We start from the raw sequence: 55426 nt of genomic DNA, 5'->3' as shown, positions 1-55426 counted from the left end.
TTTATGACAGACGCGATGCTTACTGTTTTGAGTCACAGTATTTCCCGGACGCAGTCAATAAACCGCAGTTTGCTTCCCCGATCTTAAAGGGTGGAGATATCTATAAAACCACCACTATTTATAAATTTAAAACTGAAGCCTAATATCTGACAGTTTACGCAGAAGATGCCAGGGTAAGATCCATTCTTAAGCACATACTAGGGATGTAACAAAACACAGACCGGCCATGACGCAGGAGAAAACGCCTGCTTCACGGCAGGCGCTTAAGGAAGGAGGCCAATTATGGCAAGCAGATCTTCTAATCGAGCAGAAGTACCCGAGGCAAAGGAAGCACTGGACCGATTCAAAATGGAGGTTGCAGGAGAGCTTGGTGTCCCGTTATCCGATGGCTATAACGGAAACTTAACCTCTGCTCAGAATGGTTCTGTCGGCGGCTATATGGTCAAGAAAATGATCGAGGCTCAGGAAAGACAGATGGCCGGCAAGTAATTGCGGCATAAGAAACAGAACAAAAAAGAGGGTCCGCGGTGAATCTGCCGCGGGCTTTCTTTTTTGGTGAAAAATTCTTCGGAAATCTTACCTTTTTTCTTACATATGTATCAAAAAAGATACGAAACTCCATGATAAACTGCTTGTATATCTGAAAAAATCACGCTATAATTGCGATGATTATAATTGTCTGGGAGGATACTATGCGAGTAATAGCAGGAAGCGCAAGAAGAACACAGCTGAAAACCCTGGAGGGAATGAATACCCGTCCTACGCAGGACCGCATTAAGGAAACCTTGTTCAACATGCTTCAGTATGATCTGGCAGACTGCACCTTTCTGGATCTGTTTGCGGGAAGCGGAGGTATCGGCATCGAGGCGTTAAGCCGCGGAGCAGGTCAGGTTGTGTTTGTAGAACAGAACGAATCCGCAATACAGATCGTGAGGGATAATTTAAAAGCTACAAAGCTGGAAAACAATGCAGTAGTGATGCATTGTGACGCCCTGACAGCCCTGAAACGTCTGGAGGGAAAGTACCGGTTTGACTTTATCTTCATGGATCCCCCATATGACCATGAACTGGAAAAGCAGATGCTGGATTTTCTGAAAACTTCCTCCATGATCGACAAGCAGAGCACCATTATAATAGAAGCATCCCTGCAGACAGATTTTTCGTACCTGTCTTCTATGGGCTACATTACAGAGAAAATAAAAGAGTACAAGACAAATAAGCATGTATTTGTCTATCGAGGAGAATAATATGGCAATCGCAGTTTATCCTGGCAGCTTTGACCCGGTAACCCTGGGACATTTAGATATCATAGAGCGGTCCGCCCACATGATGGACCATCTGATTGTCGGAGTTTTGCAGAATAATTCAAAAACTCCGTTGTTTTCTGTTGAAGAACGTGTTAAGATGTTAGAAGATGTCACTTCATATCTGCCCAATGTAGAGGTCCGTGCCTTTGGAGGACTTCTGGTTGATTTTGTACATCAGTGTCAGGCAGATGTGATCGTGCGAGGTCTTCGGGCAATCACAGATTTTGAATATGAGCTTCAGATGGCTCAGACAAACCGGGTCATTGCCCCGGATATTGACACCATCTTTCTGACGACGAACCTGAAATATTCGTATTTAAGCTCCAGTATCGTAAAAGAGATTGCAGGTTATCAGGGAGACATCAGCGAGTTCCTGCATCCTGCTGTTGCAGAAAAAGTGCGGGAAAAGCTTGCAAATAAATAACCAAATGCGTTAACGTTAAGGAGAAGAAACCATGAGCAGAATCGAACAGTTAATTGGTGAGATTGAAGAATACATTGACAGCTGTAAGTTCCAGCCGCTTTCCAATACCAAAATCCTGGTAAATAAGGAAGAGCTTGAGGAATTGCTGGTAGAGCTTCGGCTCCGTATTCCGGATGAGATCAAAAAATATCAGAAGATTATCAGTAATCAGGATGCGATCCTGAATGAGGCACGGGCCCAGGCAGATGCCATGGTGGCTGAGGCTACTGCCCAGACCAATGAACTGGTCAATGAACATGAGATCATGCAGAAAGCCTACGCAGAAGCAAACCGTGTGGTAGAAGATGCACAGACCCAGGCCCAGGCGATCATCGATCAGGCTGTGAATGAGGCTAATGGCATCCGCCAGGCATCCATCAACTATACAGATGACATGTTAAACAGCCTGCAGACCATTATCACCCATTCTATGGAAGGTGCCCAGAGCCGCTTCGATGCGTTCATTTCTTCCATGCAGTCCAGCTATGACATTGTCTCCTCCAACCGTGGAGAGCTGGCAGGCAGTGTTACAACCGTAGAGGAGACCCCAGAGGAAGCAACAGCTGAAGAACAGTAAGAATCAATGCGGAAAGTCCTGCATGCAGGAGCTTCCAACCTACATAATGCCGGATGTCAAATCCGGCATTTTTTCTGCCCTGCGAGAACAGGGAATCGTATGCGATGACACTGTGGGTCTGAAATATCCCGGAAATTCCCCCGAATGCAGCACAGGCCGCACAGGCCGGCAGGCAAAGTGCAGGAGGAAATGTCAGGCAGATCTGACGGATGCCGGTCGTCATTTCAAAAACTGCGCAAAGGAGTGCCGTGACGGGCTGCGGAATCCATGCGGCGCTGCTTAAGAACCGCGCGAGAACAGAAAAAAGCATCAGATAACTGCCGATCAATACCATAACGTCGCATACCTCATAGAGAATTCCATTCAGACTGTCCTCAGACGCAGATCTGGCATGCTCTTGTATTTGGAAAGCTTGTATGGTCTGTACTGCTTTCGGCTGCCCGGACTCCCGGGAAATGTCTGGATGGCTATTATGCCTTGCAAGCCGGGACAGTATCAGCACCGGAGCATAGACTGAAAGAAAAAGAAGCGGGAGTGGAAACCTGCCGGGAAATTGTCCGGGAATGTAACCGGCCAGGAACATGGGGCTCGGAAAGCTGCAGAAAGCAAGCAGGTACGCCGCCTCCCGGGTGCTTATCCGTCCATCCCTCATTGCCTGGGAACACAGGGCCGCTCCCAGCGGATATCCACATAGCATTCCGGACAGAAGGATAAAGGAACCGGTTTCACTCAAGGAAAAGAGCTTTTGAAAGAGTGGACGGACCGGCTTCATCAGAAGGTGATCTCCACCGCTAAGCAGGATCAGGCGGGTACAGATCATGGCAGGAGCGAGGGTCGGCAATACGGTGTGAAACCAGAGCAAAAGCCCATCGGAGGCTCCCTGGATCGCCTGGCCGGGGAATGCCAGCAGCAAAAAAAATAAGAGGATAAAGGCCGGAGCACCGGGAGAAATCGCAGACAAAGCAGCCTCCTTAGAAACCGGTTTTCACTTGCACTAAATTATGCTATACTGAACTTAATTATGCCAGAATACAGAGGAAGGATATTTATGCAGTTACCAGAGACATTCCTGGAGCAGATGAAGCTGCTGTTAGGAACAGATTACGATGCATGGCTGGAAAGCTATGATAAAAAGCCGCTTGCCGGACTTCGCTTTAATACATTGAAAACACATACTGACGAATGGGAAGGTATGCTGTCGCCATTTACTCTGCGACGGGTGGCGTGGACCAAAAACGGTTATTATATCGGAGAGGATGCAAAGGCATCCCGCCATCCTTATTATTATGCAGGTCTTTATTATCTTCAGGAACCAAGTGCCATGGCACCTGCGGCTGTTTTACCGGTCTGTCCGGATGATAAAGTACTGGATCTTTGCGCTGCACCTGGAGGCAAAAGCACAGAGCTTGGAGCAAGGCTTCAGGGAGAGGGACTGCTGGTTTCCAATGATATCAGCAACTCCCGGGCCAAGGCGCTGCTGAAAAATCTGGAGCTGTTTGGAATTCCGAATATCTGCGTTACCAGTGAGACACCGGAAAAGCTGGCCTCCGTATTTGGCCCGTATTTCGATAAAATCCTGGTGGATGCCCCCTGTTCCGGGGAAGGCATGTTCCGGAAAGACCCGGATCTCATCAAGAGCTGGCTGGAGCGCGGGCCGGAATATTACGCACCGATTCAGCGCCAGATCTTAAAATCTGCTGCAGCGATGTTAAAGCCAGGCGGCATGCTGCTTTATTCTACCTGCACCTTTGCGAAGCTGGAAGATGAAGACACCATTCAGTGGATCCTGGAAGAAGAGCCGGATCTGGAACTGGTTCCGATCGAGCCCTGGGAAGGTGCCTGCGGCGGTTTTGACGGCATGCAGGTTATCCGCCTGTTTCCGCATAAGATCGAGGGAGAGGGTCATTTTCTTGCGCTTCTTCGGAAAAAAGACGCACAGGCCCCGGACGGAGGCAAATTGTCAGGCAATATCGGCTCTGACAACGGATCGGGGGCTGCATCCGGAAAGGATTCTGCACAGGTGCATCGTCTGGAACAGGAGAGTGATTTCGGCCAGTGGGAAGCTATGCTGACACAGGCTCTCGATCACAGCCGCATCATGGTACGGGATGGCATGGTCTATTACCTGCCAAAGTGTTTTGACCGAAGCTGGAATCTGCGCTATCTGCGAACCGGCCTGCTCCTTGGTGAGTGGAAGAAGAACCGGTTTGAACCGTCTCAGGCGGCTGCCATGGCACTTCCGATGAAGGAGTTTTCCCAGACCGTATCCTTGCCTGCAGAGGATGACCGGACGATCCGCTATCTGAAAGGCGAAACTGTGTTTCCAACGCCGGAGGAGGCATCCGGTCTTAAAAAAGGCTGGGTGCTGATCGGGGTGGATGGTTATCCACTTGGCTGGGCCAAATATACCGGAAGCAATTTTAAAAATAAATATTATCCAGGATGGCGGTGGCAGTAATGGCAAAATTAATAAGACTCGACAAGTATCTGGTCGAGATGAACAAAGGCAGCCGAACCCAGATCAAGGACGCGGCGAAAAAAGGCCGTATTCAGGTAAATGGTGTGCCGGAGAAGAAAACAGAGCGAAAGATTGACCCGGAAACCGACGAGGTGACCTTTGACAGTCAGCCGGTCAGCTACCGGGCTATGGAATATATCATGCTTTACAAACCCCAGGGAGTCATTTCCGCTACAGAGGATAAACGCCATAAGACAGTTATTGATCTTTTAAGCGGCGAAAACCGCAGCGATCTGTTTCCGGTCGGACGTCTGGATATTGATACCGAAGGACTGTTACTCCTGACGAATGACGGAGATCTGACCCACCGGCTTCTGGCGCCGGGCAAACATGTCGATAAAGTTTATTTTGCCCGGATCGAAGGCGCATTGCCGGAAACGGCAGTGGAGCAGATGGCAGCCGGACTGACATTAACGGATGGTACCCCGGTTATGCCTGGAAAACTGGAGATTTTAAAGCAATGGAATGATGAAACGTGCACAAAGGCATCAGAAACTTTCCAGGATGCCACAGCAGCAGACAGACCTGAAGGTGCAGAAATCCTGCTGACTATTCAGGAAGGAAAGTTTCACCAGGTAAAACGCATGTTTGAGGCACTTGGCTGCCAAGTGGTATTTTTAAAGCGACTGTCCATGGGAAGTCTGAAGCTGGATCCGAAGCTAAGGCCAGGTGAGTACCGTATGCTGACGCAGGAGGAGCTGGATCTGCTTGGAAAATAGCATTTGCTGCTTTGCCGCAATGAATGATAGAAAACAAAGGAACCCGTTTATGAATCAGAATATAACACAGAACAAAAACTACAGCTCAGGAAAGGCTGCCAGAGCGGCTTTGCAGGCTTCTGATGCCGTATTATTTGATTTAGATGGAACACTGGTAGACTCCATGTGGATGTGGAAGGAAATCGATATCGAATATCTGGGCCGTTTTGGCCTCAGCTGTCCGCCGGATCTTCAGAAGATCATTGAGGGTATGAGCTTTTCGGAAACGGCAGAGTATTTCAAGCACCGTTTTCAGATCCCGGATTCCATCAATGCGATCAAAGCAGACTGGATCCGGATGAGCATTGAAAAATATCGGAATGAAGTTCCCTTAAAGCCTGGGGCCTTGCGCCTTTTGCAGTATCTGGAGCAAACCGGCAAAAAAGCAGGCATTGCCACCAGCAACGGCCGTGATATGGTAGACGTTGTGCTTGAATCCTTGCAGATCCGTCCCTTTTTTCAGGTCATCGCAACCGCGTGTGAGGTGGCAGCCGGAAAACCGGCGCCGGATATTTATCTGGAAGTCGCAAGGCGTCTCCAGGCAGAACCGTCCCGCTGCATGGTATTCGAGGATGTCCCCGCCGGGATCCTGGCAGGCAAGCGGGCCGGTATGAGAGTCTGTGGCGTGGAGGACGCATTTTCCACCGGAATGCGTGAAGAAAAGATGGAACTTGCCGATTTTTACATTGATGATTACAACGAACTGTTTGATACAGAATAAGGAGAATCGAAGATTATGATACATGATTATTTGCCGGTCTGCCGGGAAGATATGGATCGGCGCGGCTGGGATGCGTGTGATTTTGTCTACGTGTCGGGTGATGCCTATGTCGATCATCCATCCTTTGGCCCGGCCATCATCAGCCGTCTTCTGGAAGCCCGCGGCTACAAAGTGGGCATCATTGCCCAGCCGGACTGGAAAGATCCGGAAAGCATCCAAATCTTAGGAAAACCGCGTCTAGGATTTCTGGTATCGGCCGGAAACATGGATTCCATGGTAAACCATTATTCTGTTTCCAAGAAGCGCAGACAGCAGGATTCCTATACACCTGGCGGCGTGATGGGCAAACGTCCGGATTACGCAACGGTTGTCTACTGCAATCTGATCCGTTCTGTGTACAAGGATGCCGCCATCATCATCGGAGGCATTGAAGCCAGCCTGCGCCGTCTGGCACATTATGATTACTGGTCCAACAAGCTGAAACGTTCCATCCTTCTGGATTCCCAGGCAGACCTGATTTCCTATGGAATGGGAGAGCATTCCATCGTTGAGATTGCCGATGCCTTAAACAGCGGAATTGATATCAAAGATATCACATTTATTGACGGAACTGTGTTTAAAACCAGAAATCTGGATATTGTATATGATTATGAGATGCTGCCGGACTACCAGGAGCTGAAAGACGATAAAAGAGTTTATGCAAAGAGCTTCTTTGTCCAGTACAGCAATACCGATCCGGTGCTTGGGAAGCGACTGGTTGAGCCGTATTACGGAAAAGAATTCGTGGTTCAGAATCCGCCGGCCAAGCCGCTGACCCAGGAAGAGATGGATGAGGTCTATGCGCTTCCTTACATGAGAAATTACCATCCGTGTTACGAAGCAGATGGCGGTATTCCGGCCATCCGGGAAATCAAATTCAGCCTGATCAGCAACCGTGGCTGCTTTGGAGCCTGCAGCTTCTGTGCGCTGACCTTCCATCAGGGCCGCATTATTCAGGCAAGAAGCCATGAGTCTCTGGTGGAAGAAGCGAAGCTTTTGACGGAGGAGCCCGATTTTAAGGGTTATATCCACGATGTAGGCGGCCCGACTGCCAATTTCCGTTTTCCGGCCTGCGAAAAGCAGCTGACCAAGGGCGCCTGCCCGAACCGTCAGTGCCTGTTCCCGGAGCCATGTAAGAATATCCGTGCTGATCACAGTGATTACATTTCCCTGCTGCGCAAGCTGCGGTCTATTCCTAAGGTAAAGAAGGTATTTATCCGTTCCGGTATCCGTTTCGACTATGTGCTGGCTGATAAAAACCGTGCATTCTTAAGGGAGCTCTGTGAGTACCATGTCAGCGGGCAGCTGAAGGTTGCACCGGAGCATGTGGCCGATGCGGTATTAAAGCGTATGGGAAAACCACAGAATTCGGTCTATATGCAGTTTGTCAGAGAATATAAGGAGATGAACAAAAAGATCGGAAAAGAGCAGTACCTTGTTCCGTATCTGATGTCCTCCCATCCGGGCTCTACCTTAAAGGAAGCCGTAGAACTGGCGGAATACCTGCGTGATCTTGGTTATATGCCGGAGCAGGTACAGGATTTCTATCCGACTCCGTCCACGCTGTCTACCTGTATGTATTACACCGGACTGGACCCTCGTACCATGGAAGAGGTTTATACGCCGCATAATCCCCATGAAAAGGCGATGCAGCGCGCCTTGATCCAGTACCGGAATCCGAAAAACTATGATCTGGTCAAAGAAGCCCTGATCAAGGCCGGACGCACGGATCTGATCGGGTTCGATAAAAAATGCCTGATCCGTCCGAGGGAGATGTCCTGGGCACCAAACGGATCCCGCCAGGGACAGAAGTCAGGCGCTGCTTCTCCTGTAGGAAAAAAAGTGGCCGGAAACGGTGCAGCAGCATTCCGCAATGCAGGAAAGCCAGTCGGAACAGGCAAATCAGAAGCTTCAAGACCAGCAAAGAAAAAACCGATCCGGAATGTTCATAAGAAAAAATAAACGTAAAACAGACTTGAATCTCGGGAGAGTGCATGATGAGAACAGGGAAGAAAAAAATTGCCATAGTGACAGGCGCATCATCCGGTATGGGACGGGAATGCGTGATCCAGCTTGCCGATCGTTTTGCCGGGCTTGAGGAAATCTGGGTGATTGCAAGAAGGGGCCGACGGCTGGATAAGCTGGCAGGGAAAGTACCGGTTCCGTTAAGAGTACTGGAACTGGATCTTCAGGAGGAGCTGGCTTTCGCAGAACTGGAGGAAAAGCTGGAATGGGAAGATCCGGAGGTAAAGATCCTGGTAAATGGAGCCGGATTCGGAAAAATCGGCTGTACGGAGGATCTGCAGCTGGATGAAGAAACGGGCATGATCGATGTAAACTGCCGGGCGCTGACTGCAGTCACGCGTTTGGTGCTTCCTTATATGTCAAAAAACAGCCGCATTCTGCAGTTTGCCTCCGCAGCTGCCTTTCTGCCGCAGCCGCGGTTTGCCGTATATGCAGCCACAAAGGCTTTTGTGCTGAGCTACAGCCGTGCTCTGGCTATGGAGCTGAAACCACGACAGATCTGTGTAACGGCAGTCTGCCCGGGTCCTGTCAAAACGGAATTTTTTGACATTGCCGAGACTACAGGTGAGATTCCGCTTTACAAGCGTCTGGTCATGGCAGATCCCAAAAAGGTAGTGAAAAAGGCACTGCGCGACAGCATGATGGGAAAAACCGTGTCTGTATATGGGTTTTTCATGAAAGCCTTCTTCGTGCTGGCAAAGATATTACCGCATGATGTAATTCTTTCCCTGCTGTTTTCGGAATAGATCAGGAATTTTACAGCAATAAAGAGGAGATAAACAAGTATGAAAATCAGAAAAGGACAGTACGGATACCGGGATCAGCATAAAAAATCCCGGGCACTTCTGACCGGCCTGTTTGCGGTTGCCATTATTGCGCAGCTGATCGCGAGACAGCTGGCATCCGAACAGGCTGCAAAAAATATCCTGACCGTTATGGCTATTTTAACTGTGCTACCCATGGCGAACCTGGCATCCCCGCTTCTTGCATCCTTAAAGTACCGCACATCTGAGCGTGCCTTCTACGAGAAAGCGCGTGCCTACGAGGGAAAATGCACCATGCTGTATGATCTCATTGTCACCACAAAGGAACAGATCCTTCCGTTAGACGCTGTGGCTGTGCACCCGAACGGGGTCTTTGCTTTCTGCAGCAATGAAAAAACGGATCTTTCCAAAGCAGAGAAAGCGGTTAACGCGCTGTTTCAAGCAAACAAGCTGGATCCCAATGTGAAACTGATCCGGGATCCCCATGCATTCTTCCGCAGACTCGACAGCTTAAAACCAGCTTCCGAATACGAGGATGACGGTGTGGTGGCTTATGCAGCAGCGCTGATGAAAAATCTGTCCATGTAAGTAAATACAAAGGAGGGCCTTTTCCATGAGATCCATAATGGTAAATAAAAATGAAGCCGGACAGCGCCTGGATAAGCTGCTGGCGAAATATCTGAATCTGGCCGGGAAGGGATTTCTTTACAAGATGATGCGCAAAAAAAACATTGTGCTGAACGGTAAGAAATGTGATGGTTCCGAAAAGCTTGCCGAGGGCGATGAAATCAAGTTGTTTCTGGCAGATGAAACCATAGAGAAATTCTCGGAAGTAAAGGTTCAGAAGGTAAAAAAGACAAAGCTTCATATTATTTATGAGGATGAGCATGTAGTCCTGATCAATAAGCCGTCCGGCATGCTGTCCCAGAAGGCAAAAGAACAGGATGAGTCTCTGGTGGAATACCTGATCGACCATCTGCTGGATTCCGGAAAGCTGACAAAGGAAGATCTGCGAAGCTTCCGTCCCTCCGTATGTAACCGCCTGGACCGCAACACCAGCGGCCTGGTGGCAGCGGGATGCTCCCTGGCGGGCCTGCAGAAGCTCTCCGCCATGTTCAAAGACCGCTCCCTGCATAAGTATTATCTCTGTGTGGTTTCCGGTTCTGTGCGGGAGAAGAAGCGAATCGAGGGATTCTTAAAGAAGGATGAAAAGACAAACCAGGTAACCATCAGCCAGAGAGAACTTCCGGACAGTGCGCCCATCTGCACGGAATATGAGCCACTGATGGAGACGGGTTCCTATACGCTTCTCAAAGTAACGCTGATCACCGGGCGTACCCATCAGATCCGCGCCCATCTGGCATCCATCGGTCATCCGATCGTGGGAGATATGAAGTACGGCAATCCGAAGGTCAATGAGGAGGCAAAACGCCAGTACCATATTCATTCCCAGATGCTCCATTCCTGGAAGCTGGTATTCCCGCAGATGGAAGAGCCGCTGGCGCATTTGAGCGGAAAAAGCTTTACAGCTCCGCTGCCGGGGGAGTTTACCAGAGTTCTCGGCAGTCTGCCGGAGGGAGTGCGCTGATATGGGTACCTGGAAAAGCCGGGGACTGCGCGGTTCCACGCTGGAGGACATGATCAACCACACCAATGAGATTTACCGGGAGAAAAAGCTGGCCCTGATTCAGAAAATCCCGACCCCCATCACTCCCATCACCATCGAAAAGTCCACCCGCCATATCACCCTGGCCTACTTTGATCAGAAAAGTACAGTGGACTATATCGGTGCCGTACAGGGTATCCCGGTCTGCTTTGACGCAAAGGAATGTGCAGTAAAGACATTTCCGCTTCAGAACGTCCACGAACACCAGATCCGGTTTATGAAGGAATTCGAGGAGCAGGGCGGCATTGCCTTTATCATCCTGCATTTCACCGCGCTGGATGAGATGTACTACATCCCCTTCCGAGATCTGGAAAAGTTCTGGAAACGCATGGAAGCAGGCGGACGCAAAAGCTTCACCTACGACGAAATCGACAAAACCTATCAGATCCGCGCCAGCCGGGATATCCTGGTGCATTATCTGGAGACGATACAGAAAGATCTCACGGAGAGGGATACCGCACAATAAAAATTTGAGTTACAAAGCTGAATAAAGGTCCGGAAGTGAAAGAGACCGCCTTCCTCTATTTTCACATATCGTTGTTTGCTTGCTCTCGCTAACACGCGTTCACCTGTGTCGGATTAACATCCGCCACATTCGGACGTGCGTGCTCAAGATGCAAACACCTGATATGCTGAAAATCCCGGAAGGTGGTCTCATTCACTTCCTGCTGTATTGGCTTCGCTATGAAAAATAGCGGCTACAGCCCATATTAACTCTGCCACAAAAAGAAAACGCAGCCAGAACGCTACTATTAGATAAAAGCCAGATTTACAGGCTTTCGTCAGTAACGTTCTGGTTGCATTTATTAATATCGTAGAATAACCAGTACAGTAGAAGGTTCGGTCAGACCATACAGAATAAGCAGATGCGTTGGAATTTTCTTGCATTGCATATCAAGAACGCGCCAGTGACGCGTTCGCAGATTCATGAGCGAGCATAGCGCCAGACCGAATGAAGTACAAAATTTCACAGCATCTGCTTATTCTGTATGGTCTGACCGAACCTTCGGACTCTATTGATTATTCATTATATTGTTATTTGTGATAGTGATAGCTGTCCAGTAATTCGTTTTTCATATCCCACAGCGGCTTAGACAGATCTACGTGTACCCGGTGCGGATATTCCAGTCGCAGGGATTCTTCCCAAAGTGTTGCAAGCTCGCTCTTGCAGTATTTCTGGATATCCATCACCTTCGGGGATTCATATACACATTTTCCTTTTAAGAATACCGGAATCATCATTTCGCGCATGGTGTAGGTGCCGGGAGCAAGAAGGGTCTTTTTCCAGGTTTCCTTCGGATCGAAGAGCAGGAGCGGCTGATCGGTGTCGTACTCTTCATCGACCAGGCAGATCAGGTCTGCGATGATCTTTCCATTTTCCTTGTCATAGATACGGCGAATAGTCTTGTTGCCCGGGTTGGTGATCTTCTCAGCATTCTCGGACAGCTTGATCTTAGGAATGAATGTTCCGGTTGCCTTATCCTGAATCGCAGCCAGCTTGTACACACCGCCGAAGGACGGGCAGTCTTTGGATGTGATCAGGTTGGTGCCGACACCCCAGGAGTTGATGGCTGCGCCCTGCAGTTTCAGGGAGGAGATCAGGGTCTCATCCAGATCATTGGAAGCGGAGATGACCGCATCCGGGAATCCGGCTGCGTCTAACATTTTCTTGGCTTTCTTTGACAGGTAAGCTAGATCGCCGCTGTCTAAGCGGATTCCGTAGAAGGTGAGCGGAATGCCGGCCTCGCGCATTTCCTTAAATACCTTGATGGCGTTTGGAATGCCGGAATTTAAAGTATCGTAAGTGTCGACCAGAAGAATGCAGGCGCTCGGATACAGCTTTGCGTAAGTACGGAATGCGGTCAGTTCATCCGGGAAGCTCATGATCCAGCTGTGAGCGTGGGTGCCTTTGACCGGAACATCAAACATCTTGCCGCAGAGAACATTGGAGGTGCCGATGCATCCGGCAATCATGGCAGCGCGGGCACCATAGATGCCGGCATCCGGCCCCTGTGCGCGGCGCAGGCCAAATTCCATGACACCATCACCCTGGGCTGCGTAGACCACGCGTGCTGCCTTGGTAGCAATCAGGGACTGGTGGTTGATGATGTTTAAGAGAGCGGTTTCAATAAGCTGAGCCTCCATGATCGGAGCAATGATCTTTACAAGCGGTTCCCTTGGGAATACGACGCTTCCTTCCGGAATGGCATAAATATCGCCGCTAAAATGGAAATGGCGGAGATAGTCGAGGAAATCTTCCTCAAACATACCGGTGGTACGTAAATAGTCAACGTCATCTTCATCAAAGTGCAGGTTCTTTACGTAGTCGATCACCTGGTCTAAGCCAGCACAGATCGAATAGCCGGAGCCTACAGGGTTATTTCTGTAAAATGCGTCGAAAATAACAGTTTCATTTGCATCTTTTTCTTTAAAATAGCCCTGCATCATAGTCAGCTCGTAAAAGTCTGTGAGCAGGGTAAGGTTACGTTCACTCATGCCGGTTCTCCTTCTGGTTCTGGAATTTTCGTTAAATTTGTGTAAAACAATAGTAGTATACCATCGGTTTTCACAAAAAACAATGTATTTGACATGAATTTAACAAATGGAGTGATGGCAGAAACCTTGACAATTCTCAGTCATATTAATATAATGAAAAAGAATGTAATATCAAAAAGGCTATGACGGAGACAGTAGCGCTGCAAAGAACGTAAGAGCAGAACGTGCAAATAGGCGGAATGCAGGAGCGAGCCGGGGGTGGTGGAAGCCCGGTGCAAGTAAGGCAGCAGTCGAAAATCACTCCTGAGCCGCAGGCCGAACCGATTTTTATAATCGCAGTAAGTCCAGCCGGTATTCCGCCGTTAACCGGAACTCATATGTTTGTATGCAGTAATAGGTGGTCAAAAGTGGCAAGAAGTGTCGTTTCCTGTTTGCAGGGAGCGGCTTTTTTTATTTATAGGAAGTTTTCCTATGAAATGTTACACAGGATTCCCGCTGCATGCGTCAAAGATTGGAGGCAAAGAAAAGCATGTATGAGAAAGTACCTACAAATATGAATTTTGTAGAGCGAGAGAAAAAAATTGAAAAGTTCTGGGATGATGAGCACATCTTCCAGAAAAGTATGGATTCCCGCAAAGAGGGTCCGACCTACACCTTCTACGATGGCCCGCCTACCGCAAACGGCAAGCCTCATATCGGCCACGTACTGACCCGTGTTATCAAAGATATGATCCCGCGTTACCGCACCATGAAAGGCTGCATGGTTCCGCGTAAGGCAGGCTGGGATACCCACGGACTCCCGGTTGAGCTGGAAGTAGAGAAGATGCTTGGCCTGGATGGCAAGGAGCAGATCGAGCAGTATGGCCTTGAGCCGTTCATCGAGCACTGTAAAGAGAGTGTCTGGAAATACAAAGGCATGTGGGAGAAATTTTCCGGCACCGTTGGCTTCTGGGCAGATATGGACAATCCGTATGTTACCTATCACAATGACTTCATTGAGTCTGAGTGGTGGGCATTAAAACAGATCTGGGAGAAGGGACTTCTGTACAAAGGATTCAAGATCGTTCCTTACTGCCCGCGCTGCGGCACCCCGCTTTCCTCCCATGAGGTAGCTCAGGGCTATAAAGATGTCAAAGAGCGTTCCGCGATCGCACGCTTTAAAGTTAAGGGTGAGGATGCTTACATCCTGGCATGGACCACTACTCCGTGGACCCTGCCGTCCAATGTGGCACTCTGCGTAAACCCGAACGAGACCTACGTTAAGGTAAAGAACGGTGATTACACCTATTACCTGGCAGAAGCACTTTGTGATACTGTCCTGGAAGGTGAGTATACTGTACTGGAGAGATACAAAGGCAAAGATCTGGAGTACAAAGAGTACGAGCCGCTGTTTGACTGTGCAACAGCAATCTGTGAGAAGCAGAAAAAGAAAGCATTCTACGTTGTCTGCGATACCTACGTAACGCTGACCGATGGTACCGGTGTGGTACACATTGCCCCGGCATTCGGTGAGGACGACTCCAAGGTCGGAAGAAAGTATGACCTTCCGTTTGTGCAGTTAGTAGACGCAAAGGGTGAAATGACCAAAGAGACTCCATGGGAAGGCGTATTTGTGAAGAAGGCGGATCCGCTGGTATTAAAGGCACTGGATGAGAAGGGCCTGTTATTCTCAGCACCGAATTTTGAGCACAGCTATCCGCACTGCTGGAGATGTGATACCCCGCTCATTTACTACGCAAGAGAGTCCTGGTTTATCAAGATGACTGCTGTGAAGGATGACCTGATCCGCAACAACAATACCATCAACTGGATTCCAGAGAGCATCGGCAAGGGACGCTTCGGTGACTGGCTGGAGAACGTTCAGGACTGGGGCGTAAGCCGTAACCGTTACTGGGGCACCCCGCTTAATATCTGGGAGTGTGAGTGTGGCTGTCAGCATTCCATCGGAAGCCAGGCAGAGTTGAAGTCCATGAGCCCGAACTATGCGGATGTTGTAAAGAAATATGCAAAAGAGATGGATGAAGAGGCTAATGGCGATGTAGAGCTGCATCGTCCGTTCATCGATGATGTCACCATCACCTGTCCGCAGTGTGGTAAGCAGATGCATCGTGTACCGGAGGTAATCGACTGCTGGTTCGATTCCGGTTCCATGCCGTTCGCACAGCATCATTATCCGTTTGAGAATAAGGAACTCTTTGAGAAGCAGTTTCCGGCAGATTTCATCTCCGAGGCAGTAGACCAGACACGTGGATGGTTCTATTCCCTGCTGGCAATCTCTACCCTGATCTTCAACAAAGCTCCGTACAAGAACGTTATCGTTCTGGGCCATGTACAGGATGAGAACGGCCAGAAAATGAGTAAATCCAAGGGCAACGCAGTCGATCCGTTCGACGCTCTGGAAACCTACGGTGCAGACGCTATTCGCTGGTACTTCTACATCAACAGCGCACCGTGGCTGCCAAACCGTTTCCATGGCAAAGCCGTACAGGAAGGCCAGAGAAAGTTCATGGGTACTCTGTGGAACACCTATGCGTTCTTCGTGCTGTACGCCAATATTGATAATTTCGATCCAACCAAGTATACTCTGGAGTACGACAAACTTCCGGTTATGGATAAATGGCTTCTGTCCAAGTTAAACTCCATGGTGAAAGACGTGGATGACAACCTGGCAAACTACCGCATCCCGGAGGCTGCAAGAGCACTTCAGGATTTCGTAGATGACATGAGTAACTGGTATGTAAGAAGAAGCCGTGAGCGTTTCTGGGCAAAGGGCATGGAGCAGGATAAGATCAATGCCTATATGGCACTGTACACTGCACTGGTAACGGTAGCCAAGGCAGCGGCTCCGATGATCCCGTTCATGACTGAGGATATCTACCAGAATCTGGTCAGAAGCATCGACAAGACCGCTCCGGAGAGCATCCATCTGTGTGATTTCCCGGCAGTGGATGAAACAATGATCGACAAGCAGCTGGAGTCCGATATGGATGAGGTCTTAAAGATTGTTGTATTCGGCCGAGCAGCAAGAAATACCGCAAACATTAAGAACCGTCAGCCGATTGGCAAGATGTATGTCAAGGCAGAGAACAAGCTGTCCGACTTCTATGTAGAGATCATTGAGGATGAGTTAAATGTCAAGAGCGTAGAATTCGTAGACGATGTCAGAAACTTCACATCCTACAGCTTCAAGCCGCAGCTTAAGACCGTCGGACCGAAGTACGGCAAGCAGCTTGGCAACATCCGCAAGGCTCTGTCTGAGATCGACGGCAATGCCGCTATGGACACCCTGAAGGCAGATGGGGCACTGAAGTTTGATTTCGGCGGCGAACTGGTAGTGCTGACCGAAGATGATCTGTTGATCGAGATGGCTCAGACCGAGGGCTATGTATCAGAGGGGGATAATTACGTAACGGTAGCCCTGGACACTCACCTGACTCCGGAACTTCTGGAAGAAGGTTTTGTCCGTGAGCTGGTAAGTAAGATCCAGACCATGCGAAAAGAAGCAGGATTTGAGGTTACCGATCATATTAATGTATATCAGGATAACAATGACAAGATTGCTGATATCTTTAAGAAATATGCAGACACCATGAAAGGTGAAGTACTTGCCGATCACATTTTCCTTGGACAGATGGGTGGATACGCAAAAGAGTGGAATATTAACGGTGAGACCGGAATGTTGGGTGTTGAAAAAGCAACAGATGACAGCTGCCAGAAATAGCACATGCATAGCATGTGCCCGGGCCCCGCAGAGGGGCCTTTCCGGCAGACTGTAACTGAGGAGAGGAGATCCAGTATGGCAGTTATGGCAAACAAAGGGTTTGACAAAGAAATATTTAAGAAGAGCGTGGTTGATAATGTTAAAAATCTGTATCGCCGCACCATTGATGAGGCTACCCCGAATCAGGTGTTCCAGGCAGTAGCCTATGCGGTTAAAGATGTCATTATTGACGAGTGGATCGCAACCCACAAGGAATACGAAAAGAAGGATGTAAAGACCGTTTACTATCTTTCCATGGAGTTCTTAATGGGGCGCGCGCTGGGCAACAATATCATCAATATCCGTGCAAGACAGGAAGTCCGTGAGGCTCTCGATGAGCTTGGCTTCGACTTAAACGTGATTGAGGACCAGGAGCCGGATGCGGCTCTGGGAAACGGTGGTCTGGGACGTCTTGCAGCATGCTTCCTGGATTCCCTTGCAACTCTCGGATACCCGGCATACGGCTGCGGCATCCGTTACCACTATGGTATGTTCAAACAGAAAATTGAAAACGGTTATCAGGTCGAGGTGCCGGATAACTGGTTAAAGGACGGCAACCCCTTTGAGGTACGCCGCTCCGAGTACGCAACCGAGGTCAAATTCGGCGGTTATGTGCGCACTGTCTGGGAGAACGGAAGAGAACATTTCGTTCAGGAGGGCTATCAGTCTGTTATGGCTGTTCCGTATGACCTGCCGATCGTAGGCTATGGCAACAATGTTGTCAATACGCTGCGGATCTGGGATGCACAGCCGATCAACACCTTCAACCTGGATTCCTTCGATAAAGGTGATTATCAGAAGGCTGTGGAGCAGGAAAACCTGGCCAAGACCATCTGTGATGTGCTTTATCCAAATGATAATCACTATGCCGGCAAGGAGCTGCGCTTAAAACAGCAGTACTTCTTCATTTCCGCAAGTGTACAGCGTGCTGTAAGCAAATACATGGAGAAGCATGAAGATATCCGCAAGTTCTATGAGAAGAACGTATTCCAGTTAAATGATACCCATCCGACCGTAGCTGTTGCAGAACTCATGAGAATCCTTCTGGATGACTATAACTTAACCTGGGAAGAGGCATGGGATGTCACAACAAAGACCTGCGCTTACACCAACCATACCATCATGGCCGAGGCCCTTGAAAAATGGCCGATCGAGCTGTTCTCCAGACTGCTTCCGCGTATCTACCAGATTGTAGAGGAGATCAACCGCCGCTTCCTCCTTGAAATCCAGAAGAAATACCCGGGAAACCAGGAAAAGATTGCGAAGATGGCTATCATCTATGATGGTCAGGTCAAGATGGCACACATGGCGATCGCGGGTAGTTTCTCTGTGAACGGTGTAGCAAGACTGCATACCGAGATCCTGGAGAAGCAGGAGTTAAAAGACTTTTATGAGATGATGCCGCAGAAGTTCAATAATAAGACCAACGGCATTACCCAGAGACGTTTCCTGCTTCACGCAAACCCGCTTCTGGCAGACTGGATCACGGACAAGATCGGTGACGAGTGGATTACAGACCTTTCCGCTATCAGCAAGTTAAAGTTGTATGTGGATGATGAGAAGTGCCAGCACGAATTCATGAATATCAAATATCAGAATAAGGTGCGTCTGGCAAAATACATCAAGGAGCACAACGGCATTGATGTGGATCCACGTTCCATTTTCGATGTTCAGGTTAAGAGACTGCACGAGTACAAACGTCAGCTTATGAACATTCTGCATGTGATGTATCTGTACAACCAGCTGAAAGACAATCCGAACCTGGATATGGTTCCTAGAACCTTCATCTTCGGTGCTAAGGCAGCAGCAGGATATAAGCGCGCAAAACTGACGATCAAGCTGATTAATTCCGTTGCAGATGTGATCAACAACGATAAGTCTATTAACGGAAAATTGAAGGTTGTTTTCATTGAAGACTACCGTGTATCCAATGCAGAGATCATCTTCGCTGCAGCCGATGTCAGCGAGCAGATCTCTACCGCAAGTAAAGAGGCATCCGGTACCGGAAATATGAAGTTCATGTTAAACGGCGCCCTTACTGTGGGAACCATGGACGGTGCAAACGTGGAGATCGTAGAAGAGGTTGGCGCAGAAAATGCGTTCATCTTCGGTACGTCCTCTGATGATATCATCCGCATGGAGCATGACCACAGCTATGATCCAATGCAGATCTTCAACAATGACCAGGATATCCGCCGTGTGCTGATGCAGCTTATTAACGGCTACTATGCACCATATGATCCGGAACTGTTCCGCGATATCTATAACTCCCTGCTGAACACTTTAAGCAGTGACCGCGCTGACACCTACTTTATCCTGAAGGATTTCCGGATGTATGCAGATGCGCAGAAGCGTGTAGATGAAGCATACCGTGACGAGCAGTGGTGGGCAAAGGCAGCTATGCTCAACACCGCATGCAGCGGTAAGTTCAGCTCTGACCGTACCATCGAGGAGTACGTGAAAGATATCTGGCATCTGGATAAGGTGAAGGTTGAACTGTAATAGCCTGACGGAATAAAACGCATGCAGGCCCAGAAAAAGCCCGTGGTTCATGCGTAGAAAATTTCAGGAATAAAATTAGAAATCCCTCCGTAGATTAAACTGACGGAGGGATTTTTTATGCGCAAAATCGGGATCGTGGCTGCAGTGGTGTTTGTGGCCTCCTGGATGTTTTCACTTCTCTGTATGCATGCGGCGGGACAGGCCGGGTGGAAGATGGAAGAGGAAAATCAGAACGTGATTTCTGAAAGTGTGGTTTACGAAAATAATCAGAAAGGTTCAGAAGAAACAGCGGGATGGAATGGGAATTCTCACAGTGTGGATCAGGGGGATGGAGAGGCATATTCCCGTCGCATCATTCTGGAACGCTACGGTGTCCGCACCTATCTTTCGGTGGAAGATTATCTTCCGGGCGTTATGGTCTGCCAGATCGGTCCGGAAATGGGGATGGAAGCGCTGAAGTGCCAGGCAGTCATTGCCCGCACCTACATATACCGTCAGATGGGCGATCGGGAGGAAATACAGGAAGAGGAGCTGGATCTCGATTATCTGGGAGATGATACTGCTCGGGCAGGGAATACACTGACCGTGCATCAGAAGGAGGAACTGGCAAAACGCCTGGAGCAATGCAGGCAGGCGGCAGAAGCCACGGCAGGAGTGGTTATGAAATATGAGGAACGTTATATTCTGCCATTATTTCATGAGCGGAGCGCCGGACGGACACGGACCGGGGAGGCAGATTATCCGTATCTGCAGTCGGTGGAGAGTAAATGGGATGTCGTGGGAAGCGAGTCGGAAGTATCCTTCCGTTCATCGGAATTTGCGCAGCGCATCAAAAATTTCAGTGACGCCCCATCTCTCGATCCAGAGCGCCTTTCTTCCGATATCCAGATTGTAAAGCGGGACGATGCCGGATATGTGCTGCAGATCAAGATCGGTCCGCGCACCTACACCGGGGATGATGTCCAGTACGCGCTGGATCTGCCATCCACCTGTTTTACCATCGACACCAGAACATCAGGGAAGATCAAGGTTACAGTGAAAGGCTGCGGCCACGGTTACGGCCTCAGTCAGAATGGTGCCCAGGCCATGGCAGAGGAAGGATGGAGCTATTCCGACATTTTGAACTATTATTACAAAAATATTTCACTGGTGACTGAATAAGAAAAAGTACTTTGGCAAAACTACTACCGAGGTGATAAACGGTGAAAGAAAAAATGAATCAGATGTTCCGGGATAAATTATTCCTGGTCATGTTGGTGCTGGGCCTGCTGACTATGGTTGCCGCAGCAGGCATCGTTACGATTCGAAGAGGAAACGGACAGGAACAGAAACCATATGTGGACATGCAGGGGCAGGATGAATATTTTGCAGAGGAAGCAAAAGATCAGGCGCCGGTTGCAGGAAATTCCAATGCGGAGAATTCCGAATCCGAAATTACACAGGAGGAGCAGATTCTGGCTGAAGCAGCGTCTAATCAGGACAATGCAGCCGACGAGCAGGGACACATTGCAGAGGAAGCAGGACCGGAGACCGGAAACGGGCAGAATACCGGACTTACAGCAAATGGTACAAAGGATGACGGGGCAGATCCGGCCGTGAGAGAGGCCGGTGCAGGCGGAAGTGCTGCCACCGCGCTGGTATTAAACTTTGCTGATACCAGCAAGATGATGTGGCCTGCAAGAGGCAATGTCCTGCTGGATTACAGCATGGATTCCACCATCTATTTTCCGACCCTGGAACAGTACAAATGCAATCCGGGCCTGGTCATCCAGAGTGAGGTCAGCACCCCGGTGTATGCTCCGGCTGCCGCAAGGGTACTGGAAGCAGGAAACAATGAGGAGATTGGTGATTATCTGGTCCTGGACCTTGGCAATGATTACACAGTCACCTGCGGCCAGTTAAAAGAAATCACCGCCGTGCAGGGAGAATATCTGGAAGCCGGACAGCTTCTGGGCTATGTGGCAGAACCAACCAAATATTATACTATCGAGGGAAGCAACATCTTCCTGGAAATGCGCCACGGGGATAAAACGGTAGATCCGTTAGATTACCTGGAGTAAGAATGTATGTAACGGTTCAGCAGGGCCGCGCATTTACGAAAGTTTTTATAATTTGTTCATAGAATGGTCGAAATTGTATGATATGCTTCTGGCATAAGATGAAAGGCAGCTGCGCCTGCTCCATTCGCCGGGCTGCAGTGCTGCGAAAAATACAATTTGAGGTGAACTATGAATATCCTGTTTTTTCTGACTCCAAAGAGCGAGGTAGCTCACATTTACGAAGATGATACGGTGCGCCAGGCACTGGACAAGATGGAAGGCTTCCGTTATTCCACCATCCCGCTGCTCTCAAAAGACGGCACCTACGTCGGAACCATTACGGAAGGAGACCTGCTCTGGGGAATCCGGAAAGAATACCAGATGAACTTCAAAGAAGCAGAAAACGCGCCCATCGCGTCAATTCCGCGGCGTGTGGACTACAAACCGGTTTCCGTAGAATGTAAAATGGAAGACCTGATCGACCGGGCTCTGAACCAGAACTTTGTTCCGGTGGTAGATGACCGGGGGTTCTTCATCGGGATGGTTACAAGAAAAGATATTATTAAATACTGTTATAGTAAGCTGGAAAAGGAAAACTAAAAGGAAGAGAGACCGGGCAGATCAGAAATGACTGCCCGGTCTTTTGGGTTGATTATTTGTAAAATTTACGATATGCTTTACATAGAGGAGGTGTTTCTATGCCATTATTGAAAGATCATTATACATCAGAAGATTACTGGAATCTGCCTGAAAATGAGCGGGCAGAACTGATTGATGGTAAATTATATAGCATGGCTCCGCCCAGCTTGACGCATCAGACTTTATCCATTGAAATTGCGTCAACATTTCGGAATTACATTAAGTCCAAAGGTGGTTCCTGCCGCACGCTGACAGCACCATTCGCAGTAAATCTCGATGCAGACGATAAAAACTGGGTGGAACCAGATGTTATGATTGTGTGCGATAAAAAGAAACTCACAGAACGCAGCTGCATTGGAGCCCCGGATCTGGTGGTTGAGATTGTTTCACCGGCAAGCCGTAAAACGGATTACATTAAGAAAAACGCACTTTATCTGGAAGCAGGAGTAAAAGAGTACTGGATTGTGGATCCAATGCGGAAAAGTACCCTGGTGTACCGCTACGAAGGAGATGCAGCTCCTGTTTTTTATCCATTTGATCAGTCAATCCCGGTTGGAATTTATCCAGATCTGGATATTACGGTAGATGAGTTATTAAATAATTGAAGGCAGAATAATAGGGGGCATGAAGCCCCCTATATTAAATTCAGCTGCATCCACAGCCTCCATCCGGCCGTCCAGGACCACCAGGTCCGCCTGGCCTGCGGTCATCATCCCGTCCTTCCCGGAATCCATCACGGAAACCGGCATCATAACCATCACGGAAACCATTTCGGAATGCTTCTCTTGTATTCCGGTTCCATCCGCTAGAGCCGCCACAGCCCCAGTTATTCCAACCCCAGCCTCCGCAATTATTACCGCATCCGCCCCAGCCGTTACCTCCGCGTCTACAGCCATTTCCACCGCAGCCATCGCCGCAACTTCCATTGTTTCCACAACCGCCACAATTATTCCAGCTACACATGTCGAAATCTCCTTTTTTGCTGTTTGTACTGTATTTTATGAGCAAATGCAGACAAGGGTGACAACCCTGCTTTCTATCATATGGTGGATTCCAATGCACCGCTATTTCTGCTTTCACATAAGATGGTACTAGAAACTCTGGAAAGGATTTATGATCATGGATTATTCCAATAACCGATGCGGCTGCATGCAGAGACCTCATCTGCAGGAACCGCTGCATACTAATACAGGGAACTCCTGTGGTCCTGTGAATCAGCGTATGACAGGCAATTCAGACAGATGCGCAGACAATCGTTCGACAGGTAGTTTCTGCGGATGTGTGGACCAGCGTCCCATGCAGCCGGATATGCCCATCGCGATGGCTTATGTCCCTATGCAGCGCTGGAATCAGGTGTACGATATGAGCCGCGGACTAACCCGGGGAACCATTTTCCCGGAACTGGATCTGCCGTTCGTGATGGGGAGGTGCCGATGATGTGTGGATGCGATGACAAACTCCTGCAGGCTGTATATGAAACTGGCTTCGCCCTGGATGAGGCAACCCTGTATCTGGATACTCATCCAGACTGCCCAATGGCTATGCAGTATTTTCAGAATGCCCGGCGCATGAACCGTCAGGCTATGAAATCCTATGAAGAGGTCAATGGCCCACTCCAGGTCGCTGATGCCGATTTTAATAACTGGAACTGGATCAATGGCCCATGGCCCTGGGAAGGAGGAATACGCTGATGTGGAGATATGAAAAAAGACTGCAGTATCCGGTAAAGATTACACAGCCGAATCCGAAAATGGCGCAGTTTATTATGAGTCAGTATGGTGGCCAAGAATGTAAAACCTCATAATAACCCCGGAAAGCCTTTATTTATGCGGCTTCCGGGGCTTTTTTATGCGTAGTAAACAACCTTAAATTCTCCCTTTTCCTTATCCAACACAATCTTTTTCACGATTCTCCGGATCGCTTTACCCTTGGTTTCATCATTCACATCAGGACTTGAAATCAGATCATAAATATTTTTGATCCGGCTCAAAATCTCATCCGGTCCGGGATCATCCAGATCAGCAGCGGGAGAGATGTTCTCCAGCTTCATCCGTAAATCTTCGCGTTCTTCTGCGAGTCGCAGTTTGTTCCCTTTGTATTCTTCCAGGGTATCAATTCCGGCCTCATAGGCTTCCTTCACACGCTGTTCCTTTACAGCTACCCGCTCGATAGCCGCTTCGATCAATTCTCTTTCTGATATGGTATCTGATTGTGCCTGCTGGATGTGCTCATATTCAACTGCCTGAGATGACAGGACCTCATTGAGAGACTGAAGAAGAAGCCGTTCTGCTTTCGCTGCAGTAATGGAACAGGACCCTGTGTGCATTCCTTTGGCGTATTTCCAGCATTGATAATAAGATGGCCGTTTCTGGGAGAACACCCGGTTATATCCCAGGGTGGCCCCACAGGTGCCGCAAACCATAATTCCGGCAAGCCAGTGAAGAGAAGCGGATGCATCCCGGCGGTTGGCCGGTTTATATTCATCCTGGATGCGTTTTTGAACTGTTTCGAAGCAGTCTTTTACGCTGCTGCGGGTTTCATGAGGTCCATGGAATTTGTGTCCGTTCCATTCCACTTCACCAATATAGAAATGGTTCTTCAGGATTCGCTGGATACCGCGCCGCTCAAAAGGATTACCACGCTGCGTTTTCCAACGGTGTTCATTGCAGTAGCGCGTGATGGCTGACATATCCATGCCGGCCGCATATGATTTGAAAATAAATTCTACGATCCGGTATGCGTCTTCATTGATGACAAATGGTTTCCCTTCGCCCACAGCTTTGTATCCAAGCGGCGGAGTCATCTGGTATCCCTGCCGCAATGCCTTTTCAGTCATGCCGCGGATAACTTCACCAGACAGGTTGTAAGAGTAGTATTCGTCAAACCATTCAATGATTGTCTCAATAAGCCGGCCGAACATACCTTCCATAATTGGCTCAGACACACTTTTGATTTCCACGCCACATTTCTTCCGGAGGATGCTTTTATAAAAGGTGCTTTCTTCCTGATTGCGGGCGAAGCGTGAGAACTTCCAGAGATACAGCCGTTTGAATGGGGCAGGGGATTGCGATTTCGCAATAGAAATCATGCGCTGGAACTCGGGCCTGTTGCTGGCTTTGCGACCGGAAATTCCCTTGTGCTCAACAAATATATACTCCGGCGGAATAACAAAGCCGTCTCTTGTAGCTTCCTCCTTAATTACCCGAAGCTGCGCATCCGGTGATAGTTCGGTCTGATCATCCGTGCTGACGCGGATGTAAGCGGCGCCAATCTGCAGAACTGTAGGTGCCATAATATCATCTCCCTATGTATTTTACTTAAAAATGAGTACAAAAATAACGCCCCTTGCAGGACGCCCAGGAAAATGATATAATTCAGGTGTTCAAGCTGGATTTATCATAGCCGGGCATCCGGCAAAAGAAAATCTATGGAAAGCCGTTCGGTACGCCAATACCGGGCGGTTTTTCATTTTATGCAGTTTTAGTAATTTTCCAACAGATCATTAATTTTGATCGTCAGCCCCGGATAGATTCCGACCGGAATATCCTGCGTGAAGGAGTAGATTGCGGGAGCCGCATCATCTTCGTAATGGTAAACAGTAACACGCTCTTTGGCCGGGTCCACAATCCAGTATTCCCGGACACCAGACTGAGAATAAATGCCGTTTTTAATTCCGTAGTCCAGTTTGCGGCTAGATGGGGATACAATCTCGAAGATGAGGTCCGGAGCTCCGGAGCAGCCGCGGTCAGTCAGCTTGTTCGGGTCGCAGATCACGGAGATATCCGGTTCCACCCAGTCTTTATCATCTGCATCGAGGTTAACGGCAAATGGTGCAGGATAAACCTCGCAGGAGCCGTGATGGTCAGCGATATAGTTTCCGATAATTCTTGAAATTGTGAAAACCAGTCTCTGATGGATTCGGCTCGGCGGCGCCATATCGTAGAATTTTCCATCGATCAGTTCCGCACGTTCGCCCTCTGGCAGATTCCAGTAATCTTCTGAGGTGTAGCGATCTTTTAATAATGGCATGTGAACACTTCCTTTCTGTGATAGTGTTGCGTTTTAAAACCTTTTTATAACAACCAGCGCCGGATCACATCGCTTTCTCAATCTCATCCGCATCGGTCTTACTGAAATCATCCCGCATGATGTGTGCCAGCGCATGCTGATAGGCAATCATCTGCCGGGCCTGGCTTATCCGGGCGTTTATGATAATGGTGAAGCTGCCGTCCTCATTCGGATGGACTTCTTCCTCCACGGCTGTATCCATGTCCAGAAAATAAACGCCGATGGCTTCTGTCAGCAGTGGGTTATTCATATCGTTCTCCTTTAATTAATGCCACTCGAGGCCTTTGTGACCATTCCAAATTCGGTCCACAGTTTCTTTATTCACGGAAACATATTTGCCTTGGATTATGGAAAGAATTTTATCATAAGTTTCCCATAATTCTGTAAATGAAGTTTCTTCAATAACGAAAGAACCGGATCCTAGTTTAATTGTATTGTCATTCAGAGATCCCCATTGGGAACTGAACCAGTTATGATATTCTGAATCAGAGTACCAGGATTCTTGATATTTTTGATCCTGTGAAGTCAATTTTTCATCCATGTGTTCCAGATTGTTGCGTAAGTGCTTTATATTCATTCTGGGTTCAGAGTGTGACAGAAGAGATGCTGTTTCTGATTCATCGAGCAGATTCAAAAGCTTTATAGATAGAGTATATGCTTTGTCCATAGCAACAAGTAAAAAGTGCAAGTCACCAAATAAGATATTGGCTGTATCGTGGAGTGCCCAGGTATGAGCTTCCAGTGAGCGCAATTTCTCTTTATTTTCCTTGACACGCATATATTGGTTGGTGGTAAGATTAAGATAATCTTCTAAAAAGCAAAAGCAGTTTGAAATCTGGTGCTGAATACGAGCATTTGGTTCATCATCAGTGAGTGGCTCGATGTATAAATAAATATCGTAGTAATTGTGAAAAATTCTCATATCATTATCCTCGAAAGGTGGTGTATCAATGAATATGGTTCGTGAAAATGCGCAGTTTCCTAAAAATTTGGAAGCAAAGTTTTCGTTTACTGATTGTGACGGTAAGAAAATAAGCGGAGTCTATACGAAAGAAGATCTTATCACCCTATTGGATTATTTGGGAGATTACCTGTGGGACCTTCACCCGATAAGTGCCTCTCCAGATCCATGCGGCGGGGTAGTAGATACTTCCCAGCCCATTACCATAACAATCATGCGCCAGGAGTCCCGCTAGGGGCTCTTTTTATGCTAACACGGTTCGTCAGGGTCACCCTTTTCCTGAGCTTTCAGGCTCTTCATAAATTCGATGTGGGCCTTCAGACGTTCTGGCGGAATGTCTCTGGCTACGTGGAAGAGAGTGCGAAGCTCCGGGTTCTCAAAGGCTTCCTGGGCAATCTGGCGGGTCTCATCGTTGAGGTAGTAGGGTTCGTCAGATTTTTCAACAGTTTCTTTTTCTTCTATAAGATCTGAGCGATTGCAGTGAAATAAGTCACACATCGCATCCACTTTATCCATTCTCGGCGTTTTTATTCCATTGCACCAATTGTATACGGACGTTGTACCAACTCCCAGTTTCTTTGCCAGTTCAACCTGGGTCATATCATATTTAGATAAGTAATGGCGTAAGCGTTTTGAAAATACAGCATTAAAGTCTTGTTCTGGCATTAGGTTCACTCCCTTCGTCTTTATAATGATAATACACCAAAAGTGATAATATTGCAATATTGAAAGTGAAATAGTTTCACTAAAAGTGTTGACACACACTTAAAGTGATGGTATGATAAATGCAGATCAGAGAAAGGAGGAAATAAAGTTGCCTGAAGTAATACAGATCAGTTTAGCAGCAGCCAGAGTGAATGCTAAAATGACGCAAGAAGATGTTGCAAAAAGGATGAAAATTGGCAAAAGAACAATTATTAACTGGGAAAAAGGGACTTCTGTTCCGTCTTTTTCGGATATGAACATGCTTTCACAGATTTACAATATCCCGGTTGATAATATTTTTTTACCGAAGAAATCCACTTAAAGTGATATGTGAAGGAGGTAAGACGGTGGAGAAATTATTGAATACGGTACGCAATAAATTAAAAAAAAGCTGCCGATACAACGAGAAGTCATATCGGCTTTTGGTTAGTGGCTTATTCGGATGGAGCATATCATTGTTGATGCTTATCATTCGATTGTTGCAGTTTTATGTGTTTAATTAACCCTTTTAGCAAGATCATTGATCCTAGGGTTTTCAAACGGACGCTGTATCTGATTAGAATCAACAGTTTCGACATAATCTGAAAGAACGCCTAAAGGATTCCGGCGTACCGTTTTAGAGGAAGATTTGTCGTAAATACAGGATTCGATGGTACTCATTTTAGGCTGTACATGGGTAATGATTCCAGTTCCTTTGACAAGTTCAAGAAATCCTAAAGATTCCTTGGTGTCTGGATCGAAAATTTCTTCGGGGCCGACTTCGTAAATAAGATATTTTTGCCCTTGCTTAGCACCGTCATCAGATCCAATGTTAAGGACAAGCTTGTATTCGTCAATTACACGTACAACTTTAATGATCGTTTTCATAATTTACCTCCAGGTTTAAGTTGGTTATGGTCTCAGCTGTTTCGATAGTTATAGTGGGCTTGATTATTATGGAACTCAAATGATTGGAAATGCGAGAAAAGTGATCCTCTTTCTTTTCATCGTTTGAGAATAAAATGATTTGGGCTAGACCATTGTTGGTAATAGTCTCGACATATCCATAAGTTATTAGTTCCTCATAGCCATCAATATTCTCGAAAAATGAAACAACTGAATGATGACTTAAAAATGGGCAAGGTTTGCAAAGACAGCGATTGTTGGTACATTTAACGATCTCAATAGTGTATGTAAGAGCAACTTGCCGCAAATCACTGTATAGTTTGTAAGAAAGCCAGGCAAAGAGGAAGGCCGCAAAGAACGCAATGATGAATGCGATGTACGGGACACTATCGCCTGGGCTAAAGACATACAGTAAAAAGGATGGAATCAATGCTAAAGCAAAAGAAAAGTAATTGCTCCAGTCACAAAAATATTTTTTCATAGGAACATCACCATTCGTAATTTATTAAATACGAAAAGTATAGCATATGGGAGCAGGAAATGCTAGGAAAATTAACAATTTAACTGCCTGTTTACAACGGAGTAGGAGGTGAGAATACTGCAGTGGCTAACCAAAATGATATGAAGGAACTTGTAAATGATCTCAAAAAAGCTCACCAAAATAGCCTCGAAGCAGGAATGCTTGCGGTGGTGGCATTGGTTATTAGCGGGATTGCTTTAATTATCCGATTATTATAGGCACAACGATGGCTGCGATGCTTATCAAGATGGCAATTATCGAAGTAGCTTTTGCAAACAGAGCATCTTTCTTAGCTGATTCAGCTTCAGATTTTGCAAATTCCAACTGTTCTTTTAGGATATTAGCCTCGCGGGCGGTGGATTGAGCAAGGTTACGTGCTTGGGATGCAATAGATTCGATAGCTTCGACTTGCCGATTTAAACTATCCTGTTTTTCTCGTAAGAGCGGATCAAGATAGTTAATTAACTGCGTAGCATCACCTGCAGCTAAATTACGTAAGTCATCAAGTTCTTCATCGGTAAGAGTAACATCATTATTTACTTCAAAATATGATGGAGCAAATTTGTTTGCGAGTTCTGCAGTCAACCTGTTCATTTCATTTAAATCATCGGATGTCTTAGGTTCGGTTGGATGCAGGAACGGAGATAAGTCAGACATAAAAATTTTCCTTTCTTCTGTACTTGGTTAAACAGAAGAGCCTGTAAGTACATTATAGGACGGGAGCGCAGGAATAGCAATGCGTCAGTAACCGGACATCCGATGTCCGGCATATCGTAAAAAGGGGTGATGCCTTTTGAGAAAAATTAAGGTGGTTAACATTCTGGAGATGGATGGAAAGGAAATTCCGTTTTCCGACCTTACTCCAGAAGACCGCAAAAGAATTACGGAAAGAATCCAGGATAACCTGATGATTTCCGTGGGATACAAGAGAAAAACCGCCTGATGGCGGGTTGGTGGACAAGCAGAAAGGAGAGAACGATGGCGAAGTTTAACTTTATCCAGGCTAAGCACCCGCGGATGCTCAGCTATGTGGAGTGCCGGAGTGATCCGGTGTTTTACCTGGTCGAGGATGCACCAGAGCCGGAACCGGAACTTGATCTGGATGATCTGGCGGGCAAGGTGATGTTTGGCATCTGTGCGATGTTTGCGGGATGCGTGGCCAGCGCGTTACTGGCAGGAATGTGAAAGGAGGTGAGGAGATGACGCTGGAGCAGTTTGTAAAGCCAATTGATGGGCATGCAACTTTCACTATTTACAAGGATGGTCAGCCGTTTCTGTATGAGGGAAGTTTTGATTATGCCGTGCTGCCGGATGAGGATTGGGAAGAAACTAAGGCACAATGGCGGCGCAGAGAGCCGACTTGTATGTCGCAGACCGAATGGTGGCCGGAAGTAAAGAACTTGGAAGTAACATGCTGGAATGTTGCAGGATTTGGTTATGGCGACGCACTGACGATTGTCTTTCTAAAGTCGGCAGAAAAAGAAGAAACCCCAGAAGCGGCAACTTCCGGGGAATCGGGTAAATAAAAATATATTCACACCCCAATTATAAGTTGGGAGAAATGGAGAGTCAAGAAAATCATGAAGATTAATAAACTCGAGATTGAAAATGTCAAGCGCATCAAAGCGGTAAAGATCGAACCGACAAAGGATGGCCTGACCATCATCGGTGGCAAAAATAATCAGGGAAAAACGTCAGTCCTCGATTCGATTGCATGGGCGTTGGGCGGGGAGCGATTCCGCCCCTCTCAGGCGCAGCGCGAAGGTTCTGCGATTCCTCCGAATCTTAAGATCGTGATGGACAACGGTCTGATCGTGGAACGTAAGGGAAAAAACAGTGATCTGAAGGTAACGGATCCATCTGGTAAGAAGGCTGGCCAGCAGCTCTTAAATGAATTTATCGAGCAGCTTGCCCTGGACCTGCCGCGTTTTATGGAGGCCAACGGGAAAGAAAAGGCAAAGACTCTGTTACATATTATCGGTTTGGATGCAACGATTGTGGAGCTGGAAAAGAAGGAAGCGGAGATTTTCAACTCTCGTCAGGCAATCGGACGCATTGCTGATCAGAAAGAAAAGTATGCCAAAGAACAGCCGTATTTCCCGGATGCTCCGGACGAGCCGATTGCGGCTGCGGAGCTGATCCGTCAGCAGCAGGAGATTCTTGCCAGAAATGGAGAGAACCAGCGTCTGAGAGAAAACCTTCACACCCTGGAGCAGGAACAGCAGCGGATCAACGATCAGCTGGCAGAACTTCTTCGCCGACAGACGGAAATCGAGGAAAAAGTTCGGGTAGCAAGATTATCTGCAGCGGATCTCCATGATGAATCCACGGCGGAGCTAGAGAAGAACCTGGCTGAGATTGATGAGATCAACCGGAAAGTCCGCGCAAACCTGGATAAGGACAAAGCGGAGGAAGATGCGAAGAATTACCGGAATCAGTATAGAAAGTACACTTTGGAACTGGAAGATGTTCGCAAGGAAAAAGCAGATCTGCTTACATCTGCGGAGCTTCCGCTTCCTGGCCTTTCCGTACAGGACGGCGAGCTGATCTATAACGGAGCCAAGTGGGATTGCATGTCCGGATCTGATCAGTTAAAGGTTGCTACGGCCATCGTCCGCAAGCTGAATCCGAAATGCGGCTTTGTGCTTCTGGACAAGCTGGAACAGATGGATCTGGATACGCTGCAGGAGTTTGGCAAGTGGCTGGAGACAGAGGGACTGCAGGCTATTGCGACCCGGGTCAGCACTGGAGACGAATGCTCTGTAATCATTAGCGATGGCTATGTGGAAGGACAGGAACATCCGGATCAGGAAGAGAAAAAAACAGGATGGAAGCCTGGAGTATTTTAGGAGGTATAGGTTATGCAGATTATCAAGGGAAAAATTCCCTGTCCCAAGAAGGTCCTGATTTATGGACCGGAAGGAATTGGAAAGTCAACATTCGCAGCACATTTCCCGGATCCGGTCTTTATTGATACTGAGGGAAGCACCAAAGACATGGATGTGGCGCGTTTTGAGAAAGCTACCAGCTGGAGTATGCTGATGGACCAGATCCGGTATGTCAGAGCTAATCCGTCTGTTTGCAAGACACTGGTGATTGATACGGTGGACTGGGCGGAGCAGATGTGTGTTGCGGACCTGTGTGCCAGACATGGCAAAAAGGGTGTAGAGGATTTTGGCTATGGAAATGGTTATGTGTATGCCAAGGAAGAATTTGGCCGCTTCCTGAATGCGCTGGAGGAAGTTATTGAAGCCGGTGTCAATGTGGTGCTTACAGCCCATGCCCAGATGCGCAAATTTGAACAGCCGGATGAAATGGGATCATATGACCGGTGGGAGCTGAAGCTGGGAAAGAAAACATCTTCTCAGACTGCGCCGCTGGCAAAGGAATGGGCGGATATGGTGCTGTTTGCCAATTACAAGACCTGGTCTGTTGCGGTGGATGATAAGGGCAAGAAACGGAAAGGGCAGGGCGGTGCCCGTGTCATGTACACGACCCACCATCCGTGCTGGGACGCCAAGAACCGTTATGGCCTTCCGGATGAAGCGCCGTTTGAGTATGAGGTGATTCGCCCCATTATCGAGGGCGCGGACGCAGTAAAGCCGGTAACGGAGTCAGAACCGGTTGCGCCTCCGGTAATGCCACCACAGCGGCAGACGCCGCCGTCGGTAACGCAGCCGGTTGATTCGGAACCGCAGGGCGAACCGGTTCAGCAGACTATGGATCTGACACCGCCACCTGCAGATCCGGTTATGGGGGATACAAGTTCCTTCCCGCCGGATCCGCGTATTCCGAAGGCGTTGAGAGATCTGATGATCAACAACAATGTCTGTGAGTGGGATATTCAGGCAGTAGTGGAAGCCCGCGGATATTTCCCGGGAGATATGCCGGTTTATGATTATCCGGAAGATTTTATCCAGGGTGTTCTGGTTGGAGCATGGCCGCAGGTGTTTGCCATGATCAGAGATATGAAAAAGAATAACGCAATTCCGTTTAACTAAAGGAGGTTTTTGACATGAGTGAAAATACAGCAATGGAACGTGAATTAGGATGGGATGACACCATTCAGAAAGAGGCCCCGGAGTTCGAACCGCTTCCGGAAGGTGATTATGATTTTGTAGTCGAGAGTTTCGACCGTGGCCGTCACAATGGCAGCGAAAAATTACCGCCGTGCAACAAGGCAATCCTGAAGCTGCGTGTAAAGAGCGCGGACGGCAAGGAAGTAACCGTAACCCACAACCTTTTCCTGCATACGATCACCGAGGGCATGCTTTCAGCATTCTTCGAGAGCATTGGCCAGAAAAAGAAAGGGGAACCGCTGCGCATGAACTGGCAGACGGTACCGGGAGCTAAGGGGCGCTTAAAGCTGGGTATCCACAAGTATGTCAACAAAGATGGCCAGGAGCGCAGCAGCAACGATGTAAAGCGCTTCTATCCGTATGAAGCACCGAAGTATCAGGCAGGGAGTTTTTAAACGATGAAGAAAAAGATGGAATTGCGTTCGTATCAGCAGGAAGCAAAGGATAGTGTTTTTGATCAGTGGGGGAAAGTGAAGAAAACCCTCGTAGTGCTGCCGACCGGCTGCGGTAAGACCATCGTTTTTGCAAAAGTAGCAGAGGAGTGTGTGCGGCAGGGAAAGCGTGTACTGATCCTGGCGCACCGCGGGGAACTTCTGGAGCAGGCATCTGACAAGATTGCCAAGACAACGGGATTGCACTGCGCGATGGAAAAAGCAGAAGCAACCTGTCTTGGCAGCTGGTATCGGATCACGGTAGGATCCGTGCAGTCCATGCAGAGACCGAAGCGCCTGGCACAGTTTGATCAGGATTATTTCGGGACCATCATTATTGACGAGGCCCATCACTGCATTACGGATGGGTATCAGAAGGTGCTGCAGCATTTCCCGGAAGCGCATGTACTGGGAGTGACTGCGACACCGGACCGTGGTGATATGCGCAACCTCGGAGAATTTTTTGAAAGCCTGGCGTATGAGTACACCCTCCCGAAAGCAATCCGGGAGGGGTACTTATCTCCAATCAAAGCGCTGACGATTCCGCTGCAGCTAGATCTTTCCGGTGTCACACTGCAGTCTGGTGATTTTAAGGTAGGAGAGATTGCAACGGTACTGGATCCATACCTGTATCAGATCGCGGACGAAATGGAAAAGTATTGCCGGGACCGCAAGACAGTGGTTTTCCTTCCACTTGTCAAGACCAGCCAGAAGTTCCGAGATATCCTGAATGAAAAGGGCTTTAAGGCGGCAGAGGTAAATGGGGAAAGCAAGGACCGTGCAGAGATCCTGGAAGCCTTTGACCGTGGGGATTATAACGTTCTTTGCAATTCCATGTTACTCACGGAAGGCTGGGACTGTCCATCAGTGAACTGTGTGGTGGTTCTCCGGCCAACGAAGGTGCGCAGCCTTTACAGCCAGATGGTGGGTCGCGGTACCCGACTGTATCCGGGAAAGACAGATCTGTTGCTGCTGGACTTTTTATGGCACACAGAGCGCCATGAGCTCTGCCATCCGGCGAATCTGATCTGTGAGTCAGAAGAGGTGGCCAGGAAGATGACGGAGAACCTGGAAGAGGGCGCAGGCTGCCCGATGGACATTGAAGAAGCAGAAAAGAAAGCATCTGAGGATGTGGTGGCGCAGCGTGAGGAAGCACTGGCGCAGCGTCTGGCTGAAATGAAGCGGCGTAAGAAAAAGCTGGTGGATCCTCTGCAGTTTGAAATGAGCATTCAGGCGGAAGATTTGTCCGGATATGTGCCTGCGTTTGGTTGGGAGATGTCACCGCCGACGGACAAGCAGAAGGCGGCACTGGAGAAGCTTGGAATCCTTCCGGATGAGATTGACAACCAGGGAAAGGCAGCGAAGCTCCTGGATCGCCTGGACAAGCGCAGGGAAGAGGGTCTTACCACGCCAAAACAGATACGTTTTCTGGAAGGAAAAGGCTTTCAGCATGTGGGAACCTGGCAGTTTGAGAATGCAAAGAATTTGATTGACCGGATCGCAGCCAATGGCTGGCAGGTTCCGGACAACATTAACCGACAGGAGTATCGGGGCTAAGGAGCATAATATATGGACAGTCAGTTTGATTTACAGGAAGTAATTGAATATATTGATCCCGCGGAACTGAATTACCAGGACTGGGTTAATGTTGGCATGGCTCTGCAGCATGAAGGTTACAGTGTGAGTGTATGGGAGCAGTGGAGCGCCAGAGATACCGGCCGGTACCATGCCGGGGAATGTGAGCGCAAATGGCGGACGTTCCATGGTACTACCACTCCGGTGACCGGTGGCACCATTGTTCAGATGGCCAGGAATGCCGGATGGATTCCGGATCGTGGCCATGAGTTGGGATGGGACGATACTATCCAGAAAGATGACCTGGTGATCGTAGACAAGCATTACGTCGAAGAACTGGAGATTCATGAACCGAAGGCGTGGAACCCGGCCAGGGAACTGAGCCGGTATCTGGAGGTCTTGTTCGATTCTTCGGAAAATGTTGGCTATGTTACGGAGAGCTGGGAAAAAGACGGCAAGTTTATGCCATCAAAAGGCAGTTGGGACCGCACAGCCGGTCAGCTGATCGAAGCGCTGTCGAAATGTACAGATGGTGATATTGGCAGCGTGGTTGGTGATTACAATCCGGCAGCCGGTGCGTGGATCCGGTTTAACCCGTTGGACGGTACCGGCTGTAAAAATGAAAACGTAACAGATTTCCGGTATGCCCTGGTGGAATCCGATGTGATGGAGGTGGGAAAGCAGTATGCCATCATCCAGGAACTGGAGCTTCCGGTGGCGTGCCTGGTGTATTCCGGAAAGAAAAGCCTGCACGCCATTGTGCGAGTTGATGCTGCAGATTACAGCGAGTACCGAAAACGTGTAGATTATCTTTACAATGTGTGTCAGAAAAATGGCCTGAAAACAGATAACCAGAACCGGAATCCTTCCAGACTGTCCAGGATGCCGGGCGTGATCCGGGGAGACAAAAAGCAGTTTTTGGTAGATACCAATATCGGAAAAGAAAACTGGCAGGAATGGTTTGAGTGGATTGAGGGCATTAACGATGATCTTCCGGAACCGGAGAGCATGGCGGAAGCCTGGGACAATCTCCCGGAGCTTTCTCCGCCACTGATCGATGGCGTACTGCGCCAGGGGCATAAGATGCTCATTGCAGGCCCATCCAAGGCGGGAAAATCATTCAGCCTTATTGAACTCTCCATTGCCATTGCTGAGGGCCGTAAATGGCTGTCCTGGCAGTGCGCAAGGGGCCGTGTAATGTATGTGAACCTGGAACTGGACCGAGCAAGTTGCCTGCACCGTTTCAAGGACGTATACGAGGCCCTTCATTGGAAACCGGAGCATCTGGGCAACATAGATATCTGGAACCTGCGAGGCAAATCGGTGCCAATGGATAAGCTGGCGCCGAAACTGATCCGCAGGGCAGCCAAAAAGGATTACATAGCCATCATCATTGACCCGATCTATAAAGTCATCACCGGTGATGAAAACAGCGCGGATCAGATGGCCAATTTCTGCAACCAGTTCGATAAAGTCTGTACAGAGCTTGGGTGTGCGGTGATCTATTGCCACCACCATTCCAAGGGCAGCCAGGGCGGAAAAAAGTCTATGGACCGTGCATCAGGATCCGGAGTATTTGCCCGTGATCCGGATGCGCTCCTGGATCTGATTGAGCTGGAAATGAACGATGACCTACTGAAACAGGAAGAAAATAAAGCGGTCTGTGATGCCTGCAGACAGTACCTGGATGCTCATTTTGAGTGGAAGGATGAGTTATCTTTGGATGATCTCTGCAGTAGTTATCAGATGCTGAACTACTGCGAAAATAAGCTAGATCGATGGCAGTATGCAGTTCTGGAACAGCAGGTAAATGCAGCCAGAGCACGGGTAAGGCAGCGGACAGCCTGGCGTATTGAGGGGACCCTGAGAGAGTTCCCAAAGTTTGACCCGGTAAACCTGTGGTTTGATTATCCTGTGCATTACACAGACGCCTCAGGAGCCCTTGGAGACATTCAGCCGGAGTCTGATAAGCCTGTATGGCAAAAAGCGTCAGAACGGCGAAAAGAACAGGCAAAAAAGACCAAAGAAAAGAAGCTGAGCGCCTTCGAAATCGAGTTCGCGAACATTGAAATGGAAGGTCGTGAGGTGCCGGCACAGGAATTATCTGAGAAGCTGGAAACAACCTCTAAAACACTTCTTTCGTGGTTGGGAGACAGCAACAAACGGAAGAAAGATCTGGCAGAGCGTTATGAAAAATATCAGGGTTCAGACGGAAAAATGTACATCAAAAGGAAAAATTTATAGGGTGCGCCGAACCAGAAATTTATGGTCTGACGCACGGTGCGCAACATCATGGTCTGGTGCAGTGCTGCGCAGTGCGCCAAAAGGGTGCGCCGAACCTATATACTACGTATATAGATGTGGCGCACCCCCTCTATGCGGGGGTAGGTAAGTCGTGCGATAGCTCACGCACGACGACTCACCCACCCGCAGACACAGAGGGCACCATACCTGGAACACCCGGAAAGGAAAAAATGGATTTTTTTATGGTCATGAAAAATGTTCCAACGGTCACCCATCAGGAAAAGCAGGTGCATGTTGTGAATGGCAAACCGGTCTTTTATGAACCAGCTGAACTGAAGGCTGCCAGACAGAAGCTGATGGATCATCTGGCAGGACATAAACCGGAGCAGCCATATCAGCATGGAATCAGATTGATGGTCAAGTGGTGCTTTCCCCGCGGGAAGCACGCCAACGGAGAATACCGAATCACAAAGCCTGATACCGACAATCTGCAGAAACTTTTAAAGGACTGCATGACAGCGTGTGAATTCTGGAAAGATGATGCGCAGGTTGCTTCGGAGATCGTGGAGAAGTTCTGGGCGGATGTGCCTGGGATTTATGTGAGGATCGAGGAATTATGACAAACGAACAGGTCAGAGATGGCTTTAACGAAGTATATAACAATTTCTGGAACCGCTACAAGAGCCGGCAGCCCAAGGAGAACACTTCGGAATGGGAGCGGATGCACACGATTGCATCAGTGCTCCGGAAGAAATATCCGCTGCTGGAAGAGACAGTAAACCGGATGCTGACAGAGCTTGTGGAGCGGGCCAGAGGACGAGGCAATAAAGCCGGTGATTATCATCGGTCGCCAGAAGGGAGAACAAGTGATGGAAAAGCAAATATGCACCCGGGATATGAAGCTGAGTGAGCATAACATATCCCGTGCCAAATATAACGAACTTAAGTATTTTTGCATGCAGTACCATGAGAAGAAGCAGAAGCTTGAAAATGCTTACGGACTGAAAGCAACCGTTAACGACGGTATGCCCAAAGGAAATACATCTGGGGATTCTACGGCGCAGGACGCAGTAAGAAATGCCATGTTGCAGGATGATCTCAGATTGGTTGAGGAAACAGCCAGGAAAGCAGCTCCAGAGATTCACAAGTGGATTTTAAAGAACGTAACCGAAGGAACGCCGTATGAGTGGATGGATGTTCCGGTAGGACGGAGGCAGTTTTACGAGTATCGGAGATATTTTTTCTATCTGATGGCACAAAAAAGATAGTTTATAAAAATTTTATAATTTTCTTTTCGATCGCTAAATAGTAATTTTGAAAAGTTTACATAAAACTGAAAAAATTGGCGAACATAGGCTTCGGTTAGAAAGTCAATTATCGGTGCTTTGTTAAATTGCTATTTAGCGTAGAAACATAGGATTTCTGCGGATTTGTGGGGGTTTACAAATGAATTTATTTATGCTATTTTGCAGAAAAGGGCAAGAGAAAAGCCACCTATTCAGTGGTGGGTGGCTTATTGATGAAAAAGTTTTTGAGTTAAATAAGTGACATAGTCAGAGGTTTCAAGGACCAATCGCTTTAATTGGCTGACGGTAACAATAACGGAATTTTTGGTTTTGTTGTTTTCGATATCACAAATCGTAAACGTTCCATCTGGATTTTCATTAAGTTCGAATCCAGACAGAGTTAGTAGATATTCAGCAGTGTTTGTTGCCATACTTCCAGTTTCACCGTATATCAAATACGAAACAGACACATCGAGTACATCAGCAATACGCTTTAGAGTATCGTGATTAGGTTCTCGATTATTGTTTTCATAGTTTGAATAAGTCGAATATGGAATTCCCAATGCTTCGGCAACAGCTCGTTGAGATATTTTTTTATCCATTCTGATACGCTTGATGCGTGTTCCAATTTTTATGATTTCGTTTAGACTCATAATATTCACCTCTGAATATATTTTAGCATAAAATATTCAAATTTGCAAACATACACTTGACATATTCAATATTGAATATTATAATTCACATATATTCGATAGCGAATAGAATGGAGGCGAGACAATGAAACGAGTAGGAATTATCATGGATGATGAACTTCACAAGCAGTTAAAGCATCTGGCGGTAAATGAAGGAAGAACAGTGACAGAGATCATTACCGAGCTTGTGAAAACAGAAATTGAAACAAAAAAAGAGCAGTCACGTTAAAAACTTTGGCGAGTTCCGTGATTGCTCAAAACCGAAACCTGTAAACCCAGGAATCACTTTGTATTGTAAGTGATTCCGCCAGAAATTGCAAGGAGGAAATTGCAATGCAGAATTTAATGATTTTTGAAGGACACGATGTAGAAGTATTTGAATTTGAGGGACAGGTATTATTTAACCCGAAGCATGTAGCTGAAATTCTTGGCATTAAGAATGTGAATGATAATATTTCAAGGATGAATGAAAAGCAGGTTGTTAAGCTGACAAATTCTAAAGTCGGTAAAACCGATTTTAGAAAATTACATAACACAGGCGAGAACTTCCTCACCGAAAGCGGCGTGTATAAGCTGGTATTTAAAAGCCATAAGCCAAATGCAGAAGCTTTCACAGACTGGATCGCAGATGAAGTTCTTCCAACTCTCCGTAAGACCGGTTCCTACGAGATGCCAAAGCAGGACAAGTCTAAGAAAGAGAAACTTCCTTCCGTGAACATGATGGTGAAGAACATCAAGGAGGCTCTGCACGATGCCGGGGTGGATTCCAAGTACATAGCTGCCGAGGTGGTGCGGATTTATTCTGATTCTGGCTATCCGGTCAATGCTCCGGTGATTTCCGATGTGCCGAATCTGTGGGATTGCACATCCATTGCCAAAGAACTTGGAATTTTATCTGAGTCTGGCCGCCCACATGATAAAGCGGTGAGTGCCATTATCCAAAAGCTGGACATTTTCTCAGATGAAATCGTCCGGACAGCTTACAGCCGGAATGGACATGATGGTGTTACGGTTCAGTACAAAGGCAGTGTTCTGGAGAAGGTCAAAGAGTGGTTGAATGAGAATGGTTATCCGACTGTAATTGAATTGGTTCTCTCTAATGGCAACAGCAATAAATGCAAGGTTGTTTATGGGGAGGTGGCGTAATGTCATATCATGAATTTTGTAAACAGATTGCTCCGTCTGTTTTGGAATTGCAGGATGAGTGCAGAAAAATGAGTGAAGAGGAGTTTAACGAATTCCGTGAGGGTGTGATACACGAAGTTAGGAAGCGGAAACTTAGCACGCAGTTTATGGCAGCAGTGCTTGATCTGATATATGGCGAGTTATTTACAAAGAAAGCTGATACAGTTCAGGGGGTGGCGTAAATGAATATTCAGGAAGAATTGCGTATCAATGGTCATCAGCCTACGGTTGGTTATGCCGGGACAGATATGGCAGCCTTTTTCCAAGGTCTTATGGATAGATATAAATGCAAGTGCTCACCGTTCATGCTTTCGGTGGCATATACATACGGTGTGATTCAAGGAAAACGAGAAGAACGCGCCAGAAAGAAAAATAAAAAAGTGGGTAACTACGGAGGGGTACTTCCGTGATATTATGGTAGCATGCATGAAGCCAAAGGCGTACAGCTTGCGGCTTCCTCCATGTGAATATGCTTCCCGCTAGGTGTTACAGCCTGGCTGGGGATTTGGTTCGCAGCTACCGATTGCAAACAGCTGCAGCACGGCCCATACACCCGGCTGTGCTTAATGGGACGTAGCTCAGCAGGTTAGAGCATCTGGCTTATATCCAGCGTGTCGAGGGTTCGAGTCCTTCCGTTCCGATTTGGCGGTTGCCTATGCTGGGTGACGTGCCTGAGTCCGTGATATCAGATAGCGGATATATGACATACTGGTAATAGTCGGTACATCTGATAATACCCTTTCTGGAGCGCCTGTCGGAAGATGGGTGCTTTTCTTTTGTCAAAAATTGAGGTATGATAAAAGAAAAAATGTATGGGGGATTACAAATGGCAAATATTATTGCAATTGTCTGGGATTTTGATAAAACTCTGGTTGATGGATATATGCAAGATCCTATTTTTGAGCATTATAATGTTAACGCGCATGATTTCTGGAAGGAAGTAAATGCACTACCCAAAAAGTATATGGATGAGCAAGGAGTATTGGTAAATCCGGATACAATTTATTTGAACCAATTTATCAAATATGCGAAATCCGGAAAATTTAAGGGTCTTACAAACGAAAAGTTAAAAGAGTTTGGTTCGAAACTGAAATTTTACAATGGGATTCCCGAAATTTTTCAGAAAACAAAGGATTTGATAGAAAATAATCCAATATATAAAGAATACGATATTAAAGTTGAACATTACATAGTAAGCACGGGAATGTCTCAAATTATAAGAGGATCTTCGGTGATGCCATATGTGGAAAACATATGGGGGTGTGAATTGATTGAAGGTCAAGATGATCAAGGTGACCCGTGTATTTCTGAAATAGGGTTTACGATTGACAATACCACTAAAACGAGAGCATTGTTTGAAATTAATAAAGGCGTAAATAGTAAAGACGGACGCGAAGGTGTTAAGGTGAATACAAAAATTCCTGAGGAATTGCGAAGAGTTCATTTTATAAACATGATTTATGTTGCTGATGGTCCAAGTGATATCCCAGCCTTTTCTGTTGTTAATAAAAATGCTGGAGCTACGTTTGCTATTTATCCAAAGGGTGATATGAAAGCAATGAAGCAGGTTGAACAGATGCGAGTAGAAGGGCGAATTAACATGTATGCTGAAGCAGATTACACAGAAGATACGACAGCATATATGTGGATATGCGCTAAAATAACAGAGTTTGCAGAAAGAATACGAAATGAAGAAAAACAAAAGATTGCAAAATATGCTGCATTTGACGGACCAAAGCATATAATTTGATAATACAGAAGGGCCACCCCGTGTGGCTCTTTTCTTATGCCAAAAAACAAACACGAATGAGAGGTGGTGGTGCATGGCCAGAGCGCCAGATGCCAGAATGGAACAGGCCAGAGAGCTGTTCCTGGAAGGCAAGAAACTTATTGAGATTTCTGAGCTTCTGAAAATTCCGGAAGGGACAATCCGAAGCTGGAAAAATAGATATGACTGGGACAATGCAACGTTGCAAAAGAAACGCAACGTTGCGAAACGGAAAGGCGGTCAGCCAGGAAACAAGAACGCTGCCGGGAACAGAGGCGGTGCGGCTCCAGAGAAGAATAAGAATGCAGTCACCACGGGAGAGTTCGAAACTCTCCTTTTTGATTGCCTGGATCCAGAGGAGCAGCGCCTGGCGCAGGCCGTGCCGGAGGACAAGCAGAAACTTCTCATGCAGGAGATTCAGCTTCTGACGGTCCGAGAGCGCCGAATGCTAAAGCGGATTGACCTGCTGCGGATGTCCCTGGATGATTCTGGGGTATCATCGGGAGACGAGACTGGCCTGACGGTGGTGAGTCACAAGAGCGGACTGGAAAAGGATAAGGAGACCGATCTTCTGGAGTATCGCGGTAAGCTGGGTCAGATCCAGAATATCGAGGATGCCTTGACCCGTGTCCAGGCCAGGAAGCAGGCTGCCATTGATGCGCTGCATCGTTACGGTGTGGATGATGCGCGCCTGGAAATCGAGATGATGAAGCTTGATTTGGCAGCGTTGAAGCTTGGTGGTCAGGAACAGCAGATTGAGGATGATGGATTCCTGGATGCGTTGAATACAGAATCACGGAATCTGTGGGGTGATGCGGATGACGATTAAAGAGCGCATTGCCGGCATGAAAGAAAAGCTGCAGGCTATGAAACAGCAGCGGGAAATCCTGACAAAGGTCCAGGTATTTCAGTTCCAGCCGTTTTCTCAGAGACAGAAGCAGATTTTTACCTGGTGGATGCCGGACAGCCCTGTAAAGGACTATGACGGTATTATCGCGGATGGAGCGATCCGATCAGGAAAGACGGTTTGCATGTCACTGTCTTTTGTGTTCTGGGCGATGGAAAATTTCAGCGGTCAGAATTTTGCCATGTGCGGTAAGACCATCGGCTCCTTCCGGCGAAATGTTCTGTTCTGGCTGAAGCTGATGCTTAAGAGCCGCGGGTACAAGGTTGCAGATCACCGGGCGGACAATTTGGTAGAAATCAGCCGTAAAGGTGTTACCAATTACTTTTACATCTTCGGCGGCAAGGATGAGCGTAGCCAGGATCTGATTCAGGGTATTACACTGGCGGGTGTCTTCTGTGATGAGGTCGCGCTGATGCCAGAGAGCTTCGTCAATCAGGCAACCGGTCGTTGTTCGGTGACTGGTTCCAAATACTGGTTTAACTGTAACCCGGATGGACCGTATCACTGGTTCAAGGTAAACTGGATTGACAAAGCCATCGGGTATCTGGGCAAGAAAAAGGCTGCGAAGTTGCAGGAAGAAGCCCAGGCGAAATGCACGGAGTTGAATCTGAAGAAGCTTCTGTACGTGCATTTCACGATGGACGACAACCTGAGCCTGTCAGAAGTCATCAAGGCCAGATACCGCAGCATGTACAACGGCGTATTCTTCAAACGCTATATCGAAGGGCTCTGGGCGATGGCTGAGGGCATCATCTACGACATGTTCAGCCAGGACAAAAACGTAGTTGATGCAGAAGCAATCGTGGCTGAATACCGTCAGAGAACAGGGCGTGAGTTCTGGATCGGTGATAAGTATGTCAGCTGCGACTATGGTACCCAGAACCCGACGGCATTCCTGTTTTGGAGCAAAGGCGCGGACGGCAAATGGTACTGCCGCAGAGAATATTATTATTCTGGTCGGGATAAGGGCCGGCAGAAAACCGATAAAGAATTTTCCGAAGATCTGACGGCATGGCTTGCCGGAGAAGAAATCCGGGCAGTGATCCTGGATCCGGCGGCAGCATCTTTCAAGGTCCAGCTGGAGAAGGATGGATACAAAGTAAAAAAAGCGAAAAATGATGTTTTAGATGGAATCCGATTTGTGGCAACGCTGCTGCTTTCGGGTTCTATTTTTATTGATCAGTCTTGTGAGAATCTGATCAAAGAGTTTGCTTCTTACATCTGGGACGCAAAGGCAGGAGAGCGCGGCGAAGACAAGCCAGTGAAAGAACACGATCACGCACAGGATGCCCTCCGCTATTTTTGCTACACGATTATCCGCAGAGCTGGCGGCATGAAGATCTTAAAGTGAGGTGAAATAGATGGACATTGAAGTGATAAAAAAACTGATCCGGAAGTATCAGGTGGGGCATACGGACTTTGTAAGGCAGATTGCAAAGGCAAGGGCCTATTACCGGAACGAAACGGATATTATGTTCCCACCGTTAAAAGAGGAACGGGAGAAAAAAGAAAAGCCGCTTCGAAATGCGGACAACCGGATCCCGTTCAACTTTCACGGTTTGCTTGTCAACCAGAAAGCTTCCTATATGTTTACGGCGCCACCGCTTTTTGATCTTGGAGAGAAGAAAGCCAACAAGGATCTGGTGAAGTTTCTGGGAGATAAGTATCCAAAGGTCTGTAAAGACCTGTGTATTGAGGCTTCAAACTGCACGGTAGGGTGGTTGCATGTCTGGTGCGACAAGAAAAGCACATGGAAATATGCAATAGTTCCGGCGGAGCAGGTAATTCCGGTATGGTCTGATAGTTTGGAGAAGGAGCTTCTTGGAGTGTTCCGGAGCTACCAGAATATCGATGATGAGACTGGCGATGCATATATCATCTACGAGTACTGGAATGAAACCGAGTGCGCGGCGTACCGCTTAAAGGCTGGAGATGAGCTGGACCAGCTGCTGCCGTATCAGATGTTTCTGGTGGATCCGATGCTTTGCGAATATGCTGATACCTACCGGCACGGTGTTGGCGAGGTGCCATTTTTCCCGTTCTTTAACAATAACATCGACACGGACGATCTGAAGAATATCAAGCCGCTGATCGATGTTTACTGTAAGGTCTTCAGTGGATTTGTGAACGACCTGGAAGATATCCAGGAAGTGATTTTTGTGCTGACCAATTATGGCGGTGCAGATCTGGGGCAGTTTCTTCGGGACCTGAAAGACTACAAAGCAATCCAGATTGAGAGCGAAGGTGATGGTGATCATTCCGGTGTTTCTACGCTGACAATCGAGCTTCCGGTAGAAGCCCGGGAGAAGCTTCTGGAGATTACCAGGAAGTGCATTTTCGAGCAGGGCATGGGTGTTGATCCGGATCCGCAAAATTTCGGTAACAGTTCCGGAGTTGCACTGAAGTTTTTATATGCTCTTCTGGAACAGAAAGCGGGACTGCAGGAGACGGAGTTCCGGCTTGGCTTTGGTCAGTTCATTCGGTGCGTTTGCCGTTTGAACGGTATTTCAATCAAAGATGATACCATTGTTCAGACCTGGACTAGAACCAGCGTGCAGAATGACCAGGAACTATCCCAGATTGCAACTCAGAGCAAGGGTATTGTTTCGGATGAGACGATTGTGGCGCATCATCCTTGGGTTGATGATCCGGAAAAGGAAATGGAACTGCTGCAGGAGCAGGAAGATGCAGGGACGGCGGAAATTTCAGAGATGTTTCCGAAAAATAAACCAGGCGAAGGTAAAGATGGCCAGGGTGGTGATGAGTGATGTCCTACTGGGAAAAACGCCAGGAAGAAACTTATAAAGCTGGAGAAATGACGATTAACCAGTACTTTAAGGGACTGGAGAAATCATTTAACCAGGCAAAGCAGGAGCTGCAGAAGACAGTAGAGAGCTTTTGCTGGCGTTATGCCGAGGAGAACGGTCTGACTTATGCAGCAGCCCAGAAGCGCCTCGATAAGATGGAGCTTAAGGGCCTGCGGGATTTCATGGACAAAGCAATGAAGAACATCGGCAAATACAACCAGGATGTCAACAACATGTCCATCAAGGCTCGTATGACCCGTTACCAGGCGCTGGAGGCGCAGGTGGACGCAATTCTGCGGGAACTGTATGCGGTTGACTACCAGGCCGATGCCGAAGAAATGATGAGCGGGCTGTACCAGGAGACCTATCACCGCACCTGGTACGATGCGGACCGATACCGTGGTTTCCATGCGCAGTTCGCGCAGATTGAGCCCAGGACGATGGAGATAGTATTGAAGTACCCATTCAATGGCGCGAACTTCTCTGACCGGCTCTGGAAGCAAAAGGAGCATCTGCAGAGCCAGCTGATGGAATCCATTACAACCATGATGGTGCAGGGCACGTCACCGCAGAATCTGGCAAAGGATTTTGCCAAGAAGATGCAGGCAAAGAAGTTCGATGCTTACCGGCTCCTGCATACGGAAGGCTCGTATGTGATGAGTGAAGCCACACATGCCGGATACAAAGAGGATGGCGTGGAGCAGTACCAGATCCTGGCCACTCTGGACAGTAAGACTTGTGGAATCTGCGGAAGGCTGGACAGAAAGATCTATCCGGTGGCTGAGGCGGTGACAGGAAAGAATATGCCGCCTTTTCATCCGTTCTGTAGATGCACGGACGTGCCATATTATCCAGATACACCTACAGACGGCAAGCGGGCCGCGAGAGATGCAGACGGTAACGGCATCGAGGTACCGGAGAATATGACCTATGCTGAGTGGAAGATAAAGTATTTGCATATTGAAAAGGAAAACGTCTCTGATATAATAAATTTAACAGATAAAGAGCAGCAGGCATTGAATCAGTATGTAAGTTTTGACTTCTATCCGATTAATGCTAAAATCAGAGAAGGGTTGCGGCTTACGGAACGGGAACTACAGATGGTCAGCAATCTCGATGCAGCACTTGAAAAAATACCGCGGTACAAGGGAAGTCTTTCCAGGTCATTATATTTTGGATATCCAGATTTAGTAAAGAAATTTCTTGGTGGTATTAAAATTGGCGGCGAAATAGGCTTTCAGGAGTTCCTTAGTACAACCTGTGGAGCTGAATTGTATAATCCGGACGGTGAAATACAAATTTTTATTCAGAATGCAACTAAAGGTCATGATATTACTAGTATTAACAAGAGGGAATTAGAGGTGCTTTATGAGCGGCAACAGGAATTCAAGGTAATGTATATGACCAAAAAGGATGGAAAATATTGGATTTTGTTGGAGGAATTGTAAATGAACGGTAAAGCAAAGCCATTTTCATCAAAGCGTTGGACGGATATTCCTAAATTTGTAGTTGTTGGACATTCAGAATTTACAGAAGAAGAGAAAAAAGAAAATGAACGAAAAATGGAAGAAATCATGCGATCTTACGGAGCGTTGGCGCCAAATGAACATGTTAGAAACGGAAAAGTAGTGAAAGAGTAGATACCATCGGTCATCTGGCTGGTGGTATTTTTATACTCTTTTTGTTGCGACGTCGCAACAGCAGGGAGGTGAGCACAAGAATGTATTAACCTGGTTCCGGCAGCATTATTGCCGGCACAGCTACCGCAAGCATTGGAGCCGGGCATCTGGCCAGTTCGGCGGATATGTAAAGCGCTGTTCGAAGTGCGGAAAGGAAAGTTGAGGCATGATTGATATCTACGCAGATGGCGGCTGTTTCTTAGGTGTCTGCATTCCTTATGACGTTATGCTTGATATCATGAAGGGCGATTTCGTTAAGGATTCAGATTTCATTGAATTTATGTTTCTGGACGGAGACAAGGGCGCGGTAAGGAAACGCAGCATTACGGGATTCTGTGAATCCTCAAATACGGAAGAAGTTTAAGGCACGCAGCAATGCGTGTTATTTTTATGCCCTGTCATAAGGCACAAAACTGGGCACTACTCTGCCGGGAGTATAACCGGCCAATCCCAACACCCGGAGAGCGGGAATAAAAATCTATGGAGGATAAGCACGATGGAATGGTTAAAAGCAATTTTGGAAAAGGCAGTGATCACAGATGGAAAACTGGATGTTGAGGCAACCATGAAGACCATCAATGCGGAGTTCCCGAAGCATGCAGTACCAAAGCAGGACTACAATGACAAGGTGAAAGAGCTGAGCACGGCCAACGATACCATCAAGGACCTGAAAAAGAACAATGCAGATAACGAAGATCTGCAGCAGAAGGTCAAAGACTATGAAATTGAGGTGGCAAACCTCAAAACAGCTGCGGCAAATACCAAAAAGGAATATGCCCTGAAAGATAAGCTGAAGGAGGCCGGCGCGACGGATGCGGATTACATCATCTATAAGCATGGCGGCCTGGACAAGTTTGTTTTTGACAAGGACGGGGCTCCGATCGGGCTGGAGGATGTGCTGAAGCCTATGAGAGAGGCATCTCCGCATCTGTTTAAGGCAGCCGGAGGTGCAGGTGGATACAAACCGGCAGGAGGCGGAAATCCTCCGGCAAGTAATCCGTTTGCGAAGGAAACCTTTAACCTGACCGAGCAGGGACGCCTGTTCAAACAGAATCCGGAGCAGGCCAGACAGATGGCAGCTGCAGCAGGAGTAAAACTTTAAGAAAGAGAGGAATTTTAAATGGCAGGAACAACTTTACAGGACGTTATTGTCCCGGAACTTTTTAACCCGTATGTCATCAATCAGACGATGGCACTTTCTGCATTGGTGCAGAGCGGAATCATTTCCAATGACAGCACTTTCGATGCACTGGCTTCCCAGGCGGCACCGACCGTCAACATGCCGTTCTTCGAAGACCTGACTGGTGAGTCTGAGCAGGTTATTGAAGGTGCGGATCTGGAGGACAACAAGATTGCTTCCAACAAGGACGTAGCTGCAATCCTTCGCCGTGCTAAGATGTGGTCCGCAACGGATCTGTCTGCGGCACTTGCGGGCGCCGATCCGATGATGGCCATCGGCACTCTGGTGGCAAGATTCTGGGAGCGTGATATGCAGAAGGAACTGATCTCTATTCTGAATGGCGTATTCGGTACCATTCCGGCAGGTGGATCCGGAACGCCGGCAGCAGAGACCAGACTTGCATCTAATATCCTGGATATTACCGGCCTGAGCGGTACAAAGGCAAACTGGTCCGGCTCTGCGTTTATTGATGCGGAGCAGAAGCTGGGGGATGCGAAAGCGCAGCTGACTGGCATCTGTATGCATTCTGCGACGGAAGCCTATCTGAAGAAGCAGAATCTGATTGATACCGTACAGCCGTCCAATGATGTTGCATTCGGTACTTACCAGGGTAAGCGTGTGATCGTAGATGATGGCTGCCCGGTATCTGATGGTACCTACACCACCTATCTCTTCGGCAATGGAGCCGTGGCTCTTGGTAATGGTAATCCGGTTGGTTTTGTACCGACTGAGACTGACCGTGCAAAGCGCAAAGGCTCCGGCATTGATTATCTGATCAACCGTAAGACCATGATCCTGCATCCGAGAGGAATCGCATGGCAGAATGCGGAGGTGGCAAAGACAGAGGGACCGTCTAGAACCGAGGTGGCAAACCCGAAGAACTGGAAGCCGGTTTACGAGCCGAAGCAGATCCGTATTGTGGCATTTAAGCATAAGCTGGGTTAGGCGGTGATGATATGACAAAAACGGAGATGCTGGCGGCTGTAAAGGCCAATCTGAATATCGATGATGACATGAGAGATCTTGGCATCTCCGATGTCATCCTTCATGTTTGCGATTATTGTAATTTGAGCCAGGATGATATTCCGGATCTGCTGGAGCCGTTTGTCCGGAAGAAGTTTAAGGGAATCATTGACTATGAGGCTGCTAAGGGAACTGGGTACCAGCAGGATATATCCAGCATCAAAGAAGGAGACGGAACCATCACATACGCCACAGACAGCGGTAATAGCCGTGAGGGTATCTATGGACTGTCTGATTCAGATAAAACGGCCCTGCGCCGGTTCAGGAGGTTGAGAGGTTATGCTTAATCCATACGCAGTTATGTACGATTCCACGATGGACGTTTATCGATATCAGGATGCAAAGGATGATGACGGCTATGATTCATCTGGAGAGTGCTGCATTGCATCTGGTGTGAAGTGCCGATACAGCATTTCCGGACAGAGTCTTGTCGGAAGTCCGGCGCCATCCCTGCAAGCGAGCAATCAGCTTTTCTGCGGACTGGAAACAGATATCCGGGAAGGAGATAAGGTTGTGGTTACGCTGAGAAACGGACAGCAGACCAAGCTCCGGGTCGGAGAAGTGCACCCTTACAGCTTCCAGTACCAGTGTCGGGTGGAAAGGGATGAGAAAGCATGAGCAGTTCCAATTACCGACGGAATAAAGCTTTTATCGATCAGTTCCGGAAAGAACTCAAGGCTGAGATGGATGATCTTTCAGAAGTGGATGTAAAGGTACTTAACCAGGCTGTAAATGAAGGTATCCGGTGGTTAAAGGAGCGGACACCGACTGGCATCCATCCGAACCCAGTTACATTCAAAGTGAAAAGCGGCCCAAAAGCTGGCAAGGTTGTCAGCTTTAAAACGAAGGATACCATTGTGGGCGGCCTGCTCAAAAAATCATGGAGATCTGCTCCTGCTTCAAAAAGCGCATCCGGCGCAAAGAAGGTATTGGTCAACACGGCGGAGTATGCTTCTTACTGGAATTATGGGCATCGCATTGTACTGCGCAAAGGCGGACCGACGAAAGGCTTTGTGAAAGGTACGTATTTGTTGGAAAAGGGTGTCTCTTATATCGACAGGCGTCTTGTTGCGTTGTTTGAAGCGGAGGTGCAGAGAATCCGAAAGGAGCATGAGCATGGGGATTGATATTTTATACAAAGCGATTGCAGCAGAATGCCGGTCTGTTGTTCCGGAACTTAAAAAGATTTGCAGGGATAATATTCCCCAGAATGCGGAGACGCCGTTTATCCTGGTTCTTATCACTGATACGGATACAAGGCGGTGCCTGGCGAACCGGCAGCGCGTTAAGCAGAGCTTTGATGTGCAGTATTTTCCGGGCGGGGAAATCCAGAATCGTAGAAAAGAATGTGAAAAAGTGAAACAGGAGATGCTTCGGGGTTTTGATGTGATCAGCGCCGATGGCATCTCCTTTTATGTAAAAGAGAAAAACGCAAATGTAACTGATGATGTTCTCCATTTGTTGTTCAGTGTTTCCTATGTTGAATACAGGGAGTCTGCTCAGCCCAAAATGGAAGAACTTGATAGAAAAATAGAAACGGAGGAATAAGCTATGGCGGGTACATGGGATAAGCAGGACAAGGTGATTCCCGGAGCATATATCAATTTATTGACCAATACACCGCTGAGCATTTCAGTTGGTGAGCGTGGAACAGTACTCATTGCGCAGGAACTGTCGGTAGGTACGGACAATGACATTTATGAAATTGCAGCATCAGAAGGTGCTTATCCAGAAAATGCATCGACAGCAGATAAAAAACTGGCAAAACTTGCACTTATGGGAGCAAAAACTGTGCTGTTGTACAAGCTTCCGACCGCACATACGGATGAGCATGTGGAGACAATGCTGGAAGCATTAAAAACGGTGGATTTTGATGTACTGGTATATCCGTATGCCAAGTCAGGGACTGCAGCATCAGCGGCGCAGCAGAAAATTGCAGCCTGGATCAAAGCTATGCAGGATGACGAAGGTAAGAATGTAACAGCAGTGTTGCCAAATTATCCTGCAGATACGGAGTATATCATTAACAATCCGCAGGGCACCGTCCTTTCAGATGGATCTTCCCTGACAGCGTACGAAACTGCTGCATGGATCGGCGGCATCACTGCCGGCGCAAGCATCACGAAATCGAATACAGCACAGAAGTTTGAGGGAGCAATTGATGTCGTTCCGAGAATGGCCCGCTCCGAACAGGAAACCGCAATTAAAGCCGGCAAATTCATTCTGGATGTAGATCGAAGTCAGAATGTTACTGTAGTAGCGGATATCAATTCCCTGACTTCTATCGGTCAGTCCAAGAGTGACATCATGAAACAGAACCGGTCAGTACGGACGGCATGCGGCATCCGCAGTGATATTCAGTCCGTGTGGGATGCCAATATCAAAGGTAAGTATGACAACAATGTGGACGGCCGTTCAATCTTTAAAGGAATGTTGGTGGAATATTTTACCGATTTGGAGCGCCGCGGAGCTATTCAGGATTTTAATTCTGATAATGTAACGGTCGAAGTCGGCACGGCAATCAATGCAGTTCTGGTTAATTGTGGCGTGCAGTTGGTTGGTAGCATGGAACTGGCCTATATTAATGTAAATCTGAGCTAAGGAGGACGATGAGATGGCAAATTATACGAAACTTGACGATACGCTTAGCGGATCGGAGGGAAAGGGCTTCATTACTCGCAGCGGCCAGAACCGTGAAATGTTTGAGATTTCAAAGATTGATGCACACGTAACGTTGTCCGTAACAGAGAAAAAGCTGCTTGGACACCGCATGAAACAGCATAAAGTTGTTGGTGCGACCGGCGAGGGGTCTGGAACCTTTTATTTCATGAATTCGGATGCACTGAAGGAATTCATCAACTATAAGAAAAATGGCATCTACCCGGCATGCACCCTGCAGTTCACAAATGAGGATCCGCAGTCTACCGTTGGCAGACAGACGGTAACACTGTTCCATGTGATTTTGAAGACGATTCCGGTTGCATACCTGGAGGATGACAGTGAGGATCCAATCACCTTTGATTCGGATTTTACCTTTGATGACTGCGATTGCCTGGAGGCATTTCAGCTTCCGGAGAATATGAGATAGGAGACCGGCTATGAGTGAAGTGAGAGATTTATACGGATTTTTACATCCGGAAGTTACTCCGGAGAAAGATGTTTTTGTTTCTGACAGATTCAAAGGAAAGGACGGCAAGCCAATGCCGTTCGTGATCCGTCCGCTGGAGCAGGAAGTCTGCGACAAGGTTCAGAGAACCTGTGTTAAGACCGATAAGAAGGGCAACAGTGAGTTTGACCGTTTCAAATATGTGGATGAGATCACAGCGGCTGCTGTAGTGTTCCCGGATCTGAAGAACGCTGACCTGCAGAAAGCTTACGGGGTTTTGGGAGAGGTGAAGCTTCTGAAAAAGATGCTTTACACCAATGAGTATAATGCCCTGGTCGAAGCTGTTCAGGATCTGTCAGGTATGGATGATGACTTTGATGATCTGAAAAATGACGCAAAAAACGAATAAAGCAAAGTGATCCGGAATTTATCCTGGCGCACTTTGCGCTACAGAAATTGCACATTCTCCCAAGCGAGTTGGCTGAACTGACTCCCAGGGAGAAGGCTTTTATTGCAGCCAGCTGTGAATTGCGCGTAGAAGCGGAAAAACGCGCTGCGAAGGGGGCGAAGTAGATGGCAAGATTAAGAGCAACGATTGAGCTGGCCACGAGCGGCTTCATATCCGGAATCAATAAAGTGCTGAGTGCTTCTGACCGCGCGGCAAAATCTGTGGAAGATGTCAGTACCGCAGCCGATAAGGTTAAAACCAGTCTGGATAAAGCCGGAAAAAGCGGCAAGAAGGCAAAGGAAGGCTTTGAAAGTGCCGGCGAAGGCGCGGAAAAGGCTAGAAGAAAAGTTAAAGGCCTAGGTGATGAAGTCGATAAGACAAAGACCAAAGCCGAGAAAGTAGCCGGTGCTCTTGGAAAGCTTTTTGCGGCCAAAACAGCACTGGATGCGGGAGGCAAGCTTTTGAGTGCATCCGATAGATATATGAATGCAAATACCCGTCTTGGCCTGATCAACAAGGACAATGCCGGTAATGTAATCAATCCCAATCTGCAGAACGATGTATATGCCTCTGCGCAGCGATCCAGAGCATCGTACGAAAGTACGGCGAATGGTGTTGCAAGCCTTGGCTTGAATGCGGCAAATGCCTTCAAGGATCAGAACGAACTGATTGGATTTGTCGAGTCCATCAATAAGCAGTTTGCAATCGGAGGTACTGAGGCAAGTGCGGCAGCCGGTGCTATGACTCAGCTGACGCAGGCCATGGGATCCGGAGCTCTTCGTGGAGATGAGCTGAATTCGGTTCTGGAAGCTGCGCCGAGTATTGCCCGTAACATCGAGAAATACATGGGATGGGCAGAAGGCTCCATTAAGTCATATGCGGAAAAAGGTGCTTTATCGGCGGAGATTGTAAAGAACGCGCAGCTGGCCGCGATGGATGACATCGACCGGCAGTTTAATTCCATGCCATTAACCTGGTCACAGTTATGGACTCAGTCCATGAATGCGATTCAGAAGGCATCAGCCCCATTCCTGCTGGCATTAAACTGGATAGCCAATAACATGGATATCATTGGACCGATCCTGCTTGGAATAGCAGCGGGACTGGGAGTATATGCGGCGTTTACTTACGGAGCTGCTGCGGCGCAATGGGTACTGAATGCAGCAACAGGGGTGTGGAATGCTTTGTGTATGATGAATCCGGCGGGGCTGATGGCAATCGGTGTTATCGTATTGGTTGCGGCGCTTTATGCAGGAGTGGCAGCATTTAATAAAATTACAGGATCTTCAGTTAGTGCAACGGGAATTATAGTCGGTGGTTTATATGTAGTTGGGGCATTAATTGTGAATTTAGGGCAAAGTGCGGCCAATATATTTATCGGCATATGGAGTGCTGGCTGTGCTGTAGCGAGCAATATTCAGACAGCCTTCGGTAATTCTATAAAAAATGTTCAATCATTTTTTTATAACTATAAATGAGCAAATTTGAAAAATTGCACAAAACTACGCCACGACCTTTACAAAGGAGTCAAAATCATTGCATTCCCTTGCACATTGATAGAGGGTCAGATATTTTTCCATCTGGATTATGTCACTGATCTTGT

66 protein-coding genes, 1 tRNA gene and 1 pseudogene (1 of these 68 cut by a window edge) are annotated in these 55426 nt (G+C 47.7%); 57 read left to right on the top strand and 11 right to left on the bottom strand.

Annotated features, from left to right (window positions below):
• The 5 genes from ACMP1L_RS02185 to ACMP1L_RS02165 all read left to right on the top strand — a co-directional run.
• On the top strand, nt 1–143 hold the 3' portion of the coding sequence (locus tag ACMP1L_RS02185; protein WP_418451889.1) for an aldose epimerase family protein. The gene continues 919 nt to the left of window position 1, outside the view; only the last 143 of its 1062 coding nucleotides appear in the window; its start codon lies off the left edge, out of view; it ends in the stop codon at nt 141–143.
• Nucleotides 144–282: 139 nt separating this feature from the next.
• Nucleotides 283–489, top strand: coding sequence for an alpha/beta-type small acid-soluble spore protein (locus tag ACMP1L_RS02180; protein ID WP_118733897.1), 207 nt, complete (start codon nt 283–285; stop codon nt 487–489).
• A gap of 203 nt (nt 490–692) precedes the next feature.
• Entirely contained in the window at nt 693–1247 is a 555-nt protein-coding gene (rsmD, locus tag ACMP1L_RS02175; RefSeq protein ID WP_418451888.1) for a 16S rRNA (guanine(966)-N(2))-methyltransferase RsmD, read from the top strand.
• Between the two features lies 1 nt (nt 1248).
• Complete coding sequence (gene coaD / locus ACMP1L_RS02170; protein ID WP_118733898.1) at nt 1249–1731, top strand: pantetheine-phosphate adenylyltransferase; 483 nt, start codon at nt 1249–1251, stop codon at nt 1729–1731.
• A gap of 31 nt (nt 1732–1762) precedes the next feature.
• Nucleotides 1763–2347: an ATP synthase subunit B family protein gene (locus ACMP1L_RS02165; protein WP_118733899.1), complete on the top strand. Its 585-nt coding sequence runs from the start codon at nt 1763–1765 to the stop codon at nt 2345–2347.
• Here the strand turns inward: ACMP1L_RS02165 and ACMP1L_RS02160 are convergent.
• Nucleotides 2298–3308: a nucleoside recognition protein gene (locus ACMP1L_RS02160; RefSeq protein ID WP_418451887.1), complete on the bottom strand. Its 1011-nt coding sequence runs from the start codon at nt 3306–3308 to the stop codon at nt 2298–2300. The genes ACMP1L_RS02165 and ACMP1L_RS02160 overlap by 50 nt on opposite strands.
• Nucleotides 3309–3395: 87 nt before the next feature.
• Here ACMP1L_RS02160 and ACMP1L_RS02155 point away from each other — a divergent pair, with 87 nt between their 5' ends.
• Genes ACMP1L_RS02155 through ACMP1L_RS02120 form a run of 8 tightly spaced genes read left to right on the top strand, consistent with a single transcriptional unit; the run spans nt 3396 to nt 11304 of the window.
• Nucleotides 3396–4805 (top strand): RsmF rRNA methyltransferase first C-terminal domain-containing protein, encoded by a 1410-nt coding sequence (locus ACMP1L_RS02155; RefSeq protein ID WP_418451886.1) that lies wholly within the window; start codon nt 3396–3398, stop codon nt 4803–4805.
• Complete coding sequence (locus ACMP1L_RS02150) at nt 4805–5584, top strand: pseudouridine synthase (RefSeq protein WP_418451885.1); 780 nt, start codon at nt 4805–4807, stop codon at nt 5582–5584. Before ACMP1L_RS02155 ends, ACMP1L_RS02150 begins: the two co-directional genes overlap by 1 nt.
• Nucleotides 5585–5633: 49 nt before the next feature.
• Nucleotides 5634–6344: an HAD family hydrolase gene (locus ACMP1L_RS02145; RefSeq protein WP_418451884.1), complete on the top strand. Its 711-nt coding sequence runs from the start codon at nt 5634–5636 to the stop codon at nt 6342–6344.
• A gap of 15 nt (nt 6345–6359) precedes the next feature.
• Complete coding sequence (locus tag ACMP1L_RS02140; RefSeq protein ID WP_418451883.1) at nt 6360–8345, top strand: YgiQ family radical SAM protein; 1986 nt, start codon at nt 6360–6362, stop codon at nt 8343–8345.
• Between the two features lie 32 nt (nt 8346–8377).
• On the top strand, nt 8378–9154 hold the full coding sequence (locus ACMP1L_RS02135; protein ID WP_243025898.1) for an SDR family NAD(P)-dependent oxidoreductase: 777 nt from the start codon (nt 8378–8380) through the stop codon (nt 9152–9154).
• Between the two features lie 39 nt (nt 9155–9193).
• Nucleotides 9194–9760: an O-linked GlcNAc transferase-like protein gene (locus ACMP1L_RS02130; RefSeq protein WP_177303664.1), complete on the top strand. Its 567-nt coding sequence runs from the start codon at nt 9194–9196 to the stop codon at nt 9758–9760.
• Between the two features lie 25 nt (nt 9761–9785).
• A complete protein-coding gene (locus ACMP1L_RS02125) occupies nt 9786–10760 on the top strand; it encodes an RluA family pseudouridine synthase (protein ID WP_418451882.1) in 975 nt (324 codons plus the stop codon).
• Between the two features lies 1 nt (nt 10761).
• Nucleotides 10762–11304: a Holliday junction resolvase RecU gene (locus ACMP1L_RS02120; protein ID WP_418451881.1), complete on the top strand. Its 543-nt coding sequence runs from the start codon at nt 10762–10764 to the stop codon at nt 11302–11304.
• A 569-nt stretch (nt 11305–11873) separates the two neighbouring features.
• Here ACMP1L_RS02120 and ACMP1L_RS02115 read toward each other — a convergent pair.
• A complete protein-coding gene (locus tag ACMP1L_RS02115; RefSeq protein ID WP_418451880.1) occupies nt 11874–13334 on the bottom strand; it encodes a nicotinate phosphoribosyltransferase in 1461 nt (486 codons plus the stop codon).
• Between the two features lie 529 nt (nt 13335–13863).
• On the opposite strand from ACMP1L_RS02115, the gene ileS reads away from it, so the two are divergent.
• The 6 genes from ileS (at nt 13864) to ACMP1L_RS02085 (ending at nt 22879) form a co-directional block, all read left to right on the top strand.
• Nucleotides 13864–17055, top strand: coding sequence for an isoleucine--tRNA ligase (ileS, locus tag ACMP1L_RS02110; protein ID WP_418451879.1), 3192 nt, complete (start codon nt 13864–13866; stop codon nt 17053–17055).
• 84 nt (nt 17056–17139) lie between these two features.
• A complete protein-coding gene (locus ACMP1L_RS02105; protein ID WP_177303531.1) occupies nt 17140–19596 on the top strand; it encodes a glycogen/starch/alpha-glucan phosphorylase in 2457 nt (818 codons plus the stop codon).
• Between the two features lie 117 nt (nt 19597–19713).
• Nucleotides 19714–20757, top strand: coding sequence for a SpoIID/LytB domain-containing protein (locus tag ACMP1L_RS02100; protein WP_418451878.1), 1044 nt, complete (start codon nt 19714–19716; stop codon nt 20755–20757).
• A gap of 41 nt (nt 20758–20798) precedes the next feature.
• A complete protein-coding gene (locus tag ACMP1L_RS02095; protein ID WP_418451877.1) occupies nt 20799–21656 on the top strand; it encodes a peptidoglycan DD-metalloendopeptidase family protein in 858 nt (285 codons plus the stop codon).
• Nucleotides 21657–21824: 168 nt separating this feature from the next.
• On the top strand, nt 21825–22235 hold the full coding sequence (locus ACMP1L_RS02090; protein ID WP_118733811.1) for a CBS domain-containing protein: 411 nt from the start codon (nt 21825–21827) through the stop codon (nt 22233–22235).
• Between the two features lie 98 nt (nt 22236–22333).
• Nucleotides 22334–22879, top strand: a complete 546-nt coding sequence (locus tag ACMP1L_RS02085) for a Uma2 family endonuclease (RefSeq protein ID WP_177303525.1) — start codon at nt 22334–22336, stop codon at nt 22877–22879.
• 40 nt (nt 22880–22919) lie between these two features.
• Here the strand turns inward: ACMP1L_RS02085 and ACMP1L_RS02080 are convergent, their stop codons facing one another.
• The gene (locus ACMP1L_RS02080; RefSeq protein WP_418451876.1) at nt 22920–23237 is read right to left on the bottom strand and encodes a hypothetical protein; all 318 of its coding nucleotides are present in this window, start codon (nt 23235–23237) and stop codon (nt 22920–22922) included.
• Nucleotides 23238–23393: 156 nt separating this feature from the next.
• On the opposite strand from ACMP1L_RS02080, the gene ACMP1L_RS02075 reads away from it, so the two are divergent.
• From ACMP1L_RS02075 to ACMP1L_RS02065, 3 genes and pseudogenes are all read left to right on the top strand, one after another.
• A complete protein-coding gene (locus ACMP1L_RS02075; protein ID WP_418451875.1) occupies nt 23394–23711 on the top strand; it encodes a spore coat associated protein CotJA in 318 nt (105 codons plus the stop codon).
• On the top strand, nt 23708–23965 hold the full coding sequence (locus ACMP1L_RS02070; protein WP_118733815.1) for a spore coat protein CotJB: 258 nt from the start codon (nt 23708–23710) through the stop codon (nt 23963–23965). Before ACMP1L_RS02075 ends, ACMP1L_RS02070 begins: the two co-directional genes overlap by 4 nt.
• A pseudogene (locus ACMP1L_RS02065) lies at nt 23965–24063 on the top strand (manganese catalase family protein); the annotation flags it as partial. The gene ACMP1L_RS02070 and the pseudogene ACMP1L_RS02065, both read left to right, overlap by 1 nt.
• 57 nt (nt 24064–24120) lie before the next feature.
• On the opposite strand, the gene ACMP1L_RS02060 reads toward ACMP1L_RS02065, so the two are convergent.
• From ACMP1L_RS02060 to ACMP1L_RS02045, 4 genes are all read right to left on the bottom strand, one after another.
• Nucleotides 24121–25566 (bottom strand): recombinase family protein, encoded by a 1446-nt coding sequence (locus tag ACMP1L_RS02060; protein ID WP_418451874.1) that lies wholly within the window; start codon nt 25564–25566, stop codon nt 24121–24123.
• A 188-nt stretch (nt 25567–25754) separates the two neighbouring features.
• Nucleotides 25755–26303, bottom strand: coding sequence for a Uma2 family endonuclease (locus tag ACMP1L_RS02055; RefSeq protein WP_418451873.1), 549 nt, complete (start codon nt 26301–26303; stop codon nt 25755–25757).
• 64 nt (nt 26304–26367) lie between these two features.
• The gene (locus ACMP1L_RS02050; protein ID WP_418451872.1) at nt 26368–26592 is read right to left on the bottom strand and encodes a hypothetical protein; all 225 of its coding nucleotides are present in this window, start codon (nt 26590–26592) and stop codon (nt 26368–26370) included.
• Between the two features lie 15 nt (nt 26593–26607).
• Complete coding sequence (locus ACMP1L_RS02045; protein WP_418451871.1) at nt 26608–27264, bottom strand: hypothetical protein; 657 nt, start codon at nt 27262–27264, stop codon at nt 26608–26610.
• 28 nt (nt 27265–27292) lie between these two features.
• Here ACMP1L_RS02045 and ACMP1L_RS02040 point away from each other — a divergent pair, with 28 nt between their 5' ends.
• A complete protein-coding gene (locus ACMP1L_RS02040) occupies nt 27293–27538 on the top strand; it encodes a hypothetical protein (RefSeq protein ID WP_418451870.1) in 246 nt (81 codons plus the stop codon).
• Between the two features lie 14 nt (nt 27539–27552).
• On the opposite strand, the gene ACMP1L_RS02035 is transcribed toward ACMP1L_RS02040, so the two are convergent.
• On the bottom strand, nt 27553–27969 hold the full coding sequence (locus ACMP1L_RS02035) for a helix-turn-helix transcriptional regulator (RefSeq protein ID WP_418451869.1): 417 nt from the start codon (nt 27967–27969) through the stop codon (nt 27553–27555).
• A gap of 148 nt (nt 27970–28117) precedes the next feature.
• On the opposite strand from ACMP1L_RS02035, the gene ACMP1L_RS02030 reads away from it, so the two are divergent.
• A complete protein-coding gene (locus ACMP1L_RS02030) occupies nt 28118–28330 on the top strand; it encodes a helix-turn-helix transcriptional regulator (RefSeq protein WP_418451868.1) in 213 nt (70 codons plus the stop codon).
• Between the two features lie 173 nt (nt 28331–28503).
• Here ACMP1L_RS02030 and ACMP1L_RS02025 read toward each other — a convergent pair whose 3' ends face one another.
• Together ACMP1L_RS02025 and ACMP1L_RS02020 are read right to left on the bottom strand one after the other, a co-directional pair.
• Nucleotides 28504–28875 carry a hypothetical protein gene (locus tag ACMP1L_RS02025; RefSeq protein ID WP_418451867.1) on the bottom strand — a complete coding sequence of 124 codons (372 nt, stop codon included), beginning with the start codon at nt 28873–28875 and terminating at the stop codon, nt 28504–28506.
• Between the two features lie 739 nt (nt 28876–29614).
• Nucleotides 29615–30070: a hypothetical protein gene (locus ACMP1L_RS02020; protein ID WP_418451866.1), complete on the bottom strand. Its 456-nt coding sequence runs from the start codon at nt 30068–30070 to the stop codon at nt 29615–29617.
• 136 nt (nt 30071–30206) lie between these two features.
• Between ACMP1L_RS02020 and ACMP1L_RS02015 the strand changes: the two genes are divergently transcribed.
• From ACMP1L_RS02015 to ACMP1L_RS01965, 11 genes are all read left to right on the top strand, one after another.
• Nucleotides 30207–30356 carry a hypothetical protein gene (locus tag ACMP1L_RS02015; protein WP_418451865.1) on the top strand — a complete coding sequence of 50 codons (150 nt, stop codon included), beginning with the start codon at nt 30207–30209 and terminating at the stop codon, nt 30354–30356.
• 35 nt (nt 30357–30391) lie between these two features.
• Nucleotides 30392–30598 carry a hypothetical protein gene (locus ACMP1L_RS02010; RefSeq protein ID WP_418451864.1) on the top strand — a complete coding sequence of 69 codons (207 nt, stop codon included), beginning with the start codon at nt 30392–30394 and terminating at the stop codon, nt 30596–30598.
• A 14-nt stretch (nt 30599–30612) separates the two neighbouring features.
• Nucleotides 30613–30939 carry a hypothetical protein gene (locus ACMP1L_RS02005; protein ID WP_418451863.1) on the top strand — a complete coding sequence of 109 codons (327 nt, stop codon included), beginning with the start codon at nt 30613–30615 and terminating at the stop codon, nt 30937–30939.
• Between the two features lie 54 nt (nt 30940–30993).
• Nucleotides 30994–32262: an AAA family ATPase gene (locus tag ACMP1L_RS02000; RefSeq protein WP_418451862.1), complete on the top strand. Its 1269-nt coding sequence runs from the start codon at nt 30994–30996 to the stop codon at nt 32260–32262.
• Between the two features lie 12 nt (nt 32263–32274).
• Entirely contained in the window at nt 32275–33414 is a 1140-nt protein-coding gene (locus ACMP1L_RS01995) for an AAA family ATPase (protein WP_418451861.1), read from the top strand.
• A gap of 14 nt (nt 33415–33428) precedes the next feature.
• A complete protein-coding gene (locus ACMP1L_RS01990; RefSeq protein WP_418451860.1) occupies nt 33429–33887 on the top strand; it encodes a DUF669 domain-containing protein in 459 nt (152 codons plus the stop codon).
• A gap of 3 nt (nt 33888–33890) precedes the next feature.
• Nucleotides 33891–35480 carry a DEAD/DEAH box helicase gene (locus tag ACMP1L_RS01985; RefSeq protein ID WP_475544506.1) on the top strand — a complete coding sequence of 530 codons (1590 nt, stop codon included), beginning with the start codon at nt 33891–33893 and terminating at the stop codon, nt 35478–35480.
• A 12-nt stretch (nt 35481–35492) separates the two neighbouring features.
• The gene (locus tag ACMP1L_RS01980; RefSeq protein WP_418451859.1) at nt 35493–37742 is read left to right on the top strand and encodes an AAA family ATPase; all 2250 of its coding nucleotides are present in this window, start codon (nt 35493–35495) and stop codon (nt 37740–37742) included.
• 230 nt (nt 37743–37972) lie between these two features.
• Nucleotides 37973–38362 (top strand): RusA family crossover junction endodeoxyribonuclease, encoded by a 390-nt coding sequence (locus tag ACMP1L_RS01975; RefSeq protein WP_418451858.1) that lies wholly within the window; start codon nt 37973–37975, stop codon nt 38360–38362.
• Nucleotides 38359–38652 carry a hypothetical protein gene (locus ACMP1L_RS01970; protein ID WP_418451857.1) on the top strand — a complete coding sequence of 98 codons (294 nt, stop codon included), beginning with the start codon at nt 38359–38361 and terminating at the stop codon, nt 38650–38652. Before ACMP1L_RS01975 ends, ACMP1L_RS01970 begins: the two co-directional genes overlap by 4 nt.
• Nucleotides 38612–39010 (top strand): hypothetical protein, encoded by a 399-nt coding sequence (locus ACMP1L_RS01965; protein ID WP_418451856.1) that lies wholly within the window; start codon nt 38612–38614, stop codon nt 39008–39010. Before ACMP1L_RS01970 ends, ACMP1L_RS01965 begins: the two co-directional genes overlap by 41 nt.
• 245 nt (nt 39011–39255) lie before the next feature.
• On the opposite strand, the gene ACMP1L_RS01960 is transcribed toward ACMP1L_RS01965, so the two are convergent.
• On the bottom strand, nt 39256–39681 hold the full coding sequence (locus tag ACMP1L_RS01960) for a helix-turn-helix domain-containing protein (protein WP_118299951.1): 426 nt from the start codon (nt 39679–39681) through the stop codon (nt 39256–39258).
• Nucleotides 39682–39805: 124 nt separating this feature from the next.
• On the opposite strand from ACMP1L_RS01960, the gene ACMP1L_RS01955 reads away from it, so the two are divergent.
• From ACMP1L_RS01955 to ACMP1L_RS01850, 22 genes are all read left to right on the top strand, one after another.
• The gene (locus tag ACMP1L_RS01955; RefSeq protein WP_418451855.1) at nt 39806–39949 is read left to right on the top strand and encodes a hypothetical protein; all 144 of its coding nucleotides are present in this window, start codon (nt 39806–39808) and stop codon (nt 39947–39949) included.
• Between the two features lie 104 nt (nt 39950–40053).
• Nucleotides 40054–40866, top strand: coding sequence for a BRO-N domain-containing protein (locus ACMP1L_RS01950; protein WP_418451854.1), 813 nt, complete (start codon nt 40054–40056; stop codon nt 40864–40866).
• Complete coding sequence (locus tag ACMP1L_RS01945; protein WP_418451853.1) at nt 40866–41087, top strand: hypothetical protein; 222 nt, start codon at nt 40866–40868, stop codon at nt 41085–41087. Before ACMP1L_RS01950 ends, ACMP1L_RS01945 begins: the two co-directional genes overlap by 1 nt.
• Complete coding sequence (locus ACMP1L_RS01940; RefSeq protein ID WP_418451852.1) at nt 41088–41315, top strand: hypothetical protein; 228 nt, start codon at nt 41088–41090, stop codon at nt 41313–41315.
• A gap of 157 nt (nt 41316–41472) precedes the next feature.
• Nucleotides 41473–41546 (top strand) — tRNA-Ile (locus ACMP1L_RS01935).
• 185 nt (nt 41547–41731) lie between these two features.
• Nucleotides 41732–42655, top strand: a complete 924-nt coding sequence (locus ACMP1L_RS01930; protein WP_118725905.1) for an HAD family hydrolase — start codon at nt 41732–41734, stop codon at nt 42653–42655.
• Nucleotides 42656–42728: 73 nt separating this feature from the next.
• Nucleotides 42729–43502: a phage terminase small subunit gene (gene terS, locus ACMP1L_RS01925; RefSeq protein WP_418451851.1), complete on the top strand. Its 774-nt coding sequence runs from the start codon at nt 42729–42731 to the stop codon at nt 43500–43502.
• Nucleotides 43492–44931 (top strand): PBSX family phage terminase large subunit, encoded by a 1440-nt coding sequence (locus tag ACMP1L_RS01920; RefSeq protein ID WP_475544505.1) that lies wholly within the window; start codon nt 43492–43494, stop codon nt 44929–44931. The genes terS and ACMP1L_RS01920 overlap by 11 nt, the downstream gene beginning before the upstream one ends.
• A gap of 10 nt (nt 44932–44941) precedes the next feature.
• Nucleotides 44942–46348 carry a phage portal protein gene (locus tag ACMP1L_RS01915; RefSeq protein WP_418451850.1) on the top strand — a complete coding sequence of 469 codons (1407 nt, stop codon included), beginning with the start codon at nt 44942–44944 and terminating at the stop codon, nt 46346–46348.
• Nucleotides 46348–47835: a minor capsid protein gene (locus ACMP1L_RS01910; protein WP_418451849.1), complete on the top strand. Its 1488-nt coding sequence runs from the start codon at nt 46348–46350 to the stop codon at nt 47833–47835. Before ACMP1L_RS01915 ends, ACMP1L_RS01910 begins: the two co-directional genes overlap by 1 nt.
• The gene (locus tag ACMP1L_RS01905) at nt 47836–48027 is read left to right on the top strand and encodes a hypothetical protein (RefSeq protein WP_177303490.1); all 192 of its coding nucleotides are present in this window, start codon (nt 47836–47838) and stop codon (nt 48025–48027) included. It abuts the gene before it with no gap.
• Between the two features lie 205 nt (nt 48028–48232).
• Complete coding sequence (locus ACMP1L_RS01900) at nt 48233–48430, top strand: hypothetical protein (protein ID WP_177303489.1); 198 nt, start codon at nt 48233–48235, stop codon at nt 48428–48430.
• A gap of 132 nt (nt 48431–48562) precedes the next feature.
• On the top strand, nt 48563–49168 hold the full coding sequence (locus tag ACMP1L_RS01895) for a phage scaffolding protein (RefSeq protein ID WP_177303488.1): 606 nt from the start codon (nt 48563–48565) through the stop codon (nt 49166–49168).
• An 18-nt stretch (nt 49169–49186) separates the two neighbouring features.
• Nucleotides 49187–50191, top strand: a complete 1005-nt coding sequence (locus ACMP1L_RS01890) for a major capsid protein (protein ID WP_177303487.1) — start codon at nt 49187–49189, stop codon at nt 50189–50191.
• An 11-nt stretch (nt 50192–50202) separates the two neighbouring features.
• Nucleotides 50203–50556, top strand: coding sequence for a head-tail connector protein (locus ACMP1L_RS01885; RefSeq protein WP_177303486.1), 354 nt, complete (start codon nt 50203–50205; stop codon nt 50554–50556).
• Complete coding sequence (locus ACMP1L_RS01880) at nt 50549–50887, top strand: hypothetical protein (protein WP_418451848.1); 339 nt, start codon at nt 50549–50551, stop codon at nt 50885–50887. Before ACMP1L_RS01885 ends, ACMP1L_RS01880 begins: the two co-directional genes overlap by 8 nt.
• Nucleotides 50884–51396: an HK97 gp10 family phage protein gene (locus ACMP1L_RS01875; protein WP_418451847.1), complete on the top strand. Its 513-nt coding sequence runs from the start codon at nt 50884–50886 to the stop codon at nt 51394–51396. The genes ACMP1L_RS01880 and ACMP1L_RS01875 overlap by 4 nt, the downstream gene beginning before the upstream one ends.
• Nucleotides 51386–51817 (top strand): phage tail terminator family protein, encoded by a 432-nt coding sequence (locus ACMP1L_RS01870; RefSeq protein ID WP_418451846.1) that lies wholly within the window; start codon nt 51386–51388, stop codon nt 51815–51817. The genes ACMP1L_RS01875 and ACMP1L_RS01870 overlap by 11 nt, the downstream gene beginning before the upstream one ends.
• Nucleotides 51818–51820: 3 nt before the next feature.
• The gene (locus ACMP1L_RS01865) at nt 51821–52870 is read left to right on the top strand and encodes a phage tail sheath subtilisin-like domain-containing protein (RefSeq protein ID WP_418451845.1); all 1050 of its coding nucleotides are present in this window, start codon (nt 51821–51823) and stop codon (nt 52868–52870) included.
• Between the two features lie 13 nt (nt 52871–52883).
• Nucleotides 52884–53357: a phage tail tube protein gene (locus ACMP1L_RS01860; protein WP_418451844.1), complete on the top strand. Its 474-nt coding sequence runs from the start codon at nt 52884–52886 to the stop codon at nt 53355–53357.
• Nucleotides 53358–53367: 10 nt separating this feature from the next.
• Nucleotides 53368–53784, top strand: coding sequence for a phage tail assembly chaperone (locus tag ACMP1L_RS01855; RefSeq protein ID WP_418451843.1), 417 nt, complete (start codon nt 53368–53370; stop codon nt 53782–53784).
• A gap of 164 nt (nt 53785–53948) precedes the next feature.
• Nucleotides 53949–55301, top strand: coding sequence for a tape measure protein (locus tag ACMP1L_RS01850; protein ID WP_418451842.1), 1353 nt, complete (start codon nt 53949–53951; stop codon nt 55299–55301).
• Nucleotides 55302–55426 lie beyond the last annotated feature (125 nt).

The sequence above is a fragment of the Ventrimonas sp. genome, assembly GCF_048380235.1.
In the GTDB taxonomy this organism is placed as follows: Bacteria; Bacillota; Clostridia; order Lachnospirales; family Lachnospiraceae; genus Brotaphodocola.
Note: the sequence above shows the minus strand (reverse complement) of the source record. Positions and strands in the feature narration are given on the sequence as shown.

Coding starts and splice junctions, on each gene's coding strand:
- ACMP1L_RS02060 (WP_418451874.1), bottom strand. CDS start 25,566: ATGGCACCTACAGTTCTGCAGATTGGCGCCGCTTACATCCGCGTCAGC.
- ACMP1L_RS01895 (WP_177303488.1), top strand. CDS start 48,563: ATGGAATGGTTAAAAGCAATTTTGGAAAAGGCAGTGATCACAGATGGA.
- ACMP1L_RS02070 (WP_118733815.1), top strand. CDS start 23,708: ATGATGTGTGGATGCGATGACAAACTCCTGCAGGCTGTATATGAAACT.
- ACMP1L_RS01965 (WP_418451856.1), top strand. CDS start 38,612: ATGGAAAAGCAAATATGCACCCGGGATATGAAGCTGAGTGAGCATAAC.
- ACMP1L_RS01905 (WP_177303490.1), top strand. CDS start 47,836: ATGAACGGTAAAGCAAAGCCATTTTCATCAAAGCGTTGGACGGATATT.
- ACMP1L_RS02125 (WP_418451882.1), top strand. CDS start 9,786: ATGAGATCCATAATGGTAAATAAAAATGAAGCCGGACAGCGCCTGGAT.
- coaD (WP_118733898.1), top strand. CDS start 1,249: ATGGCAATCGCAGTTTATCCTGGCAGCTTTGACCCGGTAACCCTGGGA.
- ACMP1L_RS01890 (WP_177303487.1), top strand. CDS start 49,187: ATGGCAGGAACAACTTTACAGGACGTTATTGTCCCGGAACTTTTTAAC.
- ACMP1L_RS01915 (WP_418451850.1), top strand. CDS start 44,942: ATGGACATTGAAGTGATAAAAAAACTGATCCGGAAGTATCAGGTGGGG.
- ACMP1L_RS02020 (WP_418451866.1), bottom strand. CDS start 30,070: ATGTCTGACTTATCTCCGTTCCTGCATCCAACCGAACCTAAGACATCC.
- terS (WP_418451851.1), top strand. CDS start 42,729: ATGGCCAGAGCGCCAGATGCCAGAATGGAACAGGCCAGAGAGCTGTTC.
- ACMP1L_RS02135 (WP_243025898.1), top strand. CDS start 8,378: ATGATGAGAACAGGGAAGAAAAAAATTGCCATAGTGACAGGCGCATCA.
- ACMP1L_RS01855 (WP_418451843.1), top strand. CDS start 53,368: ATGAGTGAAGTGAGAGATTTATACGGATTTTTACATCCGGAAGTTACT.
- ACMP1L_RS02155 (WP_418451886.1), top strand. CDS start 3,396: ATGCAGTTACCAGAGACATTCCTGGAGCAGATGAAGCTGCTGTTAGGA.
- ACMP1L_RS02165 (WP_118733899.1), top strand. CDS start 1,763: ATGAGCAGAATCGAACAGTTAATTGGTGAGATTGAAGAATACATTGAC.
- ACMP1L_RS01875 (WP_418451847.1), top strand. CDS start 50,884: ATGAGCAGTTCCAATTACCGACGGAATAAAGCTTTTATCGATCAGTTC.
- ACMP1L_RS01850 (WP_418451842.1), top strand. CDS start 53,949: ATGGCAAGATTAAGAGCAACGATTGAGCTGGCCACGAGCGGCTTCATA.
- ACMP1L_RS01865 (WP_418451845.1), top strand. CDS start 51,821: ATGGCGGGTACATGGGATAAGCAGGACAAGGTGATTCCCGGAGCATAT.
- ACMP1L_RS01920 (WP_475544505.1), top strand. CDS start 43,492: ATGACGATTAAAGAGCGCATTGCCGGCATGAAAGAAAAGCTGCAGGCT.
- ACMP1L_RS01870 (WP_418451846.1), top strand. CDS start 51,386: ATGGGGATTGATATTTTATACAAAGCGATTGCAGCAGAATGCCGGTCT.
- ACMP1L_RS02150 (WP_418451885.1), top strand. CDS start 4,805: ATGGCAAAATTAATAAGACTCGACAAGTATCTGGTCGAGATGAACAAA.
- ACMP1L_RS01995 (WP_418451861.1), top strand. CDS start 32,275: ATGCAGATTATCAAGGGAAAAATTCCCTGTCCCAAGAAGGTCCTGATT.
- ACMP1L_RS01970 (WP_418451857.1), top strand. CDS start 38,359: ATGACAAACGAACAGGTCAGAGATGGCTTTAACGAAGTATATAACAAT.
- ACMP1L_RS01955 (WP_418451855.1), top strand. CDS start 39,806: ATGAAACGAGTAGGAATTATCATGGATGATGAACTTCACAAGCAGTTA.
- ACMP1L_RS01990 (WP_418451860.1), top strand. CDS start 33,429: ATGAGTGAAAATACAGCAATGGAACGTGAATTAGGATGGGATGACACC.
- ACMP1L_RS01930 (WP_118725905.1), top strand. CDS start 41,732: ATGGCAAATATTATTGCAATTGTCTGGGATTTTGATAAAACTCTGGTT.
- ACMP1L_RS01945 (WP_418451853.1), top strand. CDS start 40,866: ATGTCATATCATGAATTTTGTAAACAGATTGCTCCGTCTGTTTTGGAA.
- ACMP1L_RS02010 (WP_418451864.1), top strand. CDS start 30,392: ATGGCGAAGTTTAACTTTATCCAGGCTAAGCACCCGCGGATGCTCAGC.
- rsmD (WP_418451888.1), top strand. CDS start 693: ATGCGAGTAATAGCAGGAAGCGCAAGAAGAACACAGCTGAAAACCCTG.
- ACMP1L_RS02120 (WP_418451881.1), top strand. CDS start 10,762: ATGGGTACCTGGAAAAGCCGGGGACTGCGCGGTTCCACGCTGGAGGAC.
- ACMP1L_RS01910 (WP_418451849.1), top strand. CDS start 46,348: ATGTCCTACTGGGAAAAACGCCAGGAAGAAACTTATAAAGCTGGAGAA.
- ACMP1L_RS02000 (WP_418451862.1), top strand. CDS start 30,994: ATGAAGATTAATAAACTCGAGATTGAAAATGTCAAGCGCATCAAAGCG.
- ACMP1L_RS02040 (WP_418451870.1), top strand. CDS start 27,293: ATGAATATGGTTCGTGAAAATGCGCAGTTTCCTAAAAATTTGGAAGCA.
- ACMP1L_RS02035 (WP_418451869.1), bottom strand. CDS start 27,969: ATGCCAGAACAAGACTTTAATGCTGTATTTTCAAAACGCTTACGCCAT.
- ACMP1L_RS01885 (WP_177303486.1), top strand. CDS start 50,203: ATGACAAAAACGGAGATGCTGGCGGCTGTAAAGGCCAATCTGAATATC.
- ACMP1L_RS01960 (WP_118299951.1), bottom strand. CDS start 39,681: ATGAGTCTAAACGAAATCATAAAAATTGGAACACGCATCAAGCGTATC.
- ACMP1L_RS01860 (WP_418451844.1), top strand. CDS start 52,884: ATGGCAAATTATACGAAACTTGACGATACGCTTAGCGGATCGGAGGGA.
- ACMP1L_RS02075 (WP_418451875.1), top strand. CDS start 23,394: ATGGATTATTCCAATAACCGATGCGGCTGCATGCAGAGACCTCATCTG.
- ACMP1L_RS01985 (WP_475544506.1), top strand. CDS start 33,891: ATGAAGAAAAAGATGGAATTGCGTTCGTATCAGCAGGAAGCAAAGGAT.
- ACMP1L_RS01950 (WP_418451854.1), top strand. CDS start 40,054: ATGCAGAATTTAATGATTTTTGAAGGACACGATGTAGAAGTATTTGAA.
- ACMP1L_RS02090 (WP_118733811.1), top strand. CDS start 21,825: ATGAATATCCTGTTTTTTCTGACTCCAAAGAGCGAGGTAGCTCACATT.
- ACMP1L_RS02145 (WP_418451884.1), top strand. CDS start 5,634: ATGAATCAGAATATAACACAGAACAAAAACTACAGCTCAGGAAAGGCT.
- ACMP1L_RS02080 (WP_418451876.1), bottom strand. CDS start 23,237: ATGTGTAGCTGGAATAATTGTGGCGGTTGTGGAAACAATGGAAGTTGC.
- ACMP1L_RS02050 (WP_418451872.1), bottom strand. CDS start 26,592: ATGAATAACCCACTGCTGACAGAAGCCATCGGCGTTTATTTTCTGGAC.
- ACMP1L_RS02005 (WP_418451863.1), top strand. CDS start 30,613: ATGACGCTGGAGCAGTTTGTAAAGCCAATTGATGGGCATGCAACTTTC.
- ACMP1L_RS01980 (WP_418451859.1), top strand. CDS start 35,493: ATGGACAGTCAGTTTGATTTACAGGAAGTAATTGAATATATTGATCCC.
- ACMP1L_RS02085 (WP_177303525.1), top strand. CDS start 22,334: ATGCCATTATTGAAAGATCATTATACATCAGAAGATTACTGGAATCTG.
- ACMP1L_RS01975 (WP_418451858.1), top strand. CDS start 37,973: ATGGATTTTTTTATGGTCATGAAAAATGTTCCAACGGTCACCCATCAG.
- ACMP1L_RS01940 (WP_418451852.1), top strand. CDS start 41,088: ATGAATATTCAGGAAGAATTGCGTATCAATGGTCATCAGCCTACGGTT.
- ACMP1L_RS02140 (WP_418451883.1), top strand. CDS start 6,360: ATGATACATGATTATTTGCCGGTCTGCCGGGAAGATATGGATCGGCGC.
- ileS (WP_418451879.1), top strand. CDS start 13,864: ATGTATGAGAAAGTACCTACAAATATGAATTTTGTAGAGCGAGAGAAA.
- ACMP1L_RS02025 (WP_418451867.1), bottom strand. CDS start 28,875: ATGAAAACGATCATTAAAGTTGTACGTGTAATTGACGAATACAAGCTT.
- ACMP1L_RS02105 (WP_177303531.1), top strand. CDS start 17,140: ATGGCAAACAAAGGGTTTGACAAAGAAATATTTAAGAAGAGCGTGGTT.
- ACMP1L_RS02100 (WP_418451878.1), top strand. CDS start 19,714: ATGCGCAAAATCGGGATCGTGGCTGCAGTGGTGTTTGTGGCCTCCTGG.
- ACMP1L_RS02055 (WP_418451873.1), bottom strand. CDS start 26,303: ATGCCATTATTAAAAGATCGCTACACCTCAGAAGATTACTGGAATCTG.
- ACMP1L_RS02045 (WP_418451871.1), bottom strand. CDS start 27,264: ATGAGAATTTTTCACAATTACTACGATATTTATTTATACATCGAGCCA.
- ACMP1L_RS01900 (WP_177303489.1), top strand. CDS start 48,233: ATGATTGATATCTACGCAGATGGCGGCTGTTTCTTAGGTGTCTGCATT.
- ACMP1L_RS01880 (WP_418451848.1), top strand. CDS start 50,549: ATGCTTAATCCATACGCAGTTATGTACGATTCCACGATGGACGTTTAT.
- ACMP1L_RS02115 (WP_418451880.1), bottom strand. CDS start 13,334: ATGAGTGAACGTAACCTTACCCTGCTCACAGACTTTTACGAGCTGACT.
- ACMP1L_RS02130 (WP_177303664.1), top strand. CDS start 9,194: ATGAAAATCAGAAAAGGACAGTACGGATACCGGGATCAGCATAAAAAA.
- ACMP1L_RS02180 (WP_118733897.1), top strand. CDS start 283: ATGGCAAGCAGATCTTCTAATCGAGCAGAAGTACCCGAGGCAAAGGAA.